Genomic DNA, 57,671 nt, shown 5'->3' with positions numbered 1-57,671 from the left:
TGAAATTAAATTGGCAGAGCAAAGAACTGAGAAGAGTTCCTTGGTTCTTTTTTACGTTCTTTAATTATACAGGGTTCAATTTGGCTTCTCTTTTGTTATTACCCAAGTACAAAATACCGATCATAAAAAAGTTTTGCCGAACGGTTGTGAAAAGGAACCGGCATGGCTCTTTATGATTACGTAACCAAAAAAATTAAGGAGTGTGGAACAAAATGGCATGTAAAGAAACGTATCCAGGTATCTGTTCAAGTGAAACAAGGGTGACCGTCTGCGGTTCATCTTACTCAGCAAGTGCTATCTCTGGCAGTGTCCGTGTGAATACCCCATGTACATTCAAATACACGATGACATTGCAACGATGGGATCATAATATCGGGCAGTGGTTTGATTCAGGATCACGCACCGGATACAGTAACGATGGGATCTCCCAAACATTCAATTTATCTAGGAACAATTTTGACTATCGCCTAAAAGTAGAGCCAAATGCGTCTGGGGCGCGCGTTTGCTATTCGCCAGTGTTTAGACACTAAACGCCTGCTATTCCCAGCTGTGTGACGACACGAGAATAAGAAAAGGAACCTCTCATGTGATTTTTTGCCTGGGAGGTTTTTTATATAAAAAAATCGTGTTAAGGGTTGTAAAATCTAGTGCCGAACGTTCTTTATCTACTAGGTAGGAAAAAAATAAGCATAAAGAGAGGATTTTTTATGAGTACAATCGATATTCCTTTATGGACTACTATTCTGGGCAACTTTGGATTCCCTATTGTGATTACGATCTACCTCTTTTTGAGGTTTGAGAGGAAACTGGAAAAGTTAGAAGAAGTCATACTGAAATTAGCGGAGGTCATAAACAAAAATTAGGATAAATGAAATCGTCTGCGTAAATTCTCCAAAATTATACAAAATTTTGGTACAATTTAAGAGAGGTAAAGCTAGTCAAATAGGAAAGACCTATTTTTTTTGGTCATCAATACGAACGTACGTTCCGAAAAGGAAGGTGGGCGTTTGAAAATGCGCAATTTATCGACGGATTTGACAGGGTATTTGAAGGCGAACGAAGATCAATTGAAAAACTCTATCATTCATTCATTTTTGGCCATTCCGGAAAATATGGAGCTATTAAAACAGGTAATTGAAGGCCCAAACGATCATTTAATCCATCAATTAGATGAATCGTTTAAGGAATTTTACTTTCGGATCAGGTTTACTAGCTATCTATCTAAGACCATTCATTTTCACTCCATCAACTTTGATAAGAGGCATAGACAAAATACTGATAGGTTTAGATTGATCTTGGATAAACCTTTGAGCAGCGAAACAGAAACATCACTCCTCGATGTGCTGGCGACAACAGAGTTCAAGAACGAACTTAGTGAGATTGAGATGTCATTCGGGATCGAGGACCAGCTTACGAATTATTGGCTATACGAGGGGTATCGGCAATTGACGGAAAATCAGCGCCAAATTATAAGTTTGGCCTATCTTCATGGTTTGACCGACTCAGAGATAGCCCATAAATTAAATCGATCCCAGCAGGCAGTTTCAAAAAGTCATGCGAGGGCTTTGAAGAAAATGAGAGATTTTCTCGAAACGGCAAGTAAGAGGGAGGAACATAGATGAGAGATAGTTTATATACGCTTGTAAAACGATCCAAGACGGATGTTCAATCAATGAATAGGGTTATCGAGATGTTTTCCCCGAAAATTCTATCTTCCCTGAACCAAACCAACCATCAGGATAGGGAAGATTTATCGCAAGAGATCAAAATGAAATTGTTACTTTGTATAAAAAATTTTGATGTGGAAAACACTCCAGGCTATTTTCAAATGATGGAGCAACTCAAAGAACGAGACGTTGCGCAGCGATGAATCATACATGAGATTTGGGGGACGGGAAAAAAATTGTGTAAACGGGTTGTATTTAACCATGTGAGTCTTTCTCTATTAAGTAGCTATTCATAGGAACGTGGGGAACGCTTCCCCGAAGTTCCTATGAGTAAGTACAAACTAAAACGAAGGAGTGTTTGGATATGGATTTAATGGTCTTAATGGTTCAAGAATGGGTCAACAGCACATATGGAGGACGAAACGGTTATGTGCCAGCTCCGGAAAACGGAAAAACAGGGTGGTCAACGGTATATGCCCTCACGCGTGCCCTGCAGATTGAATTGGGGATTGGAACCCCGGCCGACAATTTTGGACCTGGTACAAGTTCCGCTTATAAGGCTTGGGGTGAAATGGAATTTGGGAAAGTACCCGAAACGACGAAAGGGAAAAATATCGTTCAAATCCTACAAGGGGCTTGTTATTGCAAAGGTTATGATCCAGGCCGCTTCCATGGAATTTTTGATGAGAACTTAAAGAATGCCGTGATTCGACTGCAAACCGATGCGGGATTGCCCGTTCGTAACGGAAAAGTATATGATTACGTGTTTAAAGCGTTCCTGACCATGGATGCCTATGTTCTGACAATCGGCGGCGATCCTAGAATTCGGCAAATGCAGCAGGAATTGAATAACAAATATTATACAACATCCGGCGTGCAGCCATGTGACGGCCATTATCAAAGAGGAACGAATAGAGCGTTGATCTATGGCATTCAAACAGAAGAAGGGATTGAGCCAAGCCTTCAAACAGGCAGCGTGGGCCCGACGACCAGGGACCGATTGCCGACATTAAGTTTAGGTAGCAGTGGCAACTTTGTTAAGTTGCTCCAATATGCCCTCTATGTGAACGGGTTTGACCCTGGAGCCTTTAGCGGGATTTACGACAGTGCCGTCAGACAAGCCGTACTGAGTTTTCAAAGTTTTTGCATGTTGCCTGCTGATGGTGTCACTGGAAAGCAAACATGGCTTTCCGCTTTAGTGAGTACCGGGGATTCAACTAGAAAAGGGACGGCTTGTGATTGTGTAACCATGATTACCCCTGCGCGGGCTCAAGCACTGAAAGCGGCAGGGTATCAGACAGTGGGGCGTTACTTAACGAATGTGCCTAATTCCTCGTTGAATAAAAAAATTCAACCTGGTGAGCTGCAGAACATCTTCAACGCTGGATTGACTGTCTTCCCAATCTATCAGACAATCGGGAGTTATTTGGACTATTTCAGTCTTGAACAAGGTCGCATTGACGCTCAGGCGGCGTTGAATGCCGCCAGGGAGTATGGCTTCTTGAAGGGTACAACCATTTATTTTGCTGTGGATTTTGACGTCCTTGGTCACGAAATAACAGAGAATATCATTCCTTATTTTATTGGGGTGAACGAGAGAATGAGTAATCTTGGGGGTATTTATAAAATCGGGGTTTACGGGCCAAGAGCGGTTTGTATCCGAGTTTCTGCGCAAGGGTTGGCCACAACAAGTTTTGTGAGCGGCATGTCCACTGGATATAGTGGTAACCTTGGTTACCCTCTCCCTGGGAACTGGGCTTTTGACCAAATTTCCACTATTTCGATCGGTTCTGGTACTGGCCAAATCGAAATTGACAACAATATCAAGTCTGGCAGATACAATGGGGAAAGCAAAGTAGACCCTCAAGCTCAATACCCTGACAATCCAGACATGTCGAACCACGTATTCTTTGATTTAGTGGATAAAATCTATGATATTGCGTTTGATCACACGGGTGGGGATATTCCAGAGGCAAATATACTCGTATGCCAATATCTGAGAGGAAAGCGTTATTTTGGATCTCTTTGGAATATGGCAGCTGGTTTTTTGGATGACGAATTTATGGCTAAGGTAGATAGTCAATTATATAACCCAACCATTAATGAAATCTACGATCCAAAATTTAAGGTCGATATAGGTGTTTATCATTTAGCAGCCACCCTGAATAGTGTTTTACATCATGGAACGATCAATAAGGCCATTGTGGATTTTGCTGGTTGGGCCGGGGATTTGGTTGACGCTGCTGGGACATCTGCGGTTGCAGAGGGTTTCGACTCAGCTTATGACGCAGCATTACACCTAATTGGGCATCTCGATGAAACCAAGAGTAGGTTTTCAATGACCGATTTTATAGGGGATGTGGATGCGGTGAACATCGGAAATATGCTACTCAATATCCCACAACCAATAAATAGTTTATTGCGACATTACTATGAAGATAGATATAAAGTACGGTTCAGTCTGTTCTTTGAAAGCCGATTCTCGGGAGACCCTAATTTAGTGCAATCTCAAAGCACGTACGTACTGACATCGGATGAGGCGGGTATGTTGGAGATTCGAAGGCTTTTCATGTTTGCATTCGAAACTCCTGGTTATTCGATTGAGCAAGGAGAAGAAGTCGCCAGGGCCTTCAAGGACATCCTTGTTCGGCTATCAAACGAAGAATAGAGTTCTCGAATCAAAAAGGCTAACCACCATATGGCGGTTAGCCTTTCTTCTTTGAATTTGGCGTCGAGTTAATCGTTTTGGTATTGCAATTCAATCGTTTTAAACTGATGCTTATAATTAAAAGCATAATGGACGATTAATGTATTGGGTGACTCCCATTCCAATTCATAGGTCCCTTCCGAAAATGGTTTGTATTCCCGATCGACATCGAGCCTGGTCTTGGTCAAAGCGGTCATGAATAAGCCTGTATTGGAAATCTGGTAAAGTTTGACATACCCTTTTTCGATCACCACAAATTTTTCGCTTTGATCGGGTGAGGAGAACGTGGTGTATTTGGTTTCCATGAGCAGATTCGGTGCGCTAGTCACTAAGATGAAAAAGATCCCAACCCCTATCGCCAACCATTTCATCCCTTTATCCGTTAACATATATACAGCTGAAATGACGGCTGCAATAATGAGCAAGGCGCTTATGGTATGATGCCCGATGCCTTTGGATGGCGGCCCTAGTTGAAAGTAAATACCCTTTGTATCCATCACCAATTGTATGAGCAGAAGGAATAAGCTGACACCAAGGCCAATGATGGCCATCTTATTACGTTTGATCATTAGATTTAACCCTCCCTTACCTTTGAGAACCTATCGCACAAAGTATATCATAATTAAGATCAATACATTGCGAGAACTCTTGTAGATGGTTGGAAAGACGAATATAATGGATATGTGAAATATTAGAAGATTGCCATCATCCATTTTAGAAGAATGCGGGTCATGGTTTCTGTTAAAGGGAGGACTGTTTTATTGAAAATCATTAAAATCGGATTGGTCGGTATGTTGGCAGCCGGATTGTTGACGGCATGTAATGGAAATGACGCTAAATCGGTTACGAAAACGGACGATCAGCCAGCCGCGGTTGAAAATGATACGGTTGAATTTTCTCCGGAAGCAAAAGAATGGATTGCTGAAATGGCGGCGGAGTTCAATCGGGCACCGGAGGAAAGTTTTGATGAATTAAAGCAAGAAGATGTTGGATTTGTTTATTATACAAAAGCCAATGAACTCTATGAAAATATGCAGCACTATATTGATGACAAAAATGAAAGTTTCGATGAGGACTTTGCCAACTTGCGAATGCTTGCAGCTGGAATAAGCCATGATCAATTTGAACGGACCGCCCATATCGATGATACGGGGAAAGAAAAGGACAACCTTGAAAATGCTGAGGATTGGAAACCCGTACCGGCAAGCATGGAGACGGCGTATCAATACATGGGACAATTACTCAACGATTTGGACGTTGCCATCAATAAGGGCGGCAAAGGGAATTCTTTTGGAGTGTCACACTTAACGAATGGCGACAAGGTGAATGAACTGGAGTCGTTTATAAAACAGGACAGCTGATAAAAAACACCTTTCTTTGGAGAGGTGTTTTCTTTTCGCCGATTAGTCGAATCACTATTTATCTTTGAAAATTACAAAAAACCGGACAGAGTTTCTGTACCGGTTTTCGTACACCTGTATGACCATAGCGACCGACTGTATGCCTGGTATTCTCCTTCTGACTTAAATATGTGTTTGATGTTTTTTTGTGAGTCACTTGACCTGTAAATAGAGTTGAGCCACGCTGAAAACTTACTTCTCATTGGTTTCATAAAAAAAGTGTACGTTAAAACCAGGCTGAGGTTGGATTATGTTATTGTCGAAAATGAGAATATCTATCAATATAGGCCTAAGTATCTACAAATTTCACGGTATATTTTAAATTGTGTTAATTAATAGGAAAAAGGAGGATATGAGTATAAGAAAAAACAAATGATTTCGGTGTTGGTTTTTGCAGTATCTCTGACAACCCTTAAATACTATAAAACTTATATAGGAGTATCTAGATGAAACTAATTGTTTGGAATGCTGCAATGCGTTTTAGAGATAAATTGGAACACTTAAAACCCTATCAAGCAGATATTTTAATTATTCCAGAATCCGAATCTCCGGAAAAATGGGGACAAACTAAACTCCAAGACGTTAATCAATTCCTTTGGTTTGGTGAGAAAGTTAATAAGGGGATTGGAATATTTACATTAAATGAACATTATAAAATTGAACTTCACCCTTTGTATAACAAGGATTTTCGCTATATTATTCCGTTGTTGGTAACTGGAAAACGGAATTTTATTCTCTTTGCGGTATGGTCACAAAATACAAAAGCAAAATTTGAAAGTTACATTGGTCAAATATATTTAGCCCTAAAATATTATGACACTTTGTTGAAGGAACCCTGTGTTATTGCTGGGGATTGGAATAGCAATAAGAACTTTGATCATATCAGGAGGGTTGGTACGCACACGGATGTTGTCAATCTATTGAAAAGTAAGGGTATAACTAGTACATACCATCATTTTTATAACGAAGAGCATGGTGATGAGTCACAGCCTACCCACTATTTTCGAAAAGAATATGCAAGACCATTTCATATCGATTATATTTTTACTTCTACACATATACTACCATCGCTAATTAAAATGGAAGTAGGGAAACATGAAAATTGGATTAAATTAAGTGATCATATGCCTTTATTTACGGATTTTAAGGTATCCGACAGCAATAAATAAATAAATAAATATTGCCTATAAATCCAAATAATAGTAAAATAAATTTGTAACATTTTATTATTTTATTATTTTTAGCAACCAATCTTTGGTTAGCGGGCTATGTTTATTAAACGTATGCGTTCTTTGGAACGATTCTTTTACACATTTTTCTGTGTTTATTAGAGTCATTCTGGAGGACGCTTTTTTGCGTTTTAATAAAAAATATACCAGAAAGGTGGAAAAGAAAATGGCTGTTACAATGTCACTGTTATTAGGAAAACCAGGAGATGTTATTGAGGATTGTAGAAAGGAAATCAGGCTTTTACCCTCAAATGACAGGTATCGCATTTCTGCAGAGATACTTCTTAGAAATGGAGAGCGTCGCTATTTTCGAGCAAAGTCTATTGATAGGAAGTCTGCTACACAAGAGATACTCTTGTTTATTGCAGCTGTCGAGAATGCAACTGGAGAAACAATAATGTGGAGATTAAAGGGAGAGAAAACTTATCATATGAGCACTAATTATGAGGTAAGACCTTCTTTTATTCAGCGTACCAAAAAAGCCATTCTCGGGTACTTCTTCGACATCGAAGAGTAAGAGGCAATTAGTTTAAGAAAGCATTTAAGAGACTTTAAGAAAGGTTGTTGGAAACATTGAAAAATCATTTTGCAATTGCGAAAGAGGAGCTAGGCTTTTATGGTTTTGAAAATACTTCTCTACAAAATTTGTTAGCAGTATTAATTGGACCGAAAGCAAAACCAGTTGTAACTGGCCAGTTGTCTTCATTAGGAGTAAAAAGGCTCTCTTCATTATCTAAAGAAGAGTTACTTCAATATGAAGGTATTGGTGAAACAACTGCAGATCGAATTATCGCCTGTATTGGACTTGCTGGACTGCTCAACAAATATAAGTTTGAGGATAGCTATATTGTCAGAAGTCCTGAAGATGCTGCTAAATATATGTCTGATATGTCTACACTAGATCAAGAACATTTTGAGGTGCTATTTCTTAACTCAAAAAATGTGGTTATTGGGCGTAAGACAATATTTAAAGGATCTTTAAATGCAAGTATCGTACACCCTAGAGAAATCTTTCGTGAGGCAGTAAAACTAAGCGCAGCATCAATAATAGCTGGTCACAACCATCCTAGCGGAGACCCGTATCCTTCAAGGGAAGACATCGAAGTTACCAAAAGATTATCTGAGGCAGGGAAGCTAGTGGGGATCGATTTATTAGATCACATTATTATTGGTCATCACGGGAATTTTACTTCATTAAAAGAAAAGGGGTATTGTTAATGAATAGCCTTAACCTAGTGGGGCGACTTACAAAAAAGCCTATTATTAAAGGTGATGAACAGAAAGTTTGCCTATTCACATTGGCTGTTAATCGTAATTACACAAACCAAAACGGTGAACGTGAAGCTGACTTTATTCAGATAAAAACGTTTAAAAAGACTGCTAACAATTGTTATAAATACCTGGACAAGGGTAGTTTAGTTAGTGTTACTGCTTCTATTCGTACTGGATCTTATATGAAAGACAATAAGAAGATTTATACTATGGAAGTTGTAGCAGAAGATGTACGTTTTCTCGATACAAAGAAAAGTATCAATGAAAATAGTAATGGAGATCATCATCAATATAACCAATCCCATGATGACGACCCGTTCCCTGGTAGCGTTGAAACCCATGAGGAATGGCCATTTTAAGATTGGAGAGAATAAAGCGTTCGTTCCTTTGTGAATGAGCGCTTTTCCTTTTTAAAAAAGAATTTGGAGGCATAGAATGAAAAAATATCGTGTACTAGATGAGTCTAATATATTTTCTGCTAGTGCTGAGGAGATACGAGAATACCTAGAAGTAAGTTTTGGAGAAAAGTTTGGATTTCTTCCTATGTTTCAGGAATCGGAAGATGAAGGTTATTTAGAAATTTACCTCCATACTGATACTTATGAAATTTTGGAGGATCAGGAGCTTACTAAACTCGAAGAAATGGATATCACGGAGTCTGACTCCTTAAAAGCCATTTGTTCAATCTTAGGGCTTCGGATTGAAAATTAATAGATCTCCAAAATGAAGAAAGGGTCTTGTGTTTCCCTTTCTTTTTTAATTATGAAGGAGGAATTTTTTTGAATCTGCCAGATTGTTATCTCGATTCAGCAGTGACCGAACCGTTTTTTTAAAAGGCCAAGGAGTACATTCCCTTTTTAGCTTACTTCGGGATTCAAAGTGCGTTTGCATAGAAAGATAAGATGTTCAAAGTGGTTGCTTTGACCCACCTAAGGAATCATTACAAAAAAGGTGAGGTATCAAGGGACCAACTCAATGAGCTTATAGAATACTTAGATACTTTTCGCGATCCTTATCAGGACTTTTACGAAAAGGCTGGATTTCGGACTTGGACAGATACTAAGAATAATATTTTAGGAGGATTATTAAATGAGTCATGTAGGAAATAAAATTAGGGCTGGCTTCTTTGCCACTCCTGAACGACAAGGTGAGTATTTCGCTCACTTATTAGAAGTTGAAGGGAGCGGAGTGTGGCTAGATCCCACATGCGGTGAGGGTGAAATCCTTAAACAACTAACAGCTGCCTTTCAGAAAGAAGATTGTAGGATTACTACATATGGTGTGGAGTTGGATAAGGGAAGAGCGGATAAAGCAAAATCTGTATTAGACCATACAATTAATGCACCTATTGAATCTATGGTCATTGTGCGAGGCGTTCTTCTATAACTAGAGCAATCTAGGAAAAGAAGGGGCTATTCGTAATAGGAATAGTTACAACTGAATTAATGATAAAGAGGAATGAAAGCCTTCATGTTGAGCTGAAACTCTTTCCCTAAGACTCCTGCATGCATCTACTAATAGTGAATCAGAGATGTTTGAAGCCAGGCGAAGTCGGCTGAAATCAACCTAAGTTCTTTGAATATGGATGATGATAAGTCGGGGGGCTACAAAATAAATATGGTGAGAATGTTCTAAAAAGAACTGACGAACTGGCGAATGAACGGGTCTATATGATAGGAATACGAAAGTATTCTGCTCGCAACAGCGAGGTGAGTGTCGACTAGTAAGCAGATGACTATGAAAACCGACATATCCAACCATGAGGATATTAAGCTCACAGGCTCAGAGTCAGCACCTAAGTTTATATGTATAGCTAATTAATTCGGAACGTCGTAAGCGACAAACTTCTATATATCAGTCACTACTGGGAAGGTTGCTATAAGATACCTTGTATCGAAATGCATTCGTTGTCGTGAAAGTAGGGCCACAGTACCTATGAAACTATGGAAACATAGTGGAGGGATAGGCCCAAGTCTAGGATAGAACTAAAATTTGGTTTAATAGATGAGCTGCATCGGTCGAGTATGAATGTGGGGACAACTCAAAGAAAGGTGGAGTTGCCACAGTGCAGACGAGATTGCGACAGTGGGAGTACTACGGACTAACACCGATCTTTTCTGAATTATATAAGAAAAGTAAGAACGGTGAAAAGTTTAATAAACTTTACGAGATAATTACCAGTCGAGACAACATCCTTTTAGCTTATAGAACTATCAAGTCAAATTCAGGGTCTAAAACTCCTGGAACTGACGGAATTACGATAGACAGCTATAAACTAAAATCCCAAGAGGAACTAATCACTCTTATCCAAGAGCAATTAGTGGATTATAAACCTAAAGCGGTCAGGAGAGTCTATATTCCTAAACCCAATGGAGATAAACGTCCATTAGGAATTCCTAGCATGATTGACCGGATTATCCAACAGATGTTTAAGCAAGTCTTGGAGCCAATTTGTGAAGCGAAATTCTATTCACACAGCTATGGTTTCAGACCTTTAAGAAGTACATCCCATGCCAAATCCCGTTGCGATTCATTAATCAACCAGGCTGAACTACGCTTTGTTGTAGACGTTGATATTAAAGGTTTCTTTGATAACGTAAATCACCGTAGGTTAATGAAACAAATCTGGAATATAGGCATACAGGATAGAAAAGTTCTAGCAATAATCTCTAAAATGTTAAAAGCCCCCATTAAAGGTATAGGTATTCCAACAAAAGGAACACCACAGGGAGGTATCATTTCACCACTTCTGTCTAACATAGTCTTACATGACTTAGATGTATGGATCTCGAATCAATGGGAGAACTACCCATCGAAGTTTTCATACAAAAGACAAGGTGATAAGATAGCCGCCCTAAAACGTACCAATTTAAAGGAAGGCTACATTGTGAGATATGCTGACGACTTTAAAATCTTTTCAAGAAACCATAAAGCTGCACTCAAATGGTTTCACGCGGTAAAAGATTACTTAAAGGAAAGGCTCAAATTAGACATCAACCCGGATAAATCCAAAGTAGTAAATCTCCGAAAAAGAAGCACCGATTTCTTAGGTTTCACTCTAAAAGCAACCTCAAAGGGCAGCAGTTACTTTTCAAAAAGTAATATAAAGAGTGAAAAGAAGAAGCAAATTTTGAGACGTGCCAGAAAGCATATCTTGAATATTCGCAAAAACCCTTCCCGAGAAAACCTTATGAATTGGAACAGCTTCATTTTAGGAATCCATAACTACTTTAAATATGCGACTCATGTTAGTAACGACTTTACCGACCTGTCCCACAGGTTATCCCGACTGATATACAATAGGTTATCAAAAGTTGGAAAGCGGATTTATACAAGTAATGCACCACCAACATACAAAAAATTCTATGGCTGGTCCAGATACAGAGCATGGGTAATAAACGGTATCTACCTTTATCCTATGCAAGCTATTAAGACCAAAACAAACCTGAATTTCTCACAGGATCTAACACCATTCACGGAAAAAGGGAGATTGCTAATTTCTAAGAAATTGAAACCCGAAATCATGGGTGAAATTCTTAAATTGATGAAATCCCATATCCCTGAGGGTACCGCAGAATACCTAGACAACCGTCTTTCACGTTATTCAATGCAAATGGGTTGTTGTGATATTACAGGAGAATTTTTGTATGCGGATGATGTTCATTGTCACCATCTTACCCCTAGAAAAGAAGGAGGTATTGATTCCTTTGACAATCTAAGGATCATCCATAAAAACGTGCATAGACTGATTCACGCTTCTGACGAAGACACTATTGGGCGATACCTTATGTTACTAAATCTGAAGGCAAAGCAAATTCAGAAAGTTAACCAATATCGCAAGGCTTGTAATCTAAAACCAATTAGATTCTAAACTAGGTGGAACGCCGTATGAGGTGAAAATCTCATGTACGGTGTGGAGCGGGGGAAAAGGTGGAGATAGCATCAAAACCTTACCTATCGCTATCAAAATGAAGCTGTATCATTTTTATACTTAAATCCCCCATACGATTTCACAATGAAAGGGATAGATGATGAATCAGCTGACAGAAAAGAGTGGACTGAGCTTTACAGAAACACCAAATATCTTAAGGAACAAGGTCTCATAATGTATGTGATTCCTTCTTATCGTTATTCCGATAAGCGGATCGCTAGGTTTTTGGCCACACATTTTTATAATGTAGGCATGATGAGATTTTCGGATGATGATTATGATGATTTCCGTCAGTGTATATTTATCGGTAATAAAAAGACAGGTAAGCATAAGGAATTTAATCAAAAGCTGTTTGACTTCCTTATTCAAATGGAATCTGATGAATTTGTGATGGAAAATGTTACACCGGTAGACCGCTTCGTTGCTGCCAATAAAAAGTGGAGTGTTCCTGCAGGAGTAGAAAAATTAAGGACATTCTATACCAAGTTAGCAAATAAATCAGATTTTGTTGAAGGGATTCGAAAAAGTAAAGGGTTTCAGGCCTTTAAAAACCGTTCTAAACCACGCCAGCTAGATATTGGCAACCCTATTCTACCCTTAAATGTTGGCCAACTGGCTCTCTTACTAGCTTCTGGAGCCGTTAATGGAGAAATTGGAGAGGGAGATAATTATCACCTTGTACAGGGACTAGAGCTTGTGAAAAAAATTCCGAGTGAGGAAAAGAAAGTGCACGATAATGGCAGTGTGACCACGATTACAAAAATTCGCACACGACGTGAAGTCAGCGTTAAGGTAATCACGCCTCAGGGGAAAATTTTGAAGCTCGTTTAGAGACAATAAACTAACAGTCTTGACCTAAAGAACAACCTTTTTTATAGGAGGAAAGAATGTGTATTCCCATAATGAAATAGTATTCAAAGAAGAACAAATGAAGATGCTCGTAGCAAAGGATGCACTGCTAAAATTAGTGTATAAAGATATGATATGCAATAGGAAGCATTCAAGTGATGATGCATTAAAAATCATATTTAATGGCTATGTACTTGATGATCCGATCATGGAGGAAGAATATCGTAAATTCTCCAAGTAGTAATCTTTAAATTAGGGGGAAAAAGTATGTTAAAAAATAGTGCTAACCAATTACCTTCTAACACAGAAAAAGTTGTAAAAGAATTAATAGATATTTACTGGTCAGATATCTATAACTCTCAAGTGATTGAGAAAACTATTGAGGCCGCTGCCAACTTACCTATACCGCAAACCATACAGAAATTTATAAACTCTATGGATTGTATAGTTAAGTCAGAAATTAAGGTATCTCCTATGTACGTTATTGAACCGTATGGAGAGGCATTGGAAAAATTAAACCCTGGTTATTATTCTGAAAAATGTTAATGTCCCCTTTAAGTAGACATTCAAAAAAACCTTCATGTTACCATGGAGGAAAGAATACTACTTGGAGGGGATTTTTTCTATGGCAAAGAAAGGACAAACTTTTAATAGCTATTCGGAAGAGTTTAAACATAATGCCGTCATAAAATACGTGAATGGCTCTAAGAGTTATAAAGTATTGGCAGAAGAATTGGGAATCCGTAACTGCAGCCAGCTTAAAGTATGGGTTAAGAAATGGAAAGATGGAGTACCGTTTGATGAGCGTTCAGGAGTCTCTAACCCTTTAAAAGGTAGGCCTAGGACTAATTTCAAATCGGTTGAAGAGGAAAGAGATTATTTAAAAGCACAGGTTGAATTTCTAAAAAAGCAGTATCCAAATCTGCTAAAGGAGGAGGAAACATCCCCAGAAGAATAAAATATGAACTAGTTGATGAGTTAAGAGGTACCTATCCGGTCTCCTGGCTGCTGGAGATTGCCTATATCAAACCGGCTAGCTATTACAAATGGAGAAAAACGACTGTTAAACGGGAAGAGAAGGCTAAGGATGAACAAGACATTCGAGAGCACATCTTGGGGATTCATTTCATGAATCCTGAATTTGGCCGGCCTCGTATGACAGATGAATTAAATGAAAACGGGTATTTAATCAACCACAAAAGGGTCTATAGACTAATGACGGAAATGGACATACAATCTGTCATCCGAAAGAAGAGAAAATGGCACGGTCGTAATCCTTCTATCCTCTTTCCTAATCGCCTTAAAAGAAATTTCAGGGCTGCAGGACCTAATCAAAAGATGGTAACGGATATAACATATGTGTCTGTTGGAAATGAATTTTATTATTTATCGGTTATCCAGGACCTCTTTAATAACGAAATAGTAAGTTGGGAGCTATCTAAGAGAAATGATCTGGAACTTGTGTTAAATACAGTATCAAAGTGGACAAAGAAAAAAGACGTAGCTGAAGCCGTTCTCCATTCAGATCAAGGCTTTCAGTATACGTCAAAGCTATACAGCAGTCGATTAGAGGATTACAGCATCAAGGGCAGCCACTCTCGCAAAGGAAACTGCCTGGACAATGCCTGTGTAGAATCGTTCTTCTCACACCTCAAAACTGAGAAGCTGTATATAAATAAGTGTAGGTCAAAAGAAGAACTAGAAGAAGCTCTTGAGGATTACATTTACCATTACAATTACAAACGCAGACAAAAGAAACTAAAGAAACGCGCGCCGATAGAATATCGACACGCGCTCACTGCTTAGCTTTTTATGTTGTCTACTTGACAGGGACAAGACCAAAACGTAGAGTTTTTTATCAAGAGGATATGGACTTTATCATTTAAATACAGGAAAAAAGGCAAGGTTCTTTTGTTGGAACCTTGCTTTTTTATTACAGGGGTAGCGTCAGGAAAATGCGGATTTACAACGTTAAGGAAACCAAAATATAAAAAGTCTAATTTCTCGGTGTTATAAGTGAAAAATTAGGCTTTAGTTACTTCATTAAAGCGCCTGATTGTTGAAGACTAAAGTTTATATTCACCAAGAAAATTGATGTGCTCTTATCCTAACAAATTTTATTTAGGACTTACATGTATGCCTTCACTCTCTCGCCAATCTGCGTAAAGTATACGCTTTAAATTATCATATCCATTGGTAGTTAATTGGTTATCTAACCACTGTTGATCAAATCCGAGTTTATGTAAATTATCCCATAAAATTTCCCCATCTATAATTAACGATGTTGGGAGGTCTACTGGACTTTCTGGAAGATTGAGATCTTGCTTGTCTGGTTTTTGATACTTGGATTTTAATAATAAACTTATTTGCCCATTAGCTTCCAATATACCGTATTTGACTTCGCGAACTGAAAAGACATTATTTTGACGGAGTATACTCAATACTTGATTTACATCCAATTTGTTCTTTGTAAGTAACTTTCTGTCCATAACACCATCTCGAATGATGATGTTAGGATTGCCTAATAAGAGAGAACGTGTCGATTTATTTTTTAGAGTCATAAACTCTATTCCCAACATAAGAAACGTCCACAATCCGATGGCATATAAAAAATGAAAAATCCCTACCTTATCTTCATAAATGGTATTTCCTAAAAAATCTCCAAGTACTAACACAAAAACTAAGTGAAACGAGGTTAACTGATAGATGGATGTTCTGCCTGTTATGATAATGATAAAAAATAAAGTTGCAAAACCAACGATGACTTTGATCGTCAGTAAACCAATATTAACTTCTTCCAAAGTTTTTTCCTCCAATTTAAATTTTACTTAGTTGTAAGATCTTGAGGTTTAGATAAAGAGGCTAGTTTTAGTATTAAAGCTCGAGTTACAATTCCAACAATGATGTAATATATGAATGAATATCTGTATCTCCACTCTAAATAATTAACAAGTTTGACCCACTCGCAAAAGGGTTCACCTATATAGGCATATGTTAGTGCCATAATGATCTGGGCTAAAATAAAAGATTTCCATGTTCTAAAATATTGATATAACAACATGTAAGCTACAGGTACCATTGAAAAATCAAAAGGAAAGGCCCTAGGAATAAAAGGTAGGAATGCAATGGGGTAATCCCAAAAACTGTATTGTGCACCAACTACATCTAATAAGGTTGTTGTCAAGATAATTATGGTACCAAATAACAAAATTTCTAAAATAATGTCTCGTTTAACAAGTTTAGCCCATATAACCCAAGGCACAACTAAAAAAACGACTAGTATCCACCATTCCCAAGTTAAAAACTCATTTTTTAGCCAACCATTTAATTCTAAATGATAGAGCTTATCTTCTAATAAACGTATTTCCTTAAGATTTTCAAATATATTATCTATTGATATCACCTCTATATTTAAATGAAAAGGTAACAGATATTTTTGAATTCAAACTCTTTGAGCTGCCTTTTTAGTATTACCGTTTTTTAGTAATGAATTTCCATCGTAAATAAGAAAAAACCCATGTTGGAAGTTCTTATAATACACGGGTTTTCGACTTTTTTTCAAATAAGTCAGAAATATATTAAAAACAAAGTTAAATCTAGATTTAAGATAGAACAATAAAAACAGGATACATCAACTTATAATAATGGAGAAAGCAGACGAGCACCTTGTTCAACAATGCGCTCGGTCAGGGATCGTTGCAACAAGTCTTCAATTCTTAATGGTACAGAATCAGTAAGATCCCTCTCGAACTGCTCTGTGAGTTCCCTTGCCACATCAGCACTGTACACGACTTGACACACCTCATAATTCAGGCGAAAACTTCTCATATCATAGTTTGCTGCGCCTACTTCTGCAATTTCCTCATCAATGATCATCAGTTTCGCATGTAACATTCCTTTATTGTACTGGTAGATTTGGACCCCAGCTTCTATAAGTTCCCCGTAATAGGTACGACTTGCATAGCCCACGCTTTTTTGATCAATGTGGCGAGGAACCAGCAATCTTACGTGCACACCACGAGCCACAGCTGTCTTTAATGCCATGATAATATCTGTTTCTGGTACAAAGTAGGGTGTTGTTATATCAATAGTTTTGGTCGCCTGTGTTATACATATAAAGTAAGCTTGACGAATAACTGGGGTAGGAATTCCAGGGTTTCCTTCCAACGTATGGATGTACGCTTTTTGCAATTCTCCTGTCTTTGTTTGGGTATTGTCTGTTTTACCTTCTATAGGGGGTACGGCAAGAATTCCTTCTTTTTTGAGCCACTTAAAGAAAAGCCTTTTTATCCATTTAACGCTTGCTAGGTGTCAATATTTGTACGAAAAAAGCTGTGATCAATGAATTTTACTTGACAAAAAAATTTAATTATGCTATAATTTACTTTTATATTTTTAAGGTATATAATAGGATTCTCCTGGCCAGGGGAATCCTATTTTTTTGTTCTACAATGAAGGAGTGTGTTTGTATGAAGAAAGATGAGTCAAGTGTAACTTCGTTAATATCAGCTTTTGGCAGATCCTATCATAGTCAATTTGATACCCCTAAAATCTTTAATGATTATATAGCTAAAGACTTAATTTCTGAAAAAGAATTCAATGACATCAAAGAGAATATGGTTCAAGGCATACATTTCTTCAACAAAGATATCGCACAAAAATTCGAGGGAAATACAGAAGAAATATTAAAATGGATTACACAAGTCCAACTTTCTCCAATAACCTTATCACGTGCTGCGTATTGCGAAAAAGTATTACTTAATGAGGTAGCGTTAGGATTAAGACAATATGTCATACTTGGCGCTGGATTAGATACTTTTAGTTTCCGACATCCAGAATTGGAAAACAGCTTAGAAATATTCGAAATTGATCATCCCACTACACAGGAATTTAAAAAGCAAAGATTGGACGAGGCTAATTTAAAAATCCCAAGTAATATTCATTTTGTTTCTATGGACTTCACCAAAAAGTTGTCCTATCAAAACCTAATAGGTAAAGGATTTGATAACAAAAAGACGTTCTTTAGTCTTTTAGGTGTTTCATACTATTTAACTAAAGAGGAAGTTTCAAGCTTAATAGATTATTTATTCACCAAGGTTCCACCAGGAAGTTCGATCGTTCTTGATTATGCAGACGAAAAACTATTCGAAGAAAAAGGAACCTCTAATAGAGTTGAAAATATGGTGAAAATGGCTTCAATAGGCGGGGAACCAATGAAATCATGTTTTTCTTACTTTGAAATCGAAAAGATGTTAGAGAAATCAGGTTTACTCATTTATGAACATTTATCACCTGATAAAATTAATGAACTGTATTTTAACAATCGAGAAGATTACCTATCAGCCTTTGAGACCATTCATTACATTCATGCTGTAAAAAAATAAAACACATCGAACATGCACATTGACTTAAAAACACTGGGGAACTTTCCTGATTTAAAAGTATCATATAATTAGTCTTCTGCGTCACTTTTTCATTATAATAGACTAATAAATTTAAAAAAGAGGGTCGTTAATGGTGAAAAAAAGTGACGTAGAACTCAATGAGTTTAAATACTATCTTCTTGAACAAGGAAAAAGAGAGAAAACAATCGATGATTACCTCAGACATATAAACAACTTTCACAAGTGGTTACAATCTGAAGCCAGTGATTTGGATCAATTAACCCGTTATGATATCCAGCAATACATCAAACATTTGCAAGATAGAGGAAACAAAGCAACTACTCTAACCCCAAAATTTAGTGCTATTGTAGCCTATGCTCGGTACCTTGGGCAATCTCACTTGGTCGAAAACATCCAACGTCCTGAAATTCGCCATACCAGACATATTTCTCCTAAATCGTTACCTCGGAATGATCGTAACCGGATGTTCCGTGAACTAGAGCGATCTGGTAACCTTCGTTCGATAGCAATTGCTTACCTGCTACTTTATACTGGTTTACGTGTTTCTGAATTAACGGCTTTAAACCGGGAGGATGTTCATATGGGTGAGCGATCGGGCAATGTGGTTGTACGTGATGGTAAAGGTGGAATTGCTCGTACCGTTCCATTTCCATCTGAAGCACGTTACCATCTTCGTCGGTACTTAGAAATCCGCGAGGACGATGATCAAGCACTATTTCTCTCTAACTTTAAAAAACGGATGTCCATTCGGGCAGTTCAAAGGGTCTTCGAAAAGCTGGGTGTTCATGCACATATGTTACGGCACACTTATGGAAGAGAACTTGTTTCCTCTGGTGTAGATATTGCTACAGTTGCTGAACTCATGGGGCATAGCGATGTAAATGTAACTCGAAGATATGCAGCTCCTTCAATGAAAGACTTAGAACAAGCAGTAGAAAAAGTATTTGGTTAAGAAAATGTGCTATACAAGCATCGATTAACATAAAGGAGATTATACTATGCCTAGTATTCAAGAAACGGCTTATCCTAGGCTAAAAAGCAGCCCGACACCGAAAGATTTAGATAAGCTATTTTCCCCTGCGCCAGAAGAGATTACCTGGGCCAAAACAAAAGCACGAAATTCATTCTCTCAATTGGGGCTTATGATTATGTTGAAAGCATTCCAATGTCTCAACTATTTTGTCCCCATTTCAGATGTTCCACAAGTCATTATCAAACATATAGCGAAAGTATCTAATCTTGACCTTCCTGATTTAGAAACATTGGAATCTTATCACCGTTCTGGTACTGGTATTCGTCAAATTGCTATGATCCGTGAGTATCGAAAGGTAAAAGCGTTCGATGTACAAGCTCGTCAAGTAATGATAACAGCAATGGAGAACTCAGTGTCGGAGAAAGATGCAAAGAGCGATATCATCAATGTTGCCATTGACGAATTAGTGAAACATAGTTATGAGCTACCCGCATTTAGCACTCTGGTAAAAGCAGTGGATCATATTCATGCAGTGGCCTATCGTACCTTATATCAATTTGTGTCAGACTCTCTAAGCAACAAAGAGAAAGAAAGATTAGATGCATTATTTCAAAGTAAAGAAGGATCCACCTATTCAGATTGGAACATGATCAAGCAAGATCCCGGCCGCCCTACACTCGGCCAATTAAAAGAGTGGATCATTCGCAAAAATTGGATCAGTGAACGTAATGTAGGAACTAAATTTTTTCGGGTAATCGGAAAATAGTGTGGAAAGAGGGTTAAAAAGAACCCTCCTCTAGCCTTAGTCAGTGTGGAAAAATCAGCACCATAAATTTCTTCATACACCCATTCATAACCAGTTTGTGCCCAAATCGGGAATTGATCAGGTAACATTTTTCCAAAAGTAACTTCAACTTCTTTGAATTTCTTTTTCTTCTTAACTTTACGATAGCCTTGTGTAAATAAAATTTTTGCTCTAAGGGCTTCGAAAGAGTAACCACGACCAACATGATTCATAGTCTTAATTAAACGGTTCAAGGACTCTGTATAGGCGTTAATAATAGGAGAATTGAAATAGTTGAATATCTCTTCTTCCCAGTTATTCATTGAATTTATCAGGTCTTTAAAATATGTCATTAATTCATTAGGAACATTTGAAAGCCAGTTTTGGTACAGTTTATATGCTTCATCAATTTACTCAGCCTCATAGATGTCAAAGAAATGCTCTTTAAGTTCGTATGCTTGACCAAGTAATGGGAACTTATCAGTCCATACTTGCAACTTTATTTGATCATCGAAGTCGTTAAGGTCTTTTCGTCTTTTAAGAAGCACATAACGATCTCTCATGAGTTGCCTACGTTCTTTGGCTGACACATTTTGACGGTTAGCCTTTCGTATTTTTTCTAACGCTTCATTGGCTAATTTAACAACATGGAACTTGTCAATTACGATTTTTGCATGTGGTATCACTGTATTAACAGCACTCTTATAAGGATTCCACATATCCATTGTAACAAGTTCAATTTTATCAATGTCCTGAAGTTTTGAAAGGTAACTAATCACCGTATCTTTATTACGTTTTCGTAAAATGTCAACTACTGATTTGTTTTCAACATCTGTAATGACACAACGATAATTTTTAAGCAAATGAACTTCATCAATACCAAGCCATTTGGGAGTCCTAAAATCTGTTTGTGCTTCAAGTTCTGCAACATAGTCATTAAAGATGTTTCGTACAGTCTTTTCATCAACGCCTATTTCATCTGCAACGCTGGTAAAAGTCCTTTCAAGACTGGCTTCTTGAATCCAATTTTTAAGCCTATTAGTAACAGATCGATAGTCATCCATATCTGGTAAACCTTCAAAAAATGTTTCATTGCACTCTCGACATTTATAACGTTGGCGTTTTACATAAATACCAACACGTTTAGCGTGCATTGGTAAGTCATAGAACAGCTGTTTTTTCTTACCATGTTTATATAAATTTGCAACAGTACCGCATTTTGGACAGTGTGAGGGAGAGGAAGAAGTAGTCTCAACCAAAAATCGGTAATCATCCTCACTCTCTATCATATCTAAAATATTAAGTTCTTGGATGTTAAGCATATTGTCTAACACTTATATTTCCTTTCTTTGCGTAACAAAATAATAAAGCAGTCTAACAGTTTATCGTTTACTCAATATTGCCTTGGTCGATGAAGAATGTAATAATTCATTCTAATGCTTCCTGTATATACATATATAATTCGGCATCCATCCCAAACTGCAAACCGTTATCAGGGTTTTCAGCATGGAATTTTTCAGTTTGTTTCTTTAAATCTTGATCATACCCTGTGAATGAGTAAACAATGTCACCCCATTTTTTTGCTAATGCTTTTACCTTTCTACTATTGGGAGATGTTCCATTTTCCTTTTCTAATTGTATTTTTTTCAAAATCATTCTAAATTCTTGTTCTGCTTCTTTTAAAGAATCTTCATCATATTGATCATAATAATTCTTTATCATGTCTAATTGCTTTTTTGTAAAGTATTTTCCTTGATACATTTTCATTGCTCCTAACAGTTTTGTTAATTCTTCTACGGACATTATTTTTTTACTACGAATAGTTTTTAAAGCACTCTCTAATTCATATAGTAGATTCTGTTGAACTTGTATATCTCTCTTTATACGGGTTATTTGAGTTTCTATAATATTGGTGGCAAAACCTTTTTCTTTGTTCGTAATGACAGACTTTATGTCTTCTAAAGATAACCCAATTTGTTTTAAAGCCAAGATCTGTTGTAGTGTGGACAAATCCGATTTTGTGTAAATCCGATGTCCAGACTCTGTATATTGAGAAGGAGAAAACAAATTAATTTGATCATAATATCTTAAAGTTCTTATCGTTAAGCCTGTTAATGTTGCAAGCTCTCCTACTTTCCAGTATTCTTTCATACATATTTCATCCTTATAAAATGTATTAAACGCCATGATTATCATTTACTTTAAAAGTCCTTGAATTTCATTATAATTAAAGCTATATGTCCTTCCACAGATTTGACAAGCTGTATCAATAGCCTCTTTATTACTTATTGCCTGTTTTAATTCATTCTCTCTTAAAGAATAAAGCATCCCGTAGAACATTTCTTTTGAGCATCCACAGAAAAATTGGATAGGACTATATCCTATAACCTTTACATCCTTAAACAGCTCACTTAGCTTTTCATCAATATTGTTCTTGCTATATTTATTCAAGTTGGTAAAGAACTCTCGGTTCGTATTAACCGTGTGTTCTACTTCATCAATAAGGTCAGGCGTAGCACCTGGAAGTAATTGAGCAAATATAGCATTACTGAATAGAACACGATTGTCATTTTCAAATCCAATATTGGTTCCTATATATGTTTGAGTTTGCTCACTCTGAATAAAATAATGTGAAATGTCATCAACGATGTTTCGGTATGGCATATCAGTTATGCCAGTAAATTGATTCATTGCCGAGCCTTTTATCACACGAATAGTTCCTTTATTGCCAATAAGGCAATCTAGCGATATTTTATTAATATAATCATAAGGGGCTTTCAGTAATTCTCCGTTGAGATAACCACGGACATTTCCTCTTGCATCAGCATCAGCAAAAACTTTATATTTGGGTTCGCTCATTGTCATTTGGAGACTTATTCTTTGATCCCCTTTTAAGGTTCCTGAAATTAAGCTCACAACTGAAATGGTTTTTCCTAATGTAAGTTTAAGAATTTTGTTTGTTTCTTTGTTCTGCCTAAGAATTTCATTAATTAATTTTGTATTATCAACAAAAAATAAACGAACCTGTTTGTCATAAATTAGTGTCTTAACAATTGTATTTTCCATTTTACTTTTCCTTTCTCTTATTCATTGTTAAGTACACTATAAAACATAACCTTACGTAAGGTTCAAGTTCAAATAAAAATTTCTTGTTTGATCGATTTCCACATGATTATCCGACTTAGATATTTTTAACATCAAATTAATTATTGTAGTTTTCCACACGATAATCCGAATACCCATTTTTTCAATGCCTCCGTATTCCACCTGCAAAAATTACTAGATTGGCAGATGAAGCAATGACATTGGATGCAGCCGGAATGAAAAAAGTAGAACCTTATAAGCGATACACATTAGCAGTCACCTTGCTATTCGCTCAATTTGCAAAAACGATTGATGATATTGGAGAAATGTATACAAAACGAGTGGCAATCGCCGAAAATAAAGCAGAAAAATCCCTTAATGACTTAAAAGAGAGGAGGGAAAAGCAAACGGATGCCTTAATTTCTACTCTACGTGATACGGTAGTCGCTTTTCAATCCGAAGGATCAACGGAACATCGATTAAAAGCATTAGAGAAAATGATTGGTGGGAACCGTGGCCAACTTGTCCTAGAGAATTGCGAGAACCACTTAGCTTATACTGGAAATAACTATTTCTCTTTCATCTGGAAACACCTAAAAAGTAATCGATCCGAGCTAATAAAAATGCTCGAATCGTTAGAATTAAAATCAACGACCCAAAATAAAGGCTTAGAACAGGCGATTTCCTTTCTATTAGAAAACAAAAATAAGAAGTCTGAATGGATTCCCATTACTCAATTAAATAAGAAAGGCGATAACAAAGACGATTGGGAGTCAATTCCCTTAGTCGATCTTTCTTGGGTTCCAGAGGGATGGTGGAGATGGATCAGTCCTCATCGACGAAGAAGCATATACCCTAAAAATATAAATCGGCGACACTTTGAGGCATGTGTATTTTATCAGATTCGGAATGAATTAAAGTCAGGAGATATTTGTATAGAAGGAAGCGAAAAATACGCAGACTACCGAAAACAGCTAGTATCATGGGAAGAGTATCAAGAAAATTTACATACGTTTTGCGAACAAGCTGGGCTTCCAACGAATTCTATAGCGTTTAAGGATCAAGTCTATAAACAGTTAGAGAAGACTGCACAAAGAGTGAATTCTTCTTTTCCAAATAATAAGGCAGTCACAATTCGTAATGGTGAACCCTTTATTACAAAAATGAAAAAGAAAAAAACATCCCCTCTTTTGAAAGCTATTCGGAAACGTATCGAAGAAAAGATGGCACCAATCAATGTTTTAGACTTATTGGCCGACACAGAATATTGGTTAAATTGGACACGTTTCTTTGGACCGATCTCTGGCCATGACGCAAAAATAGATAACCCTTCCGAGCGTTATATAACAGCAACATTCTGTTATGGATGTAACTTAGGTCCGACTCAAACTGCTCGATCATTAGGAAATATGGATCGAAAGCATATTTCCTGGATTAATGAGAGGCACGTTACGGAAGAAAATATTCAAAAAGCGATTGAATGGATAATTAACGCTTATAACAAATTCAATTTGCCAAAGTATTGGGGAACGGGAACCAGCGCATCCGCCGATGGGACGAAATGGGACTTGTATGAGCAAAATCTACTTTCTGAAAATCATATTCGTTATGGGGGCTATGGAGGGATTGGTTATTACCATGTGTCGGATACGTATATTGCTTTATTCAGCCACTTTATCCCTTGTGGAGTGTGGGAAGGTGTTTATATCCTAGATATCTTGATGAAGAATCAATCTGATATTCAACCTGATACGCTCCATTCCGATACACAAGGGCAGAATGCGCCTATATTTGGGTTAGCTTACCTTTTAGGAATCAAACTAATGCCGCGTATCCGGAACTGGAAGGATTTAAAGTTTCTTCGACCAAGTGAACATTCAACTTATCAGCATATCGACGAGCTTTTTTCTTCTTCAATTGATTGGAAACTGATCGAAGATCATTATGAGGATATGCTACGAGTGGTGATGTCGATTAAAGCAGGACGTATTCACCCTTCCACCATCCTGAATAAATTAAGTACATACAGCAAAAGAAATAAATTGTATCAAGCGTTTCGGGAATTAGGTTGTGCTATTCGTACCCTATTTTTATTGAATTACCTATCGGATGAAGATTTACGGAGTACAATTCAAGCAGCTACTAATAAGAGTGAATCCTTTAATGGATTTACCAAATGGTTATCCTTTGGTGGAGACGGAGTCATTGCGGAAAACAATCGTGAGAAACAGAAGAAAACAATAAAATATAATCACTTAGTCGCTAACTGTTTAATTTTCTATAATGTTTTTCAACTCACTCATATCCTTCATGAATATATGCAAGAAGGTAATCAATTGGATGAAGATGCGCTGTCTGAACTTAGTCCATACCTTACATTTCATGTAAATCGTTTTGGAAAGTATCGGTTAGACTCTGATCGTTGTCCACCGGATCTTAAATTTGATATCCCTGTATCTCCTTCTCAATTAGAAACGGTGAGTTAAAATAAATACCCGGGGAAAATTCAACTAAATAAAAGAATTTTCCCCGGCCTATTTGTGAGTGGCTCAAAAAAGAAGGAATTCTTGCCGTACCCCTATAGGCCATAACTCAGATCCTAATTCGGCAGACCATCTTGAAAGATCTATGCTGCCGGTTGGATTGATTTCCTTTGATTTATATTTTGGGATTTTAGTGGCCTTTTTCGTTGCCTCAGATTTTGTTTTTGACTTTATCCGTTCTGGTACAGCGATATTCCAATGAACGTCGAAGATAGTCTGCAAGTCGCCTGTTGCTTCCCCTATAATTTGCAAATGAGTGTCCCTCCAAAATCCTACGTCTGGCTTTAATCCTGTATATTCATACCCAACGTTCATACCGCCAGTAAAGGATTCCTTTCTGTCAATCGTCACAATCTTACAATGATCCCGATAATTCCAATTGGACAAAATCCAGGGAAAACTTAAAGGAAATATTGTCCGACATTCTATCCCTGCTTCCACCATCTGAAGAATTTTTTGACGCGGAAATTTTTTACTCCCCCAACCATCTCTAATAAAACGAACCCGCACTCCATTTACTGCTTTTTCGACCAGCAGTTCTGTGATGCGATTACCAATTTGGTCGTTCCGATAGATGAAATATTCCAGATCAATGGTTTTTTGGGCTTTTTGTAGGGATTCGATAAGTTGTTCATATTTTGCTATTCCATTGTTTAGTACTTGGACTTTGCCGACTCGAAGCCCGCCTACAGTAAAATACCTTAAAGCATCGGCGATGATCGATGCTGAATCACTATATGTATCAGGTAACTTATCAGACTCATTATGAGAAGAGGTCAATCTTTTACGATGAATAAGCTTGGGATTTGATATGCTAAGATATAGTAAGAAACCAATGACAGGCAAAACAAGGACGATTACTATCCAATTCAAAGCTTTGGCTGGCCGACGAACTTCCCAAATTGCTATGAATAACATAAAGAACGTATTTAACAGGTATAGATAAAAAATCCACTCCAACTAAAATTCCCTCCTTAGTTTTTCCATTATCATGTACAAACAATGTACATCATGTAGAAGTTTTATAACAACGAAAAGCAACGGTTTCAAAAAGGGATTATTGCCTTTTGCTTTGGGCATCTTCCAATCCATTCTTTACATTAATTAAGCCACTACCAAATTCGTGATCAGTTCCAGGGATTCCTAAATCATAAGTAGAATTCTTAATAATGTCTATTACTTCTTGGTTCGTTAAATTAGGGTTTACTGAAAGCAAGAGGCCAGCAAGTCCTGCCACATGAGGCGAAGCCATAGAAGTACCTGATAAAGCTGCATACTGCTGGTTAAAATAGGTGCTCGGAATTTGAACTCCGGGAGCTGCAACATCGATATAATCTCCATAATTTGAGAAAGGGGCACGTTGTCCGGTGTAACTTACGGCGGCGACACTTAGAACCTTAGAAAAAGCAGCTGGATAGCTCGGCTGCATAGTATTTTCATTTCCTGCTGCAGCAATCAAGACAACATTTTTACTGTATGCATAATCGATTGCCCCTTTTAAAAGGGAAGAATGCTGATAATTGCCTAAACTCATATTAATGACATCGGCTCCATGATCCACTGCCCAAAAAATCCCTTTTGCTATATCAAAGGTCGTCCCATGCCCTTCGGCACCCATTGCTTTTATAGGCATTATTTTGTTATACCAAGTGATGCCTGCAACACCTTCATGGTTGTTTGTTTCCGATGCAATGATTCCTGCTACATGGGTGCCATGCCCGTTGTCATCATCAGGGAAATTATTATTCAACAGTACATTATAACCATTTGTAATTCGTCTTCTCAAATCAGGATGGTCCAGATCAACGCCAGTGTCTATAACAGCAATAATGATATGTTCATCCCCTTTGGTGATATCCCAGCCTGCTTCTGCTTGAATTGCCGATAAGTTCCATTGGTATTGTTCTCTATATAGCAAATCATTAGGAAGTCCAATTTGATTTTGCAGATAAAGATAATTGGGTTCAGCAAATTCAACCATAGCCTGTCTGTTAAAATATTCAATAAGTTCCTTGGTCGAAAGCGTATTAGAACGAAAAACAATCGTAGAATTTAGCTTTTTAATGATAGTGCCATTTATCTCCAGTGTTATCCTTTTTATTTCCTTTGTTGAGGGAAGAGTCTTGAATGTAACGTTTACTTCTTTCTTAATATAATGACTCTCAGTTTTTTCATTGTGTTTAATTAGAAAAACGGAAGGATCATTTTTTAATTGATTCTTGATGGTTTGACCCATGGAAAGGCTGTTTATTTGAAGAACATTTTTTTCGTTTTCAACATTTTGGACATTGGTTATAGTGGGATTAAATTTGTTTTCGACAGCAACTGTTTTATTTTCGGGATTCTCTTTGTTTCTTGTATTTGGTACTATGAATAATAACCCTATGGATAGAAGAATAAGTACGGAAACAGTAACCAATAAGGACTTTCGTAATTTTGTCATGAGACACCTCTATAAATTTATTATTAGAAAATGTTGCAATATAAGTATTAAATTTCTTATTAACATCCTTGAATCTTGATACATAAAGAACACCGTTTGAGAACAAACGGTGTATAAGCTTATTCATCAATAGTATCTGGATCTGTTGCGTCTTCAGGATCTTCAATTGATTCTTCTGTATCAGGGGTGACATTATGTTCATCAATAGTATCTGGATCTGTTGCGTCGATTGGATCTTCAATTGGTTCTTCTGTATCAGGGGTGACATTATGTTGATCAATAGTATCTGAATCTGTTGCGTCGATAGGATCTTCAATTGGTTCCTCTGTCCCTGGAGTTACATCCTCCGGTGGTGGATTATTATCGTCATCTCCATTATTACACCCTAATAACAAGAAAATTGAAAGAAAAACCGTTGATAAAAGTTTCATCCACTTAAGATTCATCTTACCGCCGCCCTTTCGATTGTTGTAAATTCTAAATTATTTTCTAGGTTGGTTAACAACTAACCAACCTTTTGTCTCGCATAACTATTGTTGTTTTACCTTGAGTTTATTCTTCTTGAACACGTGTTCTTTTATTGTATTACATTACCTCTATATGGATCTTGACTTTGCATGTAGTTAGAAAATTGCTGAACCGATTGTTGAATAGTTTGTGGAGTTTCTTTTTCCAAACCGTACCATCCGTTTTTAAACATTAAGTTATATAGATTGCGGTGACAGTCGTCTGTTTCTTGGGAAACAGACGCTATTGTACGATACAACGATTCATGGCTAGCTTCTTTTAATGCAGTCGAGTATGAGGAAGATATATATTTTTCCGTAGTTAAGGCATCGTTTAGAAAATCTCTAACGTTCATTTGCGGCGTCTTAGGGACTGGTGTTTCAGGATTTTTAATCCTGTTTGGAGTATTATTTTCCACTATAGTTTCCTCCTTATTGATTCATATTTTGTGAAGGTTGAGTTACATACTGTTGCATCTGTTGAAGCAGCTGTTGATAGTGTCGATCATGCATTTGTCCAGCTTGTTCAAGTGCTGCTCTTACTTCGGGATTTTGACATTGTTGAGCGAAAAAATGCATTTTCTTCATCGCAAGTAAATTCCAGCTTAACATATCGTTTACATAGAGATGATCCTTTGTTGACATTATTTCAGGCGGTTGTGTCATTAAAGCTTGTGCTTGTTGATTATTCATACCCGTCTGCATTTGTTGCATGATGTTTCCTCCTTGTTAACAATGTTGTAATCACTTGGGTAGATTGCCACACAGCGGTCAAAAATATGCAGGTATTTTAGATTAGTTTTAAAGACCCCCCCACCTTTAGATAGCATTAAATACTCCCCACCTTTACGCAGGTGGGGAGTATTTGTGGCTAAACTAAATATTAATTTATCCTATTCCAGATTCTGTCTAGGTCCAAGGCAACATATATTTTATCACCATTAATTTCCTTATGTATAATAGGATTGGAAAAATACTGATTTATATTTTTATTAAATTGCTTACACCTTGCTCGTGGTTTTGGTCCATATAAATCGTTTCAGGATAGTCCTTATACATACTCCGTCTACCTCTTTTTTAATTTTATGAATACAAACTGCATCAATACTCCATTTCTAAATAAGCATACCAGTCTTGCTTCTCGAAAAGGAAAATCCCCCTCGAATTGTAAAACAATTGTACTTTAATCAGCTTTTACAAAAGTACAACCGTCAAATTTACCCTATTCTCTCTTCCTTGATTTTTTTTGCCAAGAGTATTTTTTCCGAAAATAATAAAAATATAATTCGAATTTTAAAAACTTTGTATGAATAAATATTTCTATCTTCAAACATTCTAAGAAAGGTTTCAAAAAAAATAATAGGAGGTGTTATTCATGACAGTCATAAATGACGTTAAAACAGCTTTAGCCGGATTAAAAAGCGCTCAAGCTAGCTTTGAAACATTTGCTCTTAGTACAGATAATGAACAAGCGAAGCAGCTTTACCAAGATGCTGCTAAACAAACCCAATCTGTTTTACAAAGCGTTGAACCACGCGTTCAACAAATCGAACAAGAAGAACCACAATATGCTCATGACGGAAACCAAGCTTCCCAAGGCAGTACGCAAGTGTCACAAGGTCAATACGGTACTGAGTTCGCAAGCCAAAATAATGCACAACAAGTAAGACAAAAAAACCAACATGCCCAGTCTTAAAAAATAAATAACTGAATCACACGTTTGTACAATTCTGAAGCTTTATGTCGCCAAAAATTTTTATGTGTTGATTCATTTGTTACCAATAAAAACATCCTTAGATAGATTAGAGGGGAGTTAAGACTCGCTCCCTTACTAAAATTTTTTTTAAAAATAAAAAGGAGCAATTGTTATGCGATTACCCGAAGACTTCAAAAGAGCTAGGCATAAAAAAGAAGAAGGGTTAAGTTTAGATCAATGCTTTTCACATCCCATTATACATAGGGAGATACGTGGGGATAAAGTATTCGTACCATTAGATTTAAAGAGAATTTGGAATCAAATATAGCAACCGTTTGGATTAAACGGATATTTTATTTATTAAGAGAAAAAGGATATTAATTTAGTTTTCAAACCTTACTTCATAATATTATTTTTAGATAAAAAATATGGATTACATTTGAACTATAAAGAAAACCATTTTTCATCATTCTAACAAAGGTTATTAAAAACATTAAAGGAGTCGTTATTCAATGACAGTAATAAATGATGTTAAGACAGCTGTAGCGGGATTGAAAAGTGCGCAGGCTAGCTTTGAAACATTTGCTCTTGGTACGGAAAATGAACAAGCTAAGCAGCTTTACCAAGATGCTGCTAAACAAACCCAATCCGTTCTAAAAAGCCTTGAACCTCGCGTTAAACAAATCGAACAAGAAGAACCTCAATACAAACAACAATAATTAAAAGACAAAAAAAGGTTGGTCGAGTAAACCAACCTTTTTACTCTCTCAATAATGGATGAAACACAGAGGTGATTATTCATGATATATAAAATAAAACAATTAAAGATCGGTCTTTTAGTATTAACGGTTATCGGAATAGGATCAGGATGTAACGAAAGCCAGAATCAGTTGGGTGAAAATAATAACGATTTGAGTATTTCACAGGTACATACAAGCTTTCTTTTTCGATTCTTAACACGTTTTTTCATTGACATCAACAAACTTTATAAACACATATAAACACAATGAGACCCCTCACAACATCGTGGGTGGTTTTTTTGCCTTCATTTTTAATTCTCTTGGGTGTATTGTGTCAAAAAGGTGAAGGTTGGATTGGTAGGGGTGAATTAGCAAACAGCGAACCCGATGGATATACACTTGGTTATATGGTCTCTCCAAATATCTTTACTGGTTAATAAATCCTACTGCCAATAGAAAAGAAAATTTGGACAGTTTTTAATTTAATATCAGTCACCATGAAGATTCCGAACTTATTGTCGTAAAACGGGATGACCCCCGGTTTGACAATATTAAAGAGTTCATTGGATACGCAAAGGAAACGAGTTAGCTGTGTAGATTTATAAGGTAACAACTAACATACGAGATTGACTGCTTATTAAACGGCTATTTAAAAAGGTTTGAGAATTGTAGAAGCACTATCGCTCTTTATAGAGGACTTTATTTTTGATCATAAAAATGGACACTAATTCAGTTGAAATAGATAGAGGGGAGTTAATCAACTAGGTTTTGTTTGATGATAACCATATGAATTCTCAGATAAGCCTTTACAAATAGGATTTGTAAGGTACCCCGAATCAAGTGCAGCCGCCTCGACTTTCAGGTTATATCTCTCTATTTGCCGATCAAGTCTAGAAAAGGATTAATATAGGGAGGGGAAATCGTTTTAAGATTAGTCGCTAATATCAAATGTGTTAATGTTTAGTGAATGGTCGGTATCTCTAACAGAAGCGTAAAATATATCTTTAATTTGATGATATCCCTTTGCCTTTTGTGATAAGAGCCATAATTTAATATTTGATTAAAACACGATTTTAAAAACCTATCCAAAAAAGAAACTGGCTTACAGTGAATCTTTGGTGCAAAGTTTGCCAATTCCTTCTTTATCATACCTTCTAATGAGTATTATAAACACTTTTTTCCCTGTATTCTTATGTAGAGATATTGATTCTTTTTAGTTTGAAACAATTATGTATCCAATTTTTTTTTATCAATTCTATTAGATAGCATACTAATATTTACTTTCTGTTTTTTGTTGTCTTGCCTTCCAGAATATAAAAGAATTTTTCCCTTTCACATCTCCAACTTTTAATTTGACAATGTCACCTACCTGTAATTCTGTATTAATCCCCATCAAATATAGCTATACATCTCTTTCGCCCAATCTCGGATTTTTGGTTTCCTTTTGTCTCCCAGTTTAATCCCAAGTTTTATTTCTTCAATGTCCTTTTTTGGTTTTAACGTTAAACGTTGAAAGGATTTCCTTTTTTGTTTTGTTGTCATTTTTTCACCTTCTAAAATGTATGAAAAATTTGATGTTTAATAACAAAACAGTTCCTTTTTATGTATTAGACAAACCTTAATACGGCGACAAATGCATGCGTTTATCTTTGTTATTACATTTTCAATGTTAAATACCCATAAATAGGATGATTAAGAGGGAGAAACTCTTAAAACTTTGGGATAATATCCGAAAAATGGGAAAAATATTAGTCCTTTCAGGAAATACAATCATCTTATTTTATAAAGGTAGGGGTGTAAAAGAAATTGAAGTTGAGAAAAGAAAAAATGAAAAGTTATAAGAGCTATTGCTGTCAACGAGAAATAGAAGAAATGATGGGGATATGGAAAAGGGGTTATTATCGAAAAAATGGAGCTATACGTCAAAAATAATTTAGATTTAAATTTCCCAAAAATCATTGAATAAAAAATTCTCCATAAAGCAAAATAAAAGAGTAAAAAAAAAATTCAAGGAGGAAATTATCATGACAGTAATAAATGACGTTAAAACAGCTCTAGCAGGATTGAAAAGTGCTCAAGCAAGTTTTGAAACATTTGCTCTTGGTACAGATAATCAACAAGCTAAGCAACTTTACCAAGATGCAGCTAAGCAAACCCAATCCGTTGTAGACAGCATTGAACCACGTGTTCAACAAATCGAACAAGAAGAACCTCAATACAAACAACAGTAATTAGTAAGGCGAAAAAAGGTTGGCCTCTTAACCAACCTTTTTTCAGCTGTTCAAATAATGGAAAAACATGGAGGTGATTTTTTTGAAAGATAAAATAACCACATTGAAAAACCTACTTTTTATTATAATGGTCATTGGTTTCGCATCAGGATGTAATGGTAATCAAAATGAATTTATTCAAGGTAATAGTACTTTTGGTATTTCACAAGTACATACAAGTAAGCCAATTGATCAATCCGTTGCCAATCATGCGAAAGAAAAGATAATTGCCAAGGAAGATATTACAGACGTAAAAGCTGTGAATACTGATAAAGAGCTTATGGCAGCGATTAAAGTTGAGAATTTTGATCGATTTCGATTAAAGAGTATCGAGAAGTCAGTAAAATCCGACTTAGAAAAAAAATATCCCGACTATAAAGTTTTTGTTTCGACTGATAAAAAAATATTCTGGGAGCTTGAAAAGGTCGAGCAAAGACTGAAAAAAAACGATATGAATAAGAAGAACTTAAAAAATGATTTGAACAAACTGAAAAGTCTTATGAAGGAACAAACCTAAAGAGGAAGGATCGAGTTATGTCTAACAATCAAAAGAAACAACTTACTCCTGTGCAACAGGAATATCAAAAATTGCAAAAACAACGAGAGATCAAAAGACCGGTTGTTAAAAATTGTATTAAGGCCTTTTTAACCGGTGGACTTATTTGTTTGATTGGTCAGCTTATTTCAGACTTTTACATTTATTATTTCGATTTTACTGAGCAAACGGCCGGAAATCCGACGGTGGGTACGTTAATTTTTATTACAATGCTTCTTACTGGTTTTGGCGTATATGATCGAATGGCCCAATTTGGTGGGGCTGGAACAGCTGTACCTGTAACAGGTTTTGGCAATGCGGTTATATCGCCTGCCATTGAGCATCGAACCGAAGGATTTGTACTGGGCGTAGGTGGCAACATGTTTAAATTAGCGGGGGCGGTTATTTTATTTGGTGTTTTTTCTGCTTTTGTCATTGCCTTAATTAAAACCACTTTAATCCAGTGGGGTGGTTTATAATGCTAGCAGGTCATCGTACATGGATCTTCGAACAAAAGCCTGTCATTATCTCCACTGGAACCGTTGGTGGACCATTTGAAGCCAATGGTGCTATCCCAGATGATTTCGATACTCTTCATGCTGATTTATGGCTTGGGCAGGATTCCTATGAGAAAGCACATAAAATCCTTTTTGAAGAGGCTTGCCAAAAAGCCATGGAAAAAGGGGGCATACAAAAGGATCAAGTTCAATTTATCCTAGCTGGGGACTTAATCAATCAAATCACCCCAACAAGTTTCGCTAGCAGAACGATTGGAGCGCCTTATTTTGGCTTATTCGGTGCTTGCTCTACCTCGATGGAAGGACTGGCTCTAGGTGCTTATATTGTAAATACAAAAGGAGCGAAATATTTGTTAACAGGAGCTTCCAGTCATGATACAGCTGTTGAAAAACAATTTCGGTATCCAACTGAGTATGGTGGACAAAAGCCACCTACGGCACAATGGACGGTTACTGGTGCAGGTGCAGCCCTATTAAGTGATTCTGGGGAAGGACCTCATGTCACATCTGCCACAATTGGTCGTGTAATCGATATGGGATTGACAGATCCATTTAACATGGGAGGAGCTATGGCGCCAGCTGCGGTTGATACCATTGAAGCCCATTTAAAGGAACGAAATGTTGAGCCATCTTATTACGATTTAATTGTAACCGGTGACCTTGGCCAAATCGGACAGGAAGTGTCCATGGATCTATTTAAAAAGCATGGAACTCCTATTAGTGAAGAACAATACCAAGATTGTGGCCTTATGATTTATCGGGAAGGACAACCCGTTCTTGCAGGGGCAAGCGGTGCAGGCTGTTCAGCAACGGTAGTTTATGGGCATTTATTAAACCGCATGAAAAATGGTGAATTTAAACGAATGTTAGTTGTGGCTACAGGTGCTTTGCTTTCACCGTTGTCCTTTCAGCAAAATGAAACAATTCCTTGTATCGCCCATGCAGTGTCAATTGAATACGGAGGTGAACAATTAACATGATCTATTTTTGGGCTTTTGTCGTAGGCGGTTTAATTTGTATCATTGGGCAAATTATGTTTGATGTATTTAAATTGACACCAGGTCATACCTTAAGTGCTCTTGTAGTGATTGGGGCGCTTTTAGATGGATTTGGACTATACGAGCCTTTGATTGATTTTGCTGGGGCAGGGGCTACCGTTCCGATTACAAGTTTTGGGAATTCGCTTGTTCATGGTGCGATGCAGGAAGCAGAAAAACATGGGTTAGTTGGTGTACTGACAGGAATGTTTGAAGTAACTAGTTCTGGTATTTCAGCTTCCATTGTTTTCGGCATGATAGGAGCTTTAATTTTTAAGCCAAAAGGATAAGGAGAATTAGGATGACAGTAGGATCAGATGTTAAACAGTGTTTTGCCAGTCTAAAAGGGGTAGAAGCAAGTCTCTCAAGTTTAGCATTACGGACTCTTGATGATGAATCGAAGCGAACTTTGCATGAGGCTATGATGGTAGTACACGAAGTAACAAAAGATTTAAAAAAAAGAGTAGGAGAACTAGAAGGAGAGGAACTTCAGTACAAAGGTTTCTAGAAAAACTATATTTACAGGGGGTGTAAGCAGTGCCTGAATGGTTAGATATAGCTGTACGCTCAGCATTATTTGTTGCTGTTTTATTTTTCATTACAAAATGGTTAGGGAAAAAGCAAATTTCCGAACTATCTTTCTTTGAATATGTCACCGGTATTTCTATTGGGAGTATTGGTGCAGAAGTGGCTATGGGACTTGAGCGGAACATTTTTCACGGAATTATTGGAATTGTCATTTTTGCGGCTATTCCCTTTTTCGCTGGTTTAATTTCATTAAAAAGTAAACGTTTTCGCAATTTTATAGAAGGAAAAGCAACTGTATTTATCAAAGATGGGAAGATTATGGAAGATAATTTAAAAAAGGAAAGATATACGACAGATGAACTGTTAGATCTCCTTCGCAGGAAGGATGTCTTTCAAGTCTCTGATGTAGAATTTGCTGTTTTAGAGGCAACAGGTGATTTATCTGTGATGCTAAAGAAAGAAAATCAACCTTTAACAGCAAAGGATATAAACTTGAAGGTTGCTTCAATCAAGGAGCCTCAGACCATTATTATGGATGGTACAATAATGGATGAACCACTAGCCACGATTGGACGAAGTCGGGCTTGGCTACAAACTGAATTAGAAAAACTAGGGGTAACGATTGAAAATGTATTTCTGGGACAGGTTAATTCTTACGGAGAGTTAACGATTGATCTGTTTGACGATAAATTACAAGTCGCACCCCCACAAGAAAGACCCTTAATTCTTTCAACCTTGAAAAAATGTCAAGCAGACTTAGAACTATTTGCTCTTGGAACGGAATCAAAAGAGGCCAAACAAATGTATAGGTTAAACAGTGAAAAATTACAAGAAGCCATTGATAAAGTGACCCCTATTTTAAAAGGATAAGGATTTAGCTTAGATTCATACATGACGAAAAAAAGATACCATTTTTAATTGAAATAAGTTTAAAAACCTTAGTCCAATTTCGGACTAAGGTGAATTTTTTTACGAGGTGTTAGAAGTGTCTATTTTTTTAGTTAAAGTTATTTTTATCTATATTGTGTTTATTGTAGCAGTAAATATTTTAGGGAAATCAGCTCTAGCCCAACTTACCCCTCATGATTTTGGAGCGATTCTTTTTTTATCTTAATCGAAATTTAAAGGAAAGTAGATATCCTTTACCTGAGCTGTTGTCTAATTTAAGAACATCAGGATATCCGGATATTCACGATATTGAATATGCGATTTTGGAAGCAACAGGTGAAATTAGCATTTTTCCAAGAAAAGAATTAGTTCCTATTACTCCAAAAGAGTTACATATGAAAGTGGAATACCGCGGATTACCCATAGCCGTTGTCATTGAAGGGAAAGTGCAAAAGCGTAAATTAAAATTTATCAACAAAAATGAAAAGTGGTTAAAGGAAGAACTAAAGGCAAAGGGATATCTTCAAATCAAAGATATTTTTTATGCTGCTGTTAGAGATACCGATCATTCATTAACCATTAACAAAAAAGATGTTAACGACTAATTTTAAGACGATTTCCTCCCAATATAAATTAATGTTTTCTCTTATTTACTCCTTATTGCATTTACCACTTTCATTTTCCAAATTTATAAAAAATTATACCTATATTTAGGAATTTACCAGATGGTAATTTTCAAAATCACTAAGTCTCTAGTTAGGACAGTGCCCAGATCATTACGCCTTTCGTGATGTCAGAACTTTCCCAACCTTAATTCTCTTTTTTTCGTTCTTAATATCTTATACAAGTTCTTATAAAGGTAGTCCATAATATATAACAGACAATCCCTTCATATTCCATACGTATACTGGTTACATAGTTTGTACATGTTAAGAGAAACAGAAGGAGGGATTCCAGTTGGAGTGGATTTTTTATCTATACCTGTTAAATATGTTCTTTATCTTATTCATAGCAATTTGGGAAGTTCGTCGGCCTGCCAAGGCTTTGAATTGGATAATAATCGTCCTTTTTTTACCTGTCATTGGTTTCTGGCTATATCTTAGCATATCAAACCCTAAGTTTATTCATCGAAAAAGATTGACCTGTTCTAAAAATGAATCTAACAAATTACCTGAGACATTCGGTGCTTCAGCATCGGTAATTGCCAATGCTTTACGGCATTTCACTGTGAATGGGCTTCGAATGGGCCAAGTCCAAGTGTTTAACAATGGGATAGCAAAATATGATCAACTCCTTGTATCCCTGCAAAAAGCCCAAGAAACAATTGATCTGGAATATTTCATATATCGGAATGACCAAATTGGTAATCGAATCACAGAACTGCTAATCGAAAAAGCATTAAATGGAGTGCAGGTTCGTTTTATGAGAGATAGCTTGGGGAGTTATAAATTCCCGCGTGAAAAAATCCGGCAGATGGTTGAAGCAGGGATAGAATGCAGGACAATATTTCCTCTGCGATTTCCCTGGATTTTGTCCAATTGGAATTATCGGGATCATTGTAAGATGGCCATAATCGACGGAAAGGTAGCTTTTAATGGTGGCATTAACTAGGATATGAATATACAGGATTGAAGCCTGACGTTGGCTTCTGGCGGGATACTCATTTGCAAGTCATAGGAGAAGCATCATCCGATTTGCAGACTGTTTTTGATGTTCATTGGGAAATCGCTGTGCCGGAAAGGATAAAATCAAAAACAAATTTGAAAACAAAATCAGAGGTAACGAAAATCAATTCAATCGGCAGAGCAGATCATTCCAAATGGTCAGCCGAATTGGGATCAGAGTTGAGCACCCTTGATGAAAAAGAAATGGACATATCCGCAAAAACTAGGACATTGCATAAAGCGTATATCCATACGTTGGAAGGAAACCCTGGAATTCCTACCCCAGTCATTCGGCAAGCTTACTTTATATGTATAACACAGGCGACCAAGACTATTGATTTAACAACACCCTATTTTGTACCAGAAACGGATATTATCATGGCATTAAAGACAGCAGTAGCTCGTGGTGTCCGTGTAAGATTGCTGGTTCCTCGCCACAATAATCAAAAAATCGTGGGCCTTGCAAGCCGTACTTATTACGGAGAACTTATAGAAACTGGAGTCGAAATCTACCAGTACGATAAAGGAATGATACATGCAAAAGTGTTGATCATCGATGAGGAAATTGCAGAAGTAGGCTCAGCAAACTATGATATGAGAAGTTTTCGCCTGCATTATGAGGTGTGTCAAGTTTTATACAGTGCTGATGTGGCGAGGGAACTCACTGAGCAGTTCCAACGAGATCTTACTGATTCTGTACCATTAAAAATTGAAGACTTGCTGCAACGATCCCTGACTGAGCGCATAGTTGAACAGGGTGCTCGCGTGCTTTCTCCATTATTATAAGTTGAAAAAACCCGTATTTTTTATCTTTCTGATTTTAATTTAGCTTACATGTTGTAATATAAATATTTTAAAACATGAGGGATTTTTGAAATCGAGTGAAATATAAAATGGAGGAATAAACTTTGGGTGAAATTTTTTTGGGTTTACTGACAATCAAAGTCATAGTAGGTTTTGTCACCTTATTTTTTATCATTATCATAACAGGCAGAACATCCATCTATCAGTTAACCCCGTTTCACTTAGTTTTTGTATTAGTGCTTGGAGATTTTTTAGGAAATACCATTTATGAAAATAAGGTAGGGATTTTTCACTTTTTATATGCCATCGGATTGTGGACGCTTCTCATGTTGGGGATAGAGTTCTTGACTCTAAAAAATAAATCGACACGTTCTCTCTTATTGGGCGATCCTAACATCATTATTCGGGATGGTATAATGGATAGAAAGTTACTTAAAAAGAACAAATTGGATGTAAATCAAGTATTAAGTATACTTCGACAAAATCAGGTTTTTTCTGTTCGCGAAGTCAAATACGGTATATTGGAAGCTAATGGGCAAATCAGTATATTATTACAATCGAAGTATCAAAAACCAGACATGCAAGATCTCAGTCTTCTAGAAAGTCCAGTATACCTCCCAATAAGGGAGAATCCATGAATGCCTTGGCACGAGCTATTTTCTTCGGAAAACAGGGAGAACTTAGAGAAAGAGCATTACAAGATCATTTACAGCGTGCCAGCTCATTAAATCTAATTATTAATGCCATCAGCATTTGGAATACCGTGTATTTATCACAAGCAATTGAACATTTTAAAAATATAGGAAAATATCAAGAGGAATTGCTTCCTCACATATCACCATTGGGATGGGAACACATAAACTTTCTCGGAGAATATTCATTTATACCTGAGATTTTGAACTCGATACATGCCCTGCGTCCACTTAGGATATAAAAAAGCCTGGTTTTTCTGCTTAACGTAGAAAAATCAGGCTTTTACCTTCTAAAAAATTCCTTAGCGTATTATATCTGCGTTTAGTCGGCAGTACCCCTTTATGGTTTCATCCATGGCAATGCTGTTTATTTGAAGAACATTTTTTTCGCTTTCAACATTTTGGACTCTGGTTATAGGGGTATTAAATCTGTTTTTGACAGCTACAGTTTCATTTTCGTGATTCTCTGTGTTTCTTGTATTTTGTACTAAAAATAGTAACCCTATGGATAAAAGAATAAGTATGGAAACGGTAACCAATAAGGCCCTTGGTATTTTTCTAATGAGACACCTATAAATAGTTTTGTTATTAGCTTGTTTAGTCACAGGGATTTTAACGATGAAATAAATGGAAAATAAAAAAGGAGTTTCGTTTACGTTGCTATTAAAGAAAGGAAAGATGATTAACTTTTGCTATTACTTATTTCTTTATTTGTTTTTTCAAATTAGGGTATGTAGGCAAATGTCTAGTCCTAGGATAATTAGGAAAATAAGATAAAACTAAATATATTCAATTTAAGAAAGGGGAGTTATAAAAATTATACAATATCATAATTACATGTCTTATTATCATCCTCAATATTCCAGCCAGTTTTCGCAATACCCTGAGCTGAAGGAAGTGCTGCAATAACCTATTTAATTGGCATAGACCGTTTATTTAACGGTTGAATCTTAGGGAATTAATAAAATGTTTTAAAAATAGTTGATATGTTCCATGCTTATAAAGGAAAACTAGTAGAGTTGAAATGTTTAAATGTATTTTTGTACTATTGGTTAAAAAAACAACAATTGAGCTTTATCATAACAGTTAAATTTGGAGCAATAAGGCACACCGTTTGAAAACAAACGGTGTGCCTTATTGCTGTTAATATTTATTCATCTATATTATCTGGATCGTTTACATCTTTAGGATCTTCAATGGGTTCTTCTGCATCAGGGACTAAATCAGCTTCATCATCTTTATTTTCATCTATATTATCTGGGTCATTTACATCTTTAGGATCTTCAATTGGCTCTTCTGTATCTGGGTCCACATCATTTTCATCTATATTATCTGGGTCATTTGCATCTTCAGGATCTTCAATGGGTTCTTCTGTGTCAGGATCTACATCCACTTCAGGTGGTGGTGGATCCTTATCCTCTTCTACATTATTACACCCCAATAACATGATGGCAGATAGAAAAACTGCTGTTAATAGCCTTAACCACTTTAGATTCATTTTTATCGTCCTCTCTATTGGTTGTTTACTTTCAATATTATCTTCTCCTTCCACTTTTTTATACGAACATTTTAACTTAACATCAATAAAATTAAGGTCCTTAATCACCAAACAGTAGCGGCCTAGGTGTCAGGAATTGAAGATAAAAATGTAGTACAGAGGAAAAGAGGCTTCTATCAAAAAAATGGTGCCATTTATCAAATGTAATTACATAACTGTGGGTTTTTGGTCATTTAAAAGCAGGATAAAATTGGAAGTTATAAAAAATATTCTTATACATCATTCTAATAAAGTAAAAATTAAAGGCGGCGTTATTTATAACAGTAAAAAATGACGTAAAGACAGCTCTACTAGGATTTGCAGGCTAGCTTCGAAACATTTGCAATCAACAAGCTAAGCAGCTTTACCAAGAGGCTACAAACTCAATCCGTTCTACACAGCGTTGAACCACGCGTTCAACAAATCGAACAAGAAGAACCGCAATAAGCCCAAGATGGAAGCCAAGCTTCCCAAGGCAGTACGCAAGGAGCACAAAATCAATAAGGAAATGAGTTTACAAGCAAAAATAATGAACAACAAGTAAGACAACAAAACAAACAAGCCCAGTCTCATAAAAAAAATAACTGAAGCACACGTTCGTAAAAATTACAATTCTAAGCTTTATGTCGCAACATTCTTGGTATATTACAGAGAGCGAATAAAAACTAAGCTTTCTTACCAAGAGTTGTTTTATAAAAAATATAAAAGGAGCAAGTGTTATGCGATTACCCGAAGACTTTATAAGAGCTAGGCATAAAAAAGAAGGGTTAAGTTTAGATCAATGCTTTTCAAATCCTATCATACATAGGGAGATACATGGGAATAAGGTATTCGTTCCATTGGATTTAAAGAGAATTTGGAATCAATAAAAGTTTTTAGCAATGAAATATAGCAACCGTTTTGATTATAAGGCTATTTTATATATAAGGGATCCCACCAACAAAAAGCGCTTAAAACATACGCTAAGCATAATTCGTCATGAATAAAGCCGATTTTTCCTCAACTTACGAGAAATAATCGGCTTTATGGATAAGGGAACAATCGATTGTCAAAATGAATCCATTCCTAAATACTATTTAAAAACCGGTTGATGTGAAACCATTACCATAATCTAAAAAAAGAGTATTATTCGGGGTGACACAAAAATAATTTATTCAAGTGGATTAACGGACTAGTGCGCCTAATATATGTGATATATATAAAGATATCTTACCATAGTGTAACGGGAGGGTAGTGATTTAGTACAGGATATCTGATGTTAAAAAGACTCCGGCAGGAGGAACGCCGTTCTGATATATAGGAGGTTCAGTGAGTGCTGTATCAGTTGTAGCAATCCAAGTTCCGTACTCACCTGCAAGCAAAGAGGGAGGTTTCATAATAAACTGTCCACTTAAAACGAAATGACGAATTCTAATCGAGGGATCATCAAATATAGATAAGTTACCAAAAAATGAGGCATATGGTGAATCAAAACTTATTTGTTTGGTGTTTTCTTCCCAATACCCATTAATTTGAATAGGTGTACCACGAAAATTAATTGTACCAGATACTTTATTATTACCTGTAATAGAATTAATGATGAGTACTCCCCAAATAATGGGTCGACCGGCTATAGAAGCCGAAATACCCCATTTTGATGGAAAAGGTATACTAACCATGAGTTTCTGTGCAGTTTGCAAAAGTTGATTCCTCGTTTCGTAATAATCATAAATACAAGAGTTTAAAGTTTAATTTCTATCTATACATCAGAGTGTTAAAAAAAGAAAGAAAGTCTAATAAATTATTTTAATATTTATTCATTTTGAATCTTCCATATTCGGTTTCGAACATTTCATTTACTTCCCAAGATTCAACGGTTTTATAAGCTGTTTGTTGATCAAAGCCTTTTCCCAGAAGGTAGGCCATTGCGGCAATTTCAGTTAGCGCATGTTCATAGGAAGTAAGAGCAACTTCTTTTAGACCATAATCAACAAAAGGCTTTATTGCCATTAATGTTTCACTTTTCAAATCCTGATCCGAATTTTCTCTCTCATCGGATTCATTACCCTCTAGATTTGGATGTGCTTCTTTGTATAGCACCTCCCACTGTTCATAAAGACTTGTAGCTGTCTCAAAGTCCTCAGAGTCTACTGTTAAATTTTTTTGTAATTTACTCATTAAATTACGCCATGTCTCTTCCCATTCCTCTAAAGTTCTTAAGTCAAAGAGTTTTGAGAACTTCGGTTTCACACTTTCCCAATGAACATAAATGTCGGTACACCATCCCAATAAATATTTATAGTTTTCCGTTTGGGCTTCCATTTTTTTATCACCCTTTTTAAATTTTTTCACTTCTAAAAAAAGAAGCAATATCGCGTGTAAAATGAGGTTAAATACCTTTTAAAACCAATTTACAATTCTATGGTATGTTTCACTTATGTCCCTAGACTAGGCATTTGTCTCATTTAACAAAATAAATTTTGTTTTCTTTCCAAACGGATAAATATGTTGCATTCTGCAAGTATAATTTTCCTTTGCAAACAAGGCCGGTGTTAAAAGTATAAAGGCATTTTTAAAACGTTCTTAACAAACAGATAAAGAGCAGGTAAGCTGAGGAACTTGATAAAAACCTGAAGGAAAGCCAACTCAATCGATTATGAAGTATATATAGGGGTCCTGCCGACAAAACGCGAATATTATACGCTAAGCAGATGTATTAGAATAAAAAGTCAATTCCATACATTAAGAATTGACTTATGTGTAATTAATGAAGCTCCTTCTATGTAATTTCGCTACTTAATATAGTTCCAGAATTACTCTTTTATCGTTCTTAATAATGTCCGTCTTGGTATTTCAATTTTCCTGAGTTCACTAAATTAACTTGAATGTTGATTTGCTCGATACTATCCTTATTTAAGAAAAATCGCTTTTCTTTTATCTCTTTATTCCATTTCTGGGGGTTCTCACGATATAATATTTCTCCTAACTTATAAACATCCGAATTTATCTCTACTCCTTTCTCAAAAGTCTTTAAAATCTCATCCCTTATTATTTTTTTCAGTGTTAGCAATTAACTTATTTTCACTAATTTCCTTTAACTTTTCGTTTATTCCAGCTTGTACGACTATGTTAATGTTATATAGGGGTAGCGTCAGGAAAATGCGGATTTACAACGCTAAGCCCATTTTCAAGACGATTACCCCAATTTTAACAACGTTAAGACAGTTTTAGTGGTCTTAGAGAATCTAACGCAACCATTTTTTCAGAATTAAAACGGTACTCTCCTAGTAAATTGATATGCTCCCAGCCTAAAGGAGACATATGATGCAACAAATCTTCATTAAAATTACCTAAACCTTTTTGGTATTCAACTGCTTTTGTCAGATATAGAGTATTCCAGACACTAATGGCGTTAATAATTATATTTAAAGCACTGGCTCTTTGCAATTGATGCTGGTTCGTTCCCTAAGCTCTCCTTGTTTTCCGAAGAAAATAGCTCTTGCCAGTCCATTCATCGCTTCTCCTTTATTCAATCCTTTTTGTATTTTTCTTCTTCATGATTCATCCGAAATATAATTCAAAATAAAGATCGTTTTTTCTATTCGGCCCATCTCACGTAAAGCGGTAGCCAAGCTGTTTTGTCTTGAATAAGAACCTAGTTTCCCCATAATAAGGGATGCTGAAACTGTTCCTTCATTTATAGAATGAGCTAATCGCAAAACATCCTCATAATTTTCTTTAATGACCTTTGTATTTATTTGTCCACGTAAAATGGCTTCTAATTTTGGATATTCACTTGCTTTATCTATTGTAAATAATTTCGAGTCTGATAAATCCCTTATTCTTGGAGCAAATTTAAATCCTAATAAATGAGTCAATCCGAATATTTGGTCTGTGTAACCAGCAGTGTCTGTATAATGCTCTTCTATGTTTAGATCCGTCTCATGGTGCAACAAACCATCCAAAACATGAATCGCATCCCTTGAATTAGTATGAATAATCTTTGTGTAGTAAGAAGAGAATTGATCACTAGTAAAACGGTAGATGGTGGCTCCTTTTCCGGTTCCATAATGTGGATTTGCATCTGCATGTAGTGATGAAACACCTAGCTGCATTCTCATACCGTCTGACGAGGATGTTGTACCGTCTCCCCAATAGGAAGATAATTGTAATTTAAAATTTACTAATACGGCTTGGGCTTTATTCATTGCATCTTCATACATGCGCCATTGAGATGCATTGGCTAAATGCTTATATGTAAGTCCGGGTGTTGATTCAGCCATCTTGCTTAAACCTATATTCATTCCCATTCCTAAAAGGGCAGCCAGAATAATAATCGTTTCTTCTTTATCCGGTTTTCGATTATTGGAAGCATGAGTAAATTGCTCATGAAATCCTGTTATATAAGCAATATCCATCAGTAAATCGGTTAATTTTATTCTTGGTAGCATCTGATACAGGCTTGCACTAAATTTTTTTGCTTCTTCTGGAACATCTTTTTCTAAGCGTGCAATTGACAGCTTTCCTTTTTCAAGAGAAACCCCGTCTAACTTGTTGGAATTGGCAGCTAACCACTTTAATCTTTCATTAATGCTGATGGTTCTCTCCGTTATAAAATCCTCGAATGATAAACTAACTGATAATCTCGTATTCTCCTTCGTTTGATTCCATGTATCTTCTGAAAACAAATATTCCTCAAAATCTCTATATTGTCTGCTGCCAACAATGGAAACATCTCCTGCCCGAACATGCTCCCGAAGTTCTGTTAAAACAGCCATTTCATAGTAATGACGATTGATTGTTGTACCATCATCTTCGTATAAATGCTTTTTCCAACGTTTTGAAATAAAATCCACAGGTGAGTCATCAGGCACTTTTCGCTTTCCGGATTCGTTCATGCCGCGGATAATCTCAACAGCTTGTAAAAGTGGCACATTTGCCTTTGTAGAATGAAATTCCAATACCCTTAATAGCGTTGGCGTATATTTTCTAAGTGAATAAAATCTTTTTTGCAGTAAGTCTAAATAATCATAGTCGGTAGGACGTGCAAGCTCCTGAGCCTCTTCCACCGAAGAAACAAAAGAATTCCATTCAATAATGGATTCTAAAACCTCAAAAACATCTAATTTTTCCTTTTTTGCTTTAATTAAAGCTTGTCCGATGTTTGTAAAGTGTATAACCTTCTCATTCAGCTTTTTACCGTTTTGTTTCTGAATTTCTTCTTGAGCCTTACGGCCTTTTGATAACAGATTGAGTATTTGTCTGTCATGAATTTCAAAAGCTTTATCCGTTAACTCCTGAGTAAGATGTAATAAATAGACGGTTAATATCGAATATCGTTTATTTTCTTGAAAGTCACGGAATGCATAAGGCTCATATCTTGAACCTAAGCGAGATAGTTGTAACAGGCGATTGCGATGCAAATGACTAATTTGTACCGTTTCCAATTCCATTTCTCGTATATATTCGAGTCGTTCTATTACTTTTAGAAATGTTTCGGGTGAAGGATGACCCTGTGGTTCCTTTAACCAACCCAATATCGTTTTATTGGATTCGGATGGATGCTGCGAAGTAATGATCTCTTCAAGCTTTTCTTTTTGGTTATTTGTTAGAGTTTGACTAACCGTATTAAATAGCATCTTTTCAGCCATTGCCCTTGCCTCCCACACCAATCTCTCAAGTGTAGTGATAGCAGGCAAAATGATTTTCTTTTTTCTTAGAAAATCTATACATTCATGTAGTAGATGCATGGCAACGCCATTTTCCAAAGCTAATTGATGAAGATGCTTAAATGCTATTCGATATTCTTTTAGTGTAAAAGTTACAAAGTCGTATTCACTTCGAATTTCTTTCAAATGATCCCAAAGTGTATTTTCTCTTTGAGGATAAAGACTAATCGAAGATGAAGTGGCACCGATTTGTTTCGATATATAATGTATGACTGAATCCGGGATGTTTTTGATATGAGTGTATGGCCAACTGGGATACCGAAGAACAGCTAATTGAACGGCGAACCCTAAACGGTTTTCTTCTCTCCTTCGTTTATTGATAATTCCTAAATCCCGTTTGGAAAAAGTGTAGTAGGTTCCTAGCACCCACTCATCTTCAGGAATTTGCATAAGGACCTGTCGCTGTTCCGATGTAAGCAATTCTCTACCTCTCGCAACTTTCATACAGTATCATCTCATTTCTGTAATTATTCAGTTAATTAGTTCAATTATATATCAATAGAGTGTACTCTATTGATACAAGTGTAATAGAGTGATAAAATCATAGTTAAGAGTGTCTCATAAGACTTGTCTCAAAAAGGGGTGATATTTTGCGGAAAATCGGTTATATACGTGTCAGTTCGACTAGCCAAAATCCTTCAAGGCAGTTTCAGCAACTGAACGAAATCGGAATGGATATTATTTTTGAAGAAAAAGTTTCTGGAGCAACAAAGGATCGTGAGCAACTTCAAAAAATGCTAGAGAATTTACAAGAAGGTGACTTTGTTTATGTTACAGACTTAACTCGGATCACTCGAAGTACGCAGGATTTATTTGAATTGATTGATTTAATACGAAGGAAAAAGGCAAGCTTAAAATCACTCAAGGATACATGGCTAGATTTATCAGAGAATAATCCATACAGCCAATTCTTAATTACGGTAATGGCCGGTGTTAACCAATTAGAACGAGATCTTATTCGTATGCGACAACGTGAAGGGATAGAGCTGGCTAAGAAAGAAGGAAAGTTTAAAGGTCGGTTAAAGAAATATCATAAAAATCACGCAGGAATGAATTATGCTGTAAAGCTATATAAAGAAGGAAATATGACCGTAAATCAAATTTGTGAAATTACAAATGTGTCTAGAGCTTCATTATATAGAAAGCTATCCGAAGGGAACAAATAGTCCCTCCTTATCCCATATTCCAGAAAAGGGCCATTATATATCGTTCTTACGGACAAACCCATGATAGTCCTGAAAGGGAGGTGACTTCTCGTTGGTCTCTCGTAGGCACATAAAATTGTGGCTATCTTTTGGCGATAGAAACGTACTGTTATGTATACCTCCAATCGGAGCGTCGGCGTACGTTTTACTTACCACTATAGTGTGTGAAGAAGATACGACAGCAAATGGACCTGCAATGGGATGCTTGAGCCGATGTGTCTTGAAAGGGACTAGTACGGTTCTCAGGGGAGGAAGGGGCAGTGATGCCCCTAACTTACCCGACTTAACTAGAATTGTATAGAGTATTCATTATTTCTTTTAGCCTTGTTATTTGCCCATTATTATCCATTTTGTATACCTATAATTAGGCAACTGCATAAGATGAAAAGGGAAATAAAAACATAAGAGGAGAATGAGTATGTACCATAAATCATCCTATCACCATCAATGGCATAATCCAATGTATTACAACTGGAATCCACATTATTATAATTGGAATAATAATTATTCGAATAACAGCGGAAATTCTTATTTTAGAAACAGCCAATTGAAGGATTATGGGCCAAAGCCATTTGTCGTTAATATCAATGAAGCAACGAAGCAAAACAATACGTATCGTACTGCTTTATGGACAGGACCACATTTACAAGTTACTTTAATGAGTCTCAATGTTGGCGAAGATATCGGTTTGGAAATACATCCTGACGTTGATCAATTCTTACCTATTGAACATGGCCAGGGAATTGTTCAAATGGGCAAGAGGAAAGATAATTTAAACTTTGAAAGAAATGTCTATGATGATTCTGCAGTAATGATACCTGCTGGAACATGGCATAATCTAACTAATACCGGCAATATTCCACTAAAACTTTACTCGATATATGCTCCTCCTAATCATCCATTTGGTACTGTTCATGTTACCAAAGCAGATGCATTGACTGCAGAAGAAGGATCCGATCATGGCAATGGAAATACATTTGTTTTTGGCAGGACTCCAGATGAATGGGTACAGTACACAGAATTTCTAGTAAAAGAAGGGTTAGAGGATGTTAAAAGAGGAATAAATGCTACACACATTCTTCAAGAATTTATTCTAATGGGAGTTCTTGTTGGGAAAGGGTATTCTCCTAAAAAAGCATATGAAACAGTAGAAGAATGGGAACGTACAGGAAAATCTAAACTTCTTCAGCAAAGCAAAATTATGTAAAAAGGATTTTCTAAACCGGGCTGTTGACAAACTAAAGAATCCCATTACCGGACACAACATATTGTAAAATGAAAAAGAAAATGAACACTACATTTAGTAGATATTCATCTTCTTTTTTGCTTAAAGGGGTATTTGTAACAGCCCTTAAACGAAGATCCTTTTTTATTACCAATAACATCGAAAATGTAAATTAAATTGTATAGAGTATTCATGTGTTCCTTAGAGTTAAATACTACAAAACCTGAATATTAATTTAATATTGACCACAAGTTAAAGATAATTGCAATTTAAAAATGGAGTGAGGATATGTCAGAACATTTTGATCCTAACTAATTCATGGTTACAATCAGAGTTAAAAAAACGTAATTTGACACAAAATGATGTTGTTTATGCAGTTTTGGCAGCTAATGGTAATGTATATATTGATACATATAGTGATCATATTCATTCTCCGATTGATAAAGAATAATCTGTTCAGATAAGGAGATTAAAAAGAATACTAGGGGACGAAGTTCATATCCCCTAAAATATCTAAAATGATGTTATAGAAAATTTTAATTCCGAACAAGCCCTCTTTCAAATGCTGCAAGATGATTCAAAGAGGCATTGCGAAGTTGAGAAAAAACGGTTCGAGCATCATTAGGAATATTAAGTGATAGAAACCTTTCGTACATAGAAATATTGTCTTTTTCCCCTTGAACTCCAGCAGTATATGCTGCCTTAATACTTTCTGGAGTTGTAACAAATGACTGAGATTTATCTTCAGGTAACGGTACCTGATAACGTTCAAAAAGTGGTAATAAAGCATTTATATGCCTCAATTCAGCCTCTTTTATTTGTGCAAATGTACGAATATATCCAAAGTTTCCTAGAATATTATCATATCTTGCTTGAGCTAAGTATTCGTCTTGAAGGGCATAAGTCAACATTTGAGGTAAAGTTAATGAGTAAGCACTTAACGCACCCTTAGCACCGTAATTTTCAGTTTGCCTATTGGTGTGAGTTACCTTTAGATTTTTTGAAAAAAAAACAAAAACCATACAGCGTGATTATGTTCGTCTGCGGCTGCTCGTCGAAATCTATCTTTAATAAATGGATCATTCGCTTTATCTGCTATATCTAAATAAAAATCAACGGCTTCTTGTTCATCTTTAAAAGCAAATTCGATTCCTGCTCTATACTTGTTTGGGCATTCCTCGATAATTTGATAAGATGGCTTTTTTCCTGTTAAATTTGTATAAATTTTGCTGAATTCCTCGAGATGGCGTTTTTCATCTTTTTGTATCTCAAGTATTTTGTTCGTTTCATCCTTTGTAGGTGCCATCTTGGCTAACCTCTCATAACAAGCAACAGCACTATACTCCGCATTAATTGCTTTCTGAATATCATTTATAAGTTGAATGTCATTTGGCATACGATAATAATCATTATACTGTGGACTATAATGATAAAAATATTGATTTGAATACATGATTGTCCTCCCTCTGTTTAACTATCAACTTATCTTATGCTTTGTGTATAGGTTGGTGTGTAATTTCATATCTTGTTCTTGTGCTAACAGGTAGCTTTAGTTGAATAAATCCACAAAAAAGTCGGTCCTTTACGTAGAGGAAATCAACTTTTTTAGATTGAAATTTGCTTAACGTTGTAAATCCGCATTTATCTTAACCATCCAAAACGGATGACTTTACAGTATTCAATGTAAAGTTATCCGTTTTTTGTTTCTTTAAAGACTATTTAACCACACTAATTTTTATAGTATTTATAGTAAATAAAGAAAGGAGGAAGATTATCTGAAATTAAGAGATTGAGAGCTTTCTAGAATGAATAAAAGAACAATTTCAACAGGAGGATTTTATGAGAGTAATTACCCTTTCTACAAAAGAAGGAAAGATTCGGTACATGTTAATAGATCATAATAATGAGCCAGTCCGACCAGTTTTACATTATTTAAAGTTTAAGGACAATAGTGGGGCTTCACGTAACACCTTACGGTCGTTCTCATATCATTTAAAACTATTCTATGAATTCCTAGAACAAATAAACAAAGAATTTCGTGATATCGGAATAGATGAAATGGCGGATTTTATGCGGTGGTTACAAAACCCGCACCAGGATGTAAAGGTGTCCCCTATCTTCCCAAAACAACCAATTAGAAAAGCAAAGACAGTAAATATTATCATCAATACTGTTCTCGGATTTTATGACTACCTAATGAGACATGAGGACTATAGTATTCAGCTGACAGAACGTTTAAAGAAACAAGTATCTGGGTCCCGCAAGGGGTTTAAAAGTTTTCTGCACCATATAAACAAAAATAAATCCTTTGCATCTCATATTCTGAAACTAAAAGTGCCTAAACAACAGCCGAAAACACTTTCGAAAGATCAAATAGCATTAATTATGAATGCTTGTGTAAATATAAGGGATCAATTTTTAATACAGCTACTTTGGGAAAGCTCTATGCGTATTGGTGAAGCACTTACTTTATGGCTTGAGGATTTCGAGGTTGATGCGAGAAAAATCCATATACGTGATCGGGGTCAATTGTTTAATCTAGCTGAAATTAAGACGGTATGTAGCCCCCGAAGTATCGATGTATCTGAGGATCTAATTAATATGTACTTTGATTATATTGCTCAATTTCATACTGATGAAGTGGATACAAATCACGTTTTTATTAAGCTGTCAGGGGAAAAAAAAGGACAACCGTTAGAATATACCGATGTAGTAGCGCTGGTTCAGCGTCTGCGTGATAAAACAGGCATTTATTTCACTCCACATATGTTACGCCACACATCATTAACGGAACTAAGAAAGGCTGGCTGGAGAGATGAACATTTAATGAATCGGGCTGGCCACGCTCATATCCAAACAACAATGCAGATGTATATCCATCCTTCGGATGAAGATATTCGAAAAGACTGGGAAAAAGCTCAAGAAAGAATGAAAATCAACAAAGAAAATAAGGAGAATAACGAATGAATTTATCTATTGGATACCTACTCCCAGAAAATAAAGTTAGTGAAATAGCCAAAAAAATCTCTGGGTATTTCGAAAATGACATTTGGGATGCCGATGATGCGGCTTTTAATGATTTTAGAAAATCGGAATGGGGAAAAACTCATCGTAAAATGAATTTTTCAGTATTTCCATCTAAGCTTAAAAATGAGGTTAAGTTTTTTATTCTTACTCGTATTAAAAAAGATGATCTTCAATTGTATTCTGCAGTACACAATTATGCCCGGTCCTTTAAACAGCTGTCTATCTTTCTTAAGAAATATTATCCCAATATTAATAGTTTTGCAGATTTAGAAATAAGTAAAGCATTGATGCAATTAAGATCACATTTAAGTGAATTAGGTTTGAGCATACGAATTTATGGGAGAAGGAAGCTTTCTAATTACGAAAATCTACTTAATCGTTTATTTTTGTTTTATAAAGACTTCTATGATACAAGAGATGAATTTGATAAAGATATCTGGGATGTTAGAAATATTCCTAGTGCAAGATTTCCCGATCACGAATCAAGACATATCCTGAATTTCGAGGATATCCCTATTCCCTTTCGTCCTTTAGCAAAAAAATATTTAAAATTTAGGATCAGTCATTTATCCCTTGGCCAATGTACTCTTGACGTTAGAATATTAAAGTTATTTTTGACATTTATACATGATAAAAATCCTTCTTGGAAGGATTTAAATGCCTTAACACGGAAAGATATCGAAGATTACCTAATATTTCATAATAAGAAGTTTCATGACAAAATACAGTCAAAAAGAAGTTATTTAATCGTCCTAAATGTATTCTTGGAAACAATTGAAAAACTGCAATTCGATGAGGCACCTGCGTTGCCTGTAAATCTATTGTTATTTAAAGAAGATATCCCTAGACCGGTAAAAAAGTCTGAAAATGATATCAAATACATTCCTGAAGGGGTTCTTCAGCAAATTGAGGAAAAGCTAGAGTTCTTAAAACCATCAAAATACGTACCGATTATTGTATTACTTCGGGCAACTGGTTGGAGAATATCGGACATTCTTAATCTACGTTATGATAATTGTTTAGAACAAACACCGCAAGGATGGTACTTATGCGGAGATATTAGAAAAACACAAGTAATGAATCATCGTGTGCCAATTACAAAAGAATTAGCAGAGGTAGTAGAAGCTGTAGTAAAAGTGACTAAAGATCAAAGCAATACGATTAATAATCCTAAAAACTATTTATTTGTGCAGCTAGAAGGTATCCGAAGAGGACGACCCTATAATTATTATGACATTCGCAGAAGTTTGAAGCGCTTTACTGGAGAACAAAAAATAGTTGACGATTCAGGAAAGCCCTTTTTTATCAAAAATCATGCCTTTCGGCATACCAAGGGTGTAGAGCTTCTTAATAACGGAATGAACATATTGCATGTTCAAAAATGGATGGCACACGCTTCCCCAGAAATGACCTTGCATTATGCAAAAATTCTCGATACTACCATGCGTAATTCTTGGGAAGAAGCTACAAAACAAGGTATTTTTCGGGTTGACATTGAAAGTAAACGTCCAGTTAAAATTGAACTTTCGGATATTGAGAATGAAGATATCATTGAATGGGAATATATACGCCATAATTTAGACGCTGTGAAGATGGAGCTTGGCTATTGTATGAAACCTATTAAGCAGCCATGTCCCACTCAAGCGAACCCATGTCTGTCTTGTCGTAATTTCTGTACTACACCCGAATTCATTCCCCAATTTGAAATGGAAATTACGGAAGTTAAAAATGTAATTGAGCGAGGCAGGGCTTTAGGGCGACAAGTATGGATAGATAAGAATCAAACCACTCTAGATCAACTAGAGCCTATTCTAGAAACTTTGAAAAATGGTACAACTCATCATTTTGCCGGGAAAAAAGGTCGCGAATATATTGGAGAGGAACGCACTCATGAGAAGTAAGCATATTAGAAATACCGAAGGTGTAAAAAAACATGCCCAGATGAAAAGCCAAGAGGCGGCTCAAAAGGTAGACAAGGCTATTCAAAGTCTTATCAAAACGAAGGCTAAAATTAACTTTAATCAAGTTGCCATGGAATCAGGTGTATCTAAGGCTTTTCTCTATAACAATCAAGAAATACGGAACCGAATAGAAAGGTTACGAAAGCAGCAAGAAGGGTTAAATACACCGCAAACCATAAAACGTAATATGACGGATGCCAATAAAGATTCGCTTATCGTAGCTAAAAATAATCGAATAAAAAAACTTGAAGAAGAAAACAAACGTCTGAAGGATGAATTATTGAAATTACGTGGTATGGTCTATGACAAATTTTAAGAATAAAGAACTTTACTATTGTATCGGTTTTCCTTAGTGTGCTAATGGATGTTTGTAGAGTAAAATATAATCATTCTTTATTCTACATATAAAGTTGTAGAGAATTTATAACTATTCTCTGAAGTAATAAATTTATATGGTTGTATTATTAATACAAGGGGGTTTTATTAATGATTAAAGGATTATACGAAGCACATTTACCAGTAAGTAATTTGAAAAGGTCTATCGAATTTTATAAAGAACTTGGTTTAGAGTTTGACCACAGCGTAGAGGATAGTTTGGCATTTTTATGGATTGAAAAAAATAAAAGCTGGTTGGGCTTATGGGAAACCGATAAGGTAGAACTTGAATATCATCCTTCAATAAGACACATAGCATTTCAAGTATCGTTAGAAGGATTAAAAAATTCGGTTAGTTGGCTCAAAAGTAAAGGATGTGAACCAAGGGAGGCTTTTGGCTTTGAGCCAGTAGAACCTTTTGTAATGGCACATGATAACTATGCTCACGCTAAAATTCATTTTAATGACCCTGATGGTAATAGTTTGGAATTGATTTGTAAACTCGAAAATCCTAATAAAATAACAAAACGGATGTATTTAAGTGAGTGGGAAAAATTAAATACAAATAAATAGAAAAAGTAGTTTTTCAAGCTACCGGTGGCGTTAATTTATTTTTATAAGACATCATAAATAATCAAACTTATTTAAACCTTTACATCGAATATATGTAAATGATGTGAGAACCATTGATATTCTAATAGTTCTCACATCTAAGTTAAGATAAATGCGGTTTCCTGACGCTACCCCTTACAGGGAAAATTTGAACTGGAGGGATAACAAATGAATCTAAAGTTAAAGAAAGTATATACTGTATCAAAAAAAGGGAAGCCAGAGAAACCTCGACTTTTCCTTCAACATCTTGTATGTGAAGCTGCCGGTTTTAAGGTGAAAGGTGAAGTGTATATTAAAATAAATGAGTTAACCGAAGAGGTAGTATTGCAAAATTTTCCGTTTGAAGATGGAGAAGATGTTCATACTGTTCATGTGGCTTGTAGAAAGAGCAAGATAAGCGGAAAAGAACGGCCTCTAGTTGATACTGCCGGAGATAAATATTGTTCTTTTCTTGATATTAATCAAAAAATAGAAGTTAATGTTTATAAACAAGGCAATAAAGGACAAGTAATTATACGTCCCCTTGAATATAAGTTATTTGAAAACAGCACAATACCAACTCCGAAAAACGAGCGGATCAAATTATTATCTATATGTGCTGGAGCTGGTGTGGGAACTAGCGTTTTGGAGGATACGGGATATTTTCCGCTGTTCAAGAGATAGAATTAGAGGATGATTCCGCTGAAGTATTACTTCATAATTTCCCTAATTCGACGGTTTTTTGTGGGGATCTAAGGGATTGTCAAGATGTAGCTGAAGTTGATATGGCATTCATTACCGCTCCATGCAGCGAACATAGTAGTTTAGGCTTCCAAGAGGGTAATGTAATGAATGATTTAGTCCTTGCAACTGCAAAAATCATTCAATCCTCAAAAGCTGAAGTTTTATTCTTTGAAAATGTTCCTCAATACTATAAAAGTAATGCCTGGGAATCGCTAAAAAATCTATTAAAGGATGATTATCCATTCTGGGGTCAAAAAGAACTGGAAGCATGGGATTTTGGATCCCTTGCCACAAGGAAAAGGACGTATGCTGTAGCATTTAAAGATGAAAAGAGATTCCTGTCATTTGACTTCCCAGCTGCTCCTAAACTCAGAAGGAAAAAATTAAAAGATTTTCTTGACCGCTCAAGTGTGCAGCATGAATGGAAGAGTGTAAGAAAATTTATGGATTCTTTTAACAGTCGTGAAGCCTGGAAGGATAGAAGCTTGGATCTAACTTTTGTTGGTAAGGATGCAGAAAGGATACAATGCATTCCGAAACGGTATACAAGTCAGTGTGCTTCAAATAGTCATGTTTTAAGTGACGATGGTGAGAATTTCCGCTCTCTTTCAATTGATGAAATAAAGAGAATATTGGGGATTCCGGACCATTTTAGTTTCACGGAAAATATACAAAAAATAAGAAAGTATGAAATGCTTGGTCAAAGTGTTGATGGAAGGGTTATTAAAGCTATCGCGAATCGGCTAGCGTATACTTTTATGAAAGTTAAAACTAAAGCTGCAACTGCTACTGAAACATTAAAGAAGCATGTTCAGAGCTACAGTGTTAGTAATTGTGGTCAGCTTGAACTTTTGCTCTCCTAATTTATTGGGAGAGTTTTTTTATACTCTCTTTATACCACAGGATTTGGAAGATTGCTATAATTGCTGTTATGAAAAGTATCTTTCAACTTTAGGGTGCGTTGATCCCAGAAGGATTGAGGCACCTTTTTTACTGAATTCCTTATTCAACAAACGGGGCAGCATTCCTGTAATAAAGGAAAATGGAGTTTGAACAAGAAAATAACCTCTTGGTAGAATGAGAGAGTCCTGAAGCCGGGAAGCGAAAAGGACATTACTCAAATACCAGGAGGC

52 protein-coding genes and 13 pseudogenes are annotated in these 57,671 nt (G+C 36.1%); 45 read left to right on the top strand and 20 right to left on the bottom strand.

From position 1 onward, the window contains the following. Positions 1-707 precede the first annotated feature (707 nt). The 4 genes from NSQ49_RS25205 to NSQ49_RS25190 all read left to right on the top strand — a co-directional run bounded on the left by NSQ49_RS25205 (position 708) and on the right by NSQ49_RS25190 (position 4,335). Positions 708-863, top strand: coding sequence for a YvrJ family protein (locus tag NSQ49_RS25205; RefSeq protein ID WP_113885506.1), 156 nt, complete (start codon positions 708-710; stop codon positions 861-863). Positions 864-1,013: 150 nt separating this feature from the next. Then, positions 1,014-1,622 (top strand): sigma-70 family RNA polymerase sigma factor, encoded by a 609-nt coding sequence (locus NSQ49_RS25200; protein ID WP_159868129.1) that lies wholly within the window; start codon positions 1,014-1,016, stop codon positions 1,620-1,622. After that, positions 1,619-1,870, top strand: a complete 252-nt coding sequence (locus NSQ49_RS25195; protein WP_159868126.1) for a helix-turn-helix domain-containing protein — start codon at positions 1,619-1,621, stop codon at positions 1,868-1,870. Before NSQ49_RS25200 ends, NSQ49_RS25195 begins: the two co-directional genes overlap by 4 nt. A 161-nt stretch (positions 1,871-2,031) precedes the next feature. Then, positions 2,032-4,335: a glycoside hydrolase domain-containing protein gene (locus NSQ49_RS25190; RefSeq protein WP_159868123.1), complete on the top strand. Its 2,304-nt coding sequence runs from the start codon at positions 2,032-2,034 to the stop codon at positions 4,333-4,335. A gap of 68 nt (positions 4,336-4,403) precedes the next feature. Here the strand turns inward: NSQ49_RS25190 and NSQ49_RS25185 are convergent, their stop codons facing one another. Next, positions 4,404-4,943, bottom strand: a complete 540-nt coding sequence (locus NSQ49_RS25185) for a hypothetical protein (protein ID WP_159868120.1) — start codon at positions 4,941-4,943, stop codon at positions 4,404-4,406. 192 nt (positions 4,944-5,135) lie between these two features. Here NSQ49_RS25185 and NSQ49_RS25180 point away from each other — a divergent pair, with 192 nt between their 5' ends. The 13 genes and pseudogenes from NSQ49_RS25180 to NSQ49_RS25125 all read left to right on the top strand — a co-directional run bounded on the left by NSQ49_RS25180 (position 5,136) and on the right by NSQ49_RS25125 (position 14,861). Further along, complete coding sequence (locus tag NSQ49_RS25180) at positions 5,136-5,735, top strand: hypothetical protein (RefSeq protein ID WP_159868117.1); 600 nt, start codon at positions 5,136-5,138, stop codon at positions 5,733-5,735. Between the two features lie 485 nt (positions 5,736-6,220). Continuing rightward, the gene (locus tag NSQ49_RS25175) at positions 6,221-6,943 is read left to right on the top strand and encodes an endonuclease/exonuclease/phosphatase family protein (protein ID WP_159868114.1); all 723 of its coding nucleotides are present in this window, start codon (positions 6,221-6,223) and stop codon (positions 6,941-6,943) included. 226 nt (positions 6,944-7,169) lie between these two features. Then, the gene (locus NSQ49_RS25170; protein ID WP_159868111.1) at positions 7,170-7,520 is read left to right on the top strand and encodes a DUF6018 family natural product bioysynthesis protein; all 351 of its coding nucleotides are present in this window, start codon (positions 7,170-7,172) and stop codon (positions 7,518-7,520) included. A 44-nt stretch (positions 7,521-7,564) separates the two neighbouring features. Then, on the top strand, positions 7,565-8,221 hold the full coding sequence (radC, locus tag NSQ49_RS25165) for a RadC family protein (protein WP_159868108.1): 657 nt from the start codon (positions 7,565-7,567) through the stop codon (positions 8,219-8,221). Further along, entirely contained in the window at positions 8,221-8,634 is a 414-nt protein-coding gene (locus NSQ49_RS25160) for a single-stranded DNA-binding protein (protein WP_019379597.1), read from the top strand. Before radC ends, NSQ49_RS25160 begins: the two co-directional genes overlap by 1 nt. A gap of 76 nt (positions 8,635-8,710) precedes the next feature. Beyond that, positions 8,711-8,986: a hypothetical protein gene (locus tag NSQ49_RS25155; protein ID WP_009336504.1), complete on the top strand. Its 276-nt coding sequence runs from the start codon at positions 8,711-8,713 to the stop codon at positions 8,984-8,986. A gap of 378 nt (positions 8,987-9,364) precedes the next feature. Further along, positions 9,365-9,661, top strand: coding sequence for a DUF6094 domain-containing protein (locus tag NSQ49_RS25150; RefSeq protein ID WP_341071711.1), 297 nt, complete (start codon positions 9,365-9,367; stop codon positions 9,659-9,661). Positions 9,662-10,340: 679 nt separating this feature from the next. Further along, positions 10,341-12,146: a group II intron reverse transcriptase/maturase gene (gene ltrA, locus NSQ49_RS25145; protein ID WP_341071709.1), complete on the top strand. Its 1,806-nt coding sequence runs from the start codon at positions 10,341-10,343 to the stop codon at positions 12,144-12,146. A gap of 99 nt (positions 12,147-12,245) precedes the next feature. Then, positions 12,246-13,037: pseudogene (locus tag NSQ49_RS25140) on the top strand (DUF6094 domain-containing protein); the annotation flags it as partial. Positions 13,038-13,095: 58 nt separating this feature from the next. Next, a complete protein-coding gene (locus NSQ49_RS25135) occupies positions 13,096-13,296 on the top strand; it encodes a hypothetical protein (RefSeq protein WP_159868105.1) in 201 nt (66 codons plus the stop codon). Between the two features lie 26 nt (positions 13,297-13,322). Continuing rightward, entirely contained in the window at positions 13,323-13,601 is a 279-nt protein-coding gene (locus NSQ49_RS25130; RefSeq protein WP_159868102.1) for a hypothetical protein, read from the top strand. Positions 13,602-13,680: 79 nt separating this feature from the next. Then, positions 13,681-14,013 (top strand): transposase, encoded by a 333-nt coding sequence (locus NSQ49_RS26780; protein WP_396106433.1) that lies wholly within the window; start codon positions 13,681-13,683, stop codon positions 14,011-14,013. Continuing rightward, the gene (locus tag NSQ49_RS25125; protein ID WP_445662641.1) at positions 13,953-14,861 is read left to right on the top strand and encodes an IS3 family transposase; all 909 of its coding nucleotides are present in this window, start codon (positions 13,953-13,955) and stop codon (positions 14,859-14,861) included. The genes NSQ49_RS26780 and NSQ49_RS25125 overlap by 61 nt, the downstream gene beginning before the upstream one ends. Before the next feature lie 311 nt (positions 14,862-15,172). On the opposite strand, the gene NSQ49_RS25120 is transcribed toward NSQ49_RS25125, so the two are convergent. From NSQ49_RS25120 to NSQ49_RS25110, 3 genes and pseudogenes are all read right to left on the bottom strand, one after another. Further along, positions 15,173-15,856: a DUF421 domain-containing protein gene (locus NSQ49_RS25120; protein WP_159868096.1), complete on the bottom strand. Its 684-nt coding sequence runs from the start codon at positions 15,854-15,856 to the stop codon at positions 15,173-15,175. A 23-nt stretch (positions 15,857-15,879) separates the two neighbouring features. After that, a complete protein-coding gene (locus NSQ49_RS25115) occupies positions 15,880-16,458 on the bottom strand; it encodes a CBO0543 family protein (RefSeq protein ID WP_009336498.1) in 579 nt (192 codons plus the stop codon). A gap of 233 nt (positions 16,459-16,691) precedes the next feature. Continuing rightward, positions 16,692-17,258: pseudogene (locus NSQ49_RS25110) on the bottom strand (phospholipase D-like domain-containing protein); the annotation flags it as partial. 266 nt (positions 17,259-17,524) lie between these two features. Here NSQ49_RS25110 and NSQ49_RS25105 point away from each other — a divergent pair. The 3 genes from NSQ49_RS25105 (at position 17,525) to NSQ49_RS25095 (ending at position 20,199) form a co-directional block, all read left to right on the top strand. Beyond that, complete coding sequence (locus tag NSQ49_RS25105) at positions 17,525-18,439, top strand: class I SAM-dependent methyltransferase (RefSeq protein WP_159868093.1); 915 nt, start codon at positions 17,525-17,527, stop codon at positions 18,437-18,439. A 130-nt stretch (positions 18,440-18,569) separates the two neighbouring features. After that, the gene (locus NSQ49_RS25100) at positions 18,570-19,412 is read left to right on the top strand and encodes a tyrosine-type recombinase/integrase (RefSeq protein ID WP_236566283.1); all 843 of its coding nucleotides are present in this window, start codon (positions 18,570-18,572) and stop codon (positions 19,410-19,412) included. Between the two features lie 46 nt (positions 19,413-19,458). Next, the gene (locus NSQ49_RS25095; RefSeq protein ID WP_159868090.1) at positions 19,459-20,199 is read left to right on the top strand and encodes a DUF4158 domain-containing protein; all 741 of its coding nucleotides are present in this window, start codon (positions 19,459-19,461) and stop codon (positions 20,197-20,199) included. A 212-nt stretch (positions 20,200-20,411) separates the two neighbouring features. Here NSQ49_RS25095 and NSQ49_RS25090 read toward each other — a convergent pair. From NSQ49_RS25090 to NSQ49_RS25080, 3 genes and pseudogenes are all read right to left on the bottom strand, one after another. Further along, positions 20,412-21,506, bottom strand: a pseudogene (locus NSQ49_RS25090) (ISL3 family transposase); the annotation flags it as partial. Between the two features lie 139 nt (positions 21,507-21,645). Beyond that, positions 21,646-22,368 carry a MerR family transcriptional regulator gene (locus tag NSQ49_RS25085; protein ID WP_159868087.1) on the bottom strand — a complete coding sequence of 241 codons (723 nt, stop codon included), beginning with the start codon at positions 22,366-22,368 and terminating at the stop codon, positions 21,646-21,648. A 45-nt stretch (positions 22,369-22,413) separates the two neighbouring features. Then, a complete protein-coding gene (locus NSQ49_RS25080; protein ID WP_159868084.1) occupies positions 22,414-23,283 on the bottom strand; it encodes an Hsp33 family molecular chaperone HslO in 870 nt (289 codons plus the stop codon). A 176-nt stretch (positions 23,284-23,459) separates the two neighbouring features. Between NSQ49_RS25080 and NSQ49_RS25075 the strand changes: the two are divergent. Next, positions 23,460-25,787 (top strand): annotated as a pseudogene (locus NSQ49_RS25075) (Tn3 family transposase); the annotation flags it as partial. A 102-nt stretch (positions 25,788-25,889) separates the two neighbouring features. On the opposite strand, the pseudogene NSQ49_RS25070 reads toward NSQ49_RS25075, so the two are convergent. From NSQ49_RS25070 to NSQ49_RS25050, 5 genes and pseudogenes are all read right to left on the bottom strand, one after another. Further along, positions 25,890-26,804: pseudogene (locus NSQ49_RS25070) on the bottom strand (phospholipase D-like domain-containing protein); the annotation flags it as partial. A gap of 97 nt (positions 26,805-26,901) precedes the next feature. Further along, positions 26,902-28,263, bottom strand: a complete 1,362-nt coding sequence (locus tag NSQ49_RS25065; RefSeq protein ID WP_236566281.1) for a S8 family peptidase — start codon at positions 28,261-28,263, stop codon at positions 26,902-26,904. Positions 28,264-28,406: 143 nt separating this feature from the next. After that, entirely contained in the window at positions 28,407-28,733 is a 327-nt protein-coding gene (locus NSQ49_RS25060; protein ID WP_009336493.1) for a hypothetical protein, read from the bottom strand. A gap of 131 nt (positions 28,734-28,864) precedes the next feature. Beyond that, positions 28,865-29,212: a spore coat protein gene (locus NSQ49_RS25055; RefSeq protein ID WP_201306577.1), complete on the bottom strand. Its 348-nt coding sequence runs from the start codon at positions 29,210-29,212 to the stop codon at positions 28,865-28,867. Positions 29,213-29,225: 13 nt separating this feature from the next. Further along, complete coding sequence (locus NSQ49_RS25050; RefSeq protein ID WP_034298115.1) at positions 29,226-29,498, bottom strand: hypothetical protein; 273 nt, start codon at positions 29,496-29,498, stop codon at positions 29,226-29,228. 670 nt (positions 29,499-30,168) lie between these two features. Here NSQ49_RS25050 and NSQ49_RS25045 point away from each other — a divergent pair. The 3 genes and pseudogenes from NSQ49_RS25045 to NSQ49_RS25035 all read left to right on the top strand — a co-directional run. Next, a complete protein-coding gene (locus NSQ49_RS25045) occupies positions 30,169-30,489 on the top strand; it encodes a gamma-type small acid-soluble spore protein (protein WP_082804588.1) in 321 nt (106 codons plus the stop codon). A 512-nt stretch (positions 30,490-31,001) separates the two neighbouring features. Beyond that, the gene (locus tag NSQ49_RS25040; RefSeq protein WP_061794396.1) at positions 31,002-31,208 is read left to right on the top strand and encodes a DUF1657 domain-containing protein; all 207 of its coding nucleotides are present in this window, start codon (positions 31,002-31,004) and stop codon (positions 31,206-31,208) included. A gap of 618 nt (positions 31,209-31,826) precedes the next feature. After that, positions 31,827-31,954, top strand: a pseudogene (locus NSQ49_RS25035) (tyrosine-type recombinase/integrase); the annotation flags it as partial. A 667-nt stretch (positions 31,955-32,621) separates the two neighbouring features. On the opposite strand, the gene NSQ49_RS25025 reads toward NSQ49_RS25035, so the two are convergent. Beyond that, a complete protein-coding gene (locus tag NSQ49_RS25025) occupies positions 32,622-32,771 on the bottom strand; it encodes a hypothetical protein (protein ID WP_201306578.1) in 150 nt (49 codons plus the stop codon). A gap of 482 nt (positions 32,772-33,253) precedes the next feature. On the opposite strand from NSQ49_RS25025, the gene NSQ49_RS25020 reads away from it, so the two are divergent. The 11 genes and pseudogenes from NSQ49_RS25020 to NSQ49_RS24970 form a co-directional block, all read left to right on the top strand. Beyond that, on the top strand, positions 33,254-33,460 hold the full coding sequence (locus NSQ49_RS25020) for a DUF1657 domain-containing protein (RefSeq protein WP_009336488.1): 207 nt from the start codon (positions 33,254-33,256) through the stop codon (positions 33,458-33,460). An 82-nt stretch (positions 33,461-33,542) separates the two neighbouring features. After that, a complete protein-coding gene (locus tag NSQ49_RS25015) occupies positions 33,543-34,016 on the top strand; it encodes a YhcN/YlaJ family sporulation lipoprotein (protein ID WP_009336487.1) in 474 nt (157 codons plus the stop codon). Positions 34,017-34,033: 17 nt separating this feature from the next. Next, positions 34,034-34,513: a stage V sporulation protein AC gene (spoVAC, locus tag NSQ49_RS25010; protein WP_009336486.1), complete on the top strand. Its 480-nt coding sequence runs from the start codon at positions 34,034-34,036 to the stop codon at positions 34,511-34,513. After that, entirely contained in the window at positions 34,513-35,532 is a 1,020-nt protein-coding gene (gene spoVAD / locus NSQ49_RS25005; protein WP_013352386.1) for a stage V sporulation protein AD, read from the top strand. The genes spoVAC and spoVAD overlap by 1 nt, the downstream gene beginning before the upstream one ends. Beyond that, positions 35,529-35,879: a stage V sporulation protein AE gene (gene spoVAE / locus NSQ49_RS25000; RefSeq protein WP_009336484.1), complete on the top strand. Its 351-nt coding sequence runs from the start codon at positions 35,529-35,531 to the stop codon at positions 35,877-35,879. The genes spoVAD and spoVAE overlap by 4 nt, the downstream gene beginning before the upstream one ends. 11 nt (positions 35,880-35,890) lie before the next feature. Beyond that, entirely contained in the window at positions 35,891-36,097 is a 207-nt protein-coding gene (locus NSQ49_RS24995) for a DUF1657 domain-containing protein (protein ID WP_009336483.1), read from the top strand. 29 nt (positions 36,098-36,126) lie between these two features. Continuing rightward, complete coding sequence (locus NSQ49_RS24990) at positions 36,127-36,987, top strand: DUF421 domain-containing protein (RefSeq protein ID WP_159868078.1); 861 nt, start codon at positions 36,127-36,129, stop codon at positions 36,985-36,987. Between the two features lie 115 nt (positions 36,988-37,102). Continuing rightward, positions 37,103-37,610, top strand: a pseudogene (locus NSQ49_RS24985) (DUF421 domain-containing protein). Between the two features lie 352 nt (positions 37,611-37,962). After that, positions 37,963-39,455 (top strand): annotated as a pseudogene (locus NSQ49_RS24980) (phospholipase D-like domain-containing protein). 122 nt (positions 39,456-39,577) lie between these two features. Next, a complete protein-coding gene (locus NSQ49_RS24975; RefSeq protein WP_341040619.1) occupies positions 39,578-40,111 on the top strand; it encodes a DUF421 domain-containing protein in 534 nt (177 codons plus the stop codon). Then, a pseudogene (locus tag NSQ49_RS24970) lies at positions 40,093-40,407 on the top strand (Tn3 family transposase); the annotation flags it as partial. The gene NSQ49_RS24975 and the pseudogene NSQ49_RS24970, both read left to right, overlap by 19 nt. A 908-nt stretch (positions 40,408-41,315) precedes the next feature. Here the strand turns inward: NSQ49_RS24970 and NSQ49_RS24965 are convergent. Further along, a complete protein-coding gene (locus NSQ49_RS24965; protein WP_236566279.1) occupies positions 41,316-41,774 on the bottom strand; it encodes a hypothetical protein in 459 nt (152 codons plus the stop codon). Positions 41,775-41,980: 206 nt separating this feature from the next. Here NSQ49_RS24965 and NSQ49_RS24960 point away from each other — a divergent pair. Further along, positions 41,981-42,149, top strand: a pseudogene (locus tag NSQ49_RS24960) (DUF1657 domain-containing protein). A gap of 791 nt (positions 42,150-42,940) precedes the next feature. On the opposite strand, the gene NSQ49_RS24955 reads toward NSQ49_RS24960, so the two are convergent. The 4 genes and pseudogenes from NSQ49_RS24955 to NSQ49_RS24940 form a co-directional block, all read right to left on the bottom strand. Further along, positions 42,941-43,381, bottom strand: a complete 441-nt coding sequence (locus NSQ49_RS24955) for a hypothetical protein (RefSeq protein ID WP_396105986.1) — start codon at positions 43,379-43,381, stop codon at positions 42,941-42,943. A gap of 106 nt (positions 43,382-43,487) precedes the next feature. After that, positions 43,488-44,003 (bottom strand): hypothetical protein, encoded by a 516-nt coding sequence (locus NSQ49_RS24950; RefSeq protein WP_235252822.1) that lies wholly within the window; start codon positions 44,001-44,003, stop codon positions 43,488-43,490. 508 nt (positions 44,004-44,511) lie between these two features. After that, a complete protein-coding gene (locus tag NSQ49_RS24945) occupies positions 44,512-44,751 on the bottom strand; it encodes a Ger(x)C family spore germination C-terminal domain-containing protein (RefSeq protein ID WP_071158518.1) in 240 nt (79 codons plus the stop codon). Between the two features lie 146 nt (positions 44,752-44,897). Continuing rightward, positions 44,898-47,854 (bottom strand): annotated as a pseudogene (locus NSQ49_RS24940) (Tn3 family transposase). Positions 47,855-48,000: 146 nt separating this feature from the next. Here NSQ49_RS24940 and NSQ49_RS24935 point away from each other — a divergent pair. From NSQ49_RS24935 to NSQ49_RS24925, 3 genes and pseudogenes are all read left to right on the top strand, one after another. Further along, complete coding sequence (locus NSQ49_RS24935; RefSeq protein WP_159868072.1) at positions 48,001-48,576, top strand: recombinase family protein; 576 nt, start codon at positions 48,001-48,003, stop codon at positions 48,574-48,576. A gap of 457 nt (positions 48,577-49,033) precedes the next feature. Then, entirely contained in the window at positions 49,034-49,822 is a 789-nt protein-coding gene (locus NSQ49_RS24930) for a cupin domain-containing protein (protein WP_341071704.1), read from the top strand. A 340-nt stretch (positions 49,823-50,162) separates the two neighbouring features. Beyond that, positions 50,163-50,291 (top strand): annotated as a pseudogene (locus tag NSQ49_RS24925) (DUF421 domain-containing protein); the annotation flags it as partial. A gap of 85 nt (positions 50,292-50,376) precedes the next feature. Here the strand turns inward: NSQ49_RS24925 and NSQ49_RS24920 are convergent. Next, positions 50,377-51,293, bottom strand: a pseudogene (locus tag NSQ49_RS24920) (ferritin family protein). Between the two features lie 386 nt (positions 51,294-51,679). On the opposite strand from NSQ49_RS24920, the gene NSQ49_RS24915 reads away from it, so the two are divergent. The 6 genes from NSQ49_RS24915 (at position 51,680) to NSQ49_RS24890 (ending at position 57,401) form a co-directional block, all read left to right on the top strand. After that, positions 51,680-52,807: a tyrosine-type recombinase/integrase gene (locus NSQ49_RS24915; protein ID WP_159868066.1), complete on the top strand. Its 1,128-nt coding sequence runs from the start codon at positions 51,680-51,682 to the stop codon at positions 52,805-52,807. Continuing rightward, a complete protein-coding gene (locus NSQ49_RS24910; RefSeq protein WP_159868063.1) occupies positions 52,804-54,768 on the top strand; it encodes a tyrosine-type recombinase/integrase in 1,965 nt (654 codons plus the stop codon). Before NSQ49_RS24915 ends, NSQ49_RS24910 begins: the two co-directional genes overlap by 4 nt. Next, on the top strand, positions 54,758-55,144 hold the full coding sequence (locus NSQ49_RS24905) for a DUF6262 family protein (RefSeq protein WP_136381325.1): 387 nt from the start codon (positions 54,758-54,760) through the stop codon (positions 55,142-55,144). Before NSQ49_RS24910 ends, NSQ49_RS24905 begins: the two co-directional genes overlap by 11 nt. A gap of 170 nt (positions 55,145-55,314) precedes the next feature. Next, positions 55,315-55,776 (top strand): VOC family protein, encoded by a 462-nt coding sequence (locus NSQ49_RS24900; protein ID WP_061792571.1) that lies wholly within the window; start codon positions 55,315-55,317, stop codon positions 55,774-55,776. A gap of 207 nt (positions 55,777-55,983) precedes the next feature. After that, a complete protein-coding gene (locus tag NSQ49_RS24895) occupies positions 55,984-56,478 on the top strand; it encodes a hypothetical protein (RefSeq protein ID WP_159871952.1) in 495 nt (164 codons plus the stop codon). Then, positions 56,454-57,401, top strand: a complete 948-nt coding sequence (locus tag NSQ49_RS24890) for a DNA cytosine methyltransferase (RefSeq protein ID WP_159871954.1) — start codon at positions 56,454-56,456, stop codon at positions 57,399-57,401. Before NSQ49_RS24895 ends, NSQ49_RS24890 begins: the two co-directional genes overlap by 25 nt. A 66-nt stretch (positions 57,402-57,467) precedes the next feature. Here NSQ49_RS24890 and NSQ49_RS24885 read toward each other — a convergent pair. Beyond that, positions 57,468-57,671, bottom strand: a 204-nt coding sequence (locus tag NSQ49_RS24885) for a hypothetical protein (RefSeq protein WP_341071701.1), incomplete at its 5' end; no start/stop codon positions are given.

This window comes from Cytobacillus sp. FSL R5-0377 (genome assembly GCF_038004385.1).
Classification (GTDB): Bacteria; Bacillota; Bacilli; order Bacillales; family Cytobacillaceae; genus Cytobacillus.
Note: the sequence above shows the minus strand (reverse complement) of the source record. Positions and strands in the feature narration are given on the sequence as shown.

Bases quoted from the DNA above. Each gene is read 5' to 3' on its own strand.
- NSQ49_RS25205 (WP_113885506.1), top strand. From the start codon at position 708: ATGAGTACAATCGATATTCCTTTATGGACTACTATTCTGGGCAACTTT.
- NSQ49_RS25200 (WP_159868129.1), top strand. From the start codon at position 1,014: ATGCGCAATTTATCGACGGATTTGACAGGGTATTTGAAGGCGAACGAA.
- NSQ49_RS25195 (WP_159868126.1), top strand. From the start codon at position 1,619: ATGAGAGATAGTTTATATACGCTTGTAAAACGATCCAAGACGGATGTT.
- NSQ49_RS25190 (WP_159868123.1), top strand. From the start codon at position 2,032: ATGGATTTAATGGTCTTAATGGTTCAAGAATGGGTCAACAGCACATAT.
- NSQ49_RS25185 (WP_159868120.1), bottom strand. From the start codon at position 4,943: ATGATCAAACGTAATAAGATGGCCATCATTGGCCTTGGTGTCAGCTTA.
- NSQ49_RS25175 (WP_159868114.1), top strand. From the start codon at position 6,221: ATGAAACTAATTGTTTGGAATGCTGCAATGCGTTTTAGAGATAAATTG.
- NSQ49_RS25170 (WP_159868111.1), top strand. From the start codon at position 7,170: ATGGCTGTTACAATGTCACTGTTATTAGGAAAACCAGGAGATGTTATT.
- NSQ49_RS25160 (WP_019379597.1), top strand. From the start codon at position 8,221: ATGAATAGCCTTAACCTAGTGGGGCGACTTACAAAAAAGCCTATTATT.
- NSQ49_RS25155 (WP_009336504.1), top strand. From the start codon at position 8,711: ATGAAAAAATATCGTGTACTAGATGAGTCTAATATATTTTCTGCTAGT.
- NSQ49_RS25150 (WP_341071711.1), top strand. From the start codon at position 9,365: ATGAGTCATGTAGGAAATAAAATTAGGGCTGGCTTCTTTGCCACTCCT.
- NSQ49_RS25130 (WP_159868102.1), top strand. From the start codon at position 13,323: ATGTTAAAAAATAGTGCTAACCAATTACCTTCTAACACAGAAAAAGTT.
- NSQ49_RS26780 (WP_396106433.1), top strand. From the start codon at position 13,681: ATGGCAAAGAAAGGACAAACTTTTAATAGCTATTCGGAAGAGTTTAAA.
- NSQ49_RS25105 (WP_159868093.1), top strand. From the start codon at position 17,525: ATGAAGAAAGATGAGTCAAGTGTAACTTCGTTAATATCAGCTTTTGGC.
- NSQ49_RS25100 (WP_236566283.1), top strand. From the start codon at position 18,570: ATGGTGAAAAAAAGTGACGTAGAACTCAATGAGTTTAAATACTATCTT.
- NSQ49_RS25095 (WP_159868090.1), top strand. From the start codon at position 19,459: ATGCCTAGTATTCAAGAAACGGCTTATCCTAGGCTAAAAAGCAGCCCG.
- NSQ49_RS25085 (WP_159868087.1), bottom strand. From the start codon at position 22,368: ATGAAAGAATACTGGAAAGTAGGAGAGCTTGCAACATTAACAGGCTTA.
- NSQ49_RS25080 (WP_159868084.1), bottom strand. From the start codon at position 23,283: ATGGAAAATACAATTGTTAAGACACTAATTTATGACAAACAGGTTCGT.
- NSQ49_RS25060 (WP_009336493.1), bottom strand. From the start codon at position 28,733: ATGAATCTTAAGTGGATGAAACTTTTATCAACGGTTTTTCTTTCAATT.
- NSQ49_RS25050 (WP_034298115.1), bottom strand. From the start codon at position 29,498: ATGCAGACGGGTATGAATAATCAACAAGCACAAGCTTTAATGACACAA.
- NSQ49_RS25045 (WP_082804588.1), top strand. From the start codon at position 30,169: ATGACAGTCATAAATGACGTTAAAACAGCTTTAGCCGGATTAAAAAGC.
- NSQ49_RS25040 (WP_061794396.1), top strand. From the start codon at position 31,002: ATGACAGTAATAAATGATGTTAAGACAGCTGTAGCGGGATTGAAAAGT.
- NSQ49_RS25025 (WP_201306578.1), bottom strand. From the start codon at position 32,771: ATGACAACAAAACAAAAAAGGAAATCCTTTCAACGTTTAACGTTAAAA.
- NSQ49_RS25020 (WP_009336488.1), top strand. From the start codon at position 33,254: ATGACAGTAATAAATGACGTTAAAACAGCTCTAGCAGGATTGAAAAGT.
- spoVAC (WP_009336486.1), top strand. From the start codon at position 34,034: ATGTCTAACAATCAAAAGAAACAACTTACTCCTGTGCAACAGGAATAT.
- spoVAD (WP_013352386.1), top strand. From the start codon at position 34,513: ATGCTAGCAGGTCATCGTACATGGATCTTCGAACAAAAGCCTGTCATT.
- spoVAE (WP_009336484.1), top strand. From the start codon at position 35,529: ATGATCTATTTTTGGGCTTTTGTCGTAGGCGGTTTAATTTGTATCATT.
- NSQ49_RS24995 (WP_009336483.1), top strand. From the start codon at position 35,891: ATGACAGTAGGATCAGATGTTAAACAGTGTTTTGCCAGTCTAAAAGGG.
- NSQ49_RS24950 (WP_235252822.1), bottom strand. From the start codon at position 44,003: ATGGAAGCCCAAACGGAAAACTATAAATATTTATTGGGATGGTGTACC.
- NSQ49_RS24930 (WP_341071704.1), top strand. From the start codon at position 49,034: ATGTACCATAAATCATCCTATCACCATCAATGGCATAATCCAATGTAT.
- NSQ49_RS24915 (WP_159868066.1), top strand. From the start codon at position 51,680: ATGAGAGTAATTACCCTTTCTACAAAAGAAGGAAAGATTCGGTACATG.
- NSQ49_RS24910 (WP_159868063.1), top strand. From the start codon at position 52,804: ATGAATTTATCTATTGGATACCTACTCCCAGAAAATAAAGTTAGTGAA.
- NSQ49_RS24905 (WP_136381325.1), top strand. From the start codon at position 54,758: ATGAGAAGTAAGCATATTAGAAATACCGAAGGTGTAAAAAAACATGCC.
- NSQ49_RS24900 (WP_061792571.1), top strand. From the start codon at position 55,315: ATGATTAAAGGATTATACGAAGCACATTTACCAGTAAGTAATTTGAAA.
- NSQ49_RS24895 (WP_159871952.1), top strand. From the start codon at position 55,984: ATGAATCTAAAGTTAAAGAAAGTATATACTGTATCAAAAAAAGGGAAG.